This window comes from Pseudomonas sp. P1_C12, from assembly GCF_056406435.1.
In genome coordinates this window covers 228,944-285,487 of sequence record NZ_JBFUAE010000003.1, presented here as the reverse complement: position 1 = coordinate 285,487, position 56,544 = coordinate 228,944, and the positions used below count along the sequence as shown (strand labels likewise).

Below are 56,544 nucleotides of genomic sequence, written 5' to 3'. Positions count from 1 at the left end.
CAATGTGGTGCCCAGCTGGCTGATCCTCGGCGAGGTGGTCGCCGTGCATATCGCCAAGTGGCTGTTGAAGGATGGGATATACGACACCGCCGCGGCAGAACCGATTCTGCGCGGCGGCGGGCCAGCGGATTATTTCCAGCTGGGGCCTGAGGCGTTGTTCAAGATGTACCGCCCGGGGCGGTGAGAATCACCAGAGCAGGTCGGTGTTTTCCTTGACGTCCTTGAGGCGGGTCAGTTCCTTGGCGGCCGCATCATCGGCCTCGTGAGCGGTCTTGAAGATCTGGCCTTCCAGCACTTTGTGAAAGCGCGGGGCGCCGGCACCGCCCAGCGCTTTGACGGCGATAGCGGCGTGGTAACCACCCTCGCCCGGTACTACAGCGGAAACAGCTTCGAAGTGATCAAAGGCTTTACGTGCCATGTCGCGAATCCTGGCTGGTTGAGAATGCCGTCATTAAACCCTCAACCGGCCAGTTTGTGTACCGCCACTGCGGACTGCCGCAAGGCCTGCGCCGCCGAGACATCCTTGAAGGTGTGGAAATCCAGACTGTTGACCACCAGCTCCTGCACCAGCTCGGCAAAAATCTCCATCGCCGGCGTGCTGAAGTACGCGGTCATGGCCTGTTGATTGCTCCAGAAACCGGACACCAGCCACAATTCCGGATCGCATTGCGAATGCTGCAAGGCAAAGCTCAGGCAGCCTGGCGCTGCGCGGGACGGTTCGATCAGGGCGCTGAGGCGCACACCGAGTTCCGCCGAACGCCCGGCGCGCGCTCGAACGAAGGCCATATGACTGACGGGGATCTGCGTGGACATGTTCAACCCTCCCGGGGAGTCGCGTGGCAGCCGGGGGACGGGCTGCGACAGGATCAAAGGTTAAGGGCCGCGACGCCTGTCTCGTTAGTCGATTCCTGCCGGTGCGTTGCACAATCCTGCGAAACTGCATGGACAGCCTGTAACAAACGGTAAAACCCTGTCACGGTTCTGCCATACGCGTTTTGTGTAGGAGCTGCCGAAGGCTGCGATCTTTTAGACGCTCATCTATAGAATCAAAAGATCGCAGCCTTCGGCAGCTCCTACGGGGTTATCGGCGTTAGTTGAAGCGCGCCTGTGCGTTGGCCGTGTTTGGGAACGAAACCAACCCCGAGCAGAATCAGGCAAGCATCTGACAGGATGTGTCTACCGCTGCGGCTTGCACAAACTTATGCTCTGCCCATTACTCATGCCTTGCCGAGGATGCCTCGCATGTCGTCGTTCGATCACTTTCAAGCCCCGCTGGACACCGACATGGAAAAGCAACGTGCGGAACTGGCGGCGATCATTCGCCGCAACACCGCCGAAGATGGCAGTTATGCCACGGCCATCGGCTCGCTGTTCATGTCACGCCACAGCCAGTCCCACGAGTTCGCCCCGGGGCTGGCGCAACCGGCGCTGTGCATCATGGCCCAGGGGCGCAAGGAAGTTCGGCTGGCCGATGAATACTTCAATTACGACCCGTTGAACTACCTGGTGGTCTCGGTCTCGATGCCGCTCAGTGGACGGGTGGTGGATGTCTCGCCTGAGGAACCGATCCTGGCCCTGCGCCTGGACATCGACCCGACGGAAATCACCGCACTGATCGCCGACGCCGGCCCCCTCGGCGTGCCCACCCGGCCAACCGGGCGCGGGCTGTATGTCGAAAAACTCGACACCGCGATGCTCGACGCCGTGCTGCGCCTGGCACGGTTGCTGGACACGCCAAAAGACATCGCCATGCTGGCGCCGCTGATTCGCCGGGAGATCCTCTATCGCCTGTTGCGCAGCAAACAGGGGCATCGGCTGTATGAAATCGCCATCGCCAACAGTCAGAGCCATCGCATCAGCCAGGCGATCAAATGGCTCAACGGCAATTTTGAACAACCGTTGCGCATTGATGATCTGGCCAAGGAAGTGAACCTGAGCGTGTCGACCCTGCATCACCGCTTCAAGGCGATGACGGCGATGAGTCCGTTGCAGTATCAGAAGCATCTGCGCCTGCAGGAAGCGCGGCGGTTGATGCTGGCCGAAGGGCTGGAAGCTTCGGCGGCGGGGTATCGGGTCGGGTATGAAAGTCCGTCGCAGTTCAGCCGGGAGTACAGCCGGTTGTTTGGGGCACCGCCGTTGCGGGATCTGGCGCGGTTACGGTTATCGGTTTGATCCGGATCCAGTGGTGCGGCTACTGACGCCTTCGCGGGCAAGCCCGCTCCTACAGGGGATTATTGGTGGTCACCACATTGTGTGAACACCGACGGTCCTTGTAGGAGCTGGCTTGCCAGCGATGGGCTGCGCAGCAGTCCTCTGGAAAATCAGGCGCCAAGCACCCGGCACGCCTCCACCGGCAAGGTCACCGACACCGGATGCCCAACGCTCAGGCCAAAGCCCTGGCACGGCGTGCTCAGCGCAGTAAACGACACCCCGGAACACTCCACCGTGGTCTCGATGGTCGCGCCGATATCGCGCACGAACGTCACCTTGCCCAGCAAGCGGTTGCCCGCGGTCGCCTGGGGTGCTGACAGTTGCAGGTCTTCCGGGCGAATCAGCATCTTCACCTTTTCGCCAGCCACAATGCTGCTGCAGATCGGTACTTGCAGCGCATCGCCGCCTGGCAAGCTGACTTTGCCATTACCCAGCACCGTGGCCGGGAAGATGTTGCCCGAGCCGATGAAATCCGCGACGAACTCGTTGGCCGGGTGGCGGTAGATCTCGATCGGTGTGCCCACCTGCTGCACCTTGTGCTCACCCAGTACGACCACGATATCGGCCATGGTCATGGCTTCACGCTGGTCGTGGGTCACCATGATGGTGGTGATGTTCAGGCGCTGTTGCAGTTGACGGATTTCCACCTGCATCGACTCGCGCAGCTTGGCGTCCAGCGCCGACAACGGCTCGTCGAGCAGGAGGATTTTCGGGTGATTGGCAATCGCCCGGGCAATTGCCACACGCTGGCGTTGGCCACCGGACAGCTTGGCCACCGGACGATCAATCATTTGCTGCAACTGGATCAGCTCCAGCAACTCCACCACCCGCGCCTGCTGATCGGCCTTGCTGACCCCGCGCAGTTTCAGCGGATAAGCGATGTTCTCACCCACGGTCATGTGCGGGAACAACGCCAGGGACTGGAACACCATGCCGAAATTGCGCAGGTGCGCCGGGGTGTTGCCGATGTCTTCACCGTCCAGGCGGATTTCGCCGCCGGTCAGGGTTTCAAGGCCGGCAATCATGCGCAGCAAGGTGGTTTTGCCGCAGCCCGAAGGGCCGAGGAAACACACCAGTTTGCCCTCGGGCAAATGCAGGTTTACATCCGTTACCGCGCAGGCCGAGCCGTAATGTTTCTCGACGTTTTCCAGAATCAGACCAGACATGTGAATCACCTCAAGAAATCAGAACGAAACGCCACCTTCACCGACCAGTTTTTCGAGCGCCCAGATCAGGACGAAGTCGATCAACACGATCAGCACGGCAAACGAAAATACGGTTGGGTCGAGCGAAGACACGGTGCGGCTGTACATCCAGATCGGTACGGTCATCACATCGATGGTGTAGAGGAAGTAGGTCACGGTGAATTCGTTGAACGAGACGATGAACGCCAGCAGCATGCCCGCCAGGATCCCCGACTTCATCAACGGCACCACCACATCGACAATCGCTCGCAGCGGTGAAGCGCCGAGCATTTGCGCGGCCTCCTCGACTTCGCTGCCGATGGAGAGCATCGCCGCCGTGCAGTTCTTCACCACGAACGGCAACGCGAGGATCACGTGGGCAATCACCAGACGCGAGGTGGTCATCTGGAACGGCAGGCTGTCGAACACCAGCAGCAACGCCAGCCCCAATACCACCATCGGGAACACCAGGGGCAACGACATCAATTGCAGGGCCACGGCCTTGCCACGGAACTCGCAACGGGTCAGGGCATACGCCGCCGGCACTGCGATGATGGTCGCGAAGACCATGGTCAGGCAGGACACCATCAGGCTGGTGGTCATGGCCTTGCCCAAGCTCAGCACATCGCTGGCGTCCGGCGACACGAAGGTGTGCCAGGCGGCCTTGTACCATTGCAGGCTGTAGCTGCTCGGCGGGAAGTCGAGGTTCGATGCGCCGCTGAACGACATCACGATCATGGTCAGGATCGGCAACACCGCCAGCAGCAGGATGAAACCCGAGAGGATGCCGGCGAACTTGCCGGTCTCACCCGGCAACAGCGACTGGCGCTTCTTGGTCAGGGTACTCATTGCGAAGCCTCCAGCATGCGCCGACGACGGCCAGTGATGTATTCGGACAGGGTCATGATCGCGAGGGTGGTGACGATCAGCACCACACCGGCAGCGGACGCGGCGGGCCAGTTCATCAGCGGGGCGATCTGGTCATGCACCATCACCGCCAGCATCGGCACGCGCCGGCCACCGAGCAGCAAGGGCACCACGAAACTGCTGGCGTTGTAGGCAAATACCAGGGTCGCACCGGTAATGATCCCTGGCAGACTCATCGGCAATACCACTTGGCGGAACACCTGGAAGCGACTCGCACCCAGGGTGGCGGCAGCTTCTTCGTAGCTGCGGGCGACGCCGCGCATGGCGCTGGCAATCGGCAACACGGCCAGCGGGAAGGCGGTTTGCACCAGGCCCATCAACACACCGTTCTGGTTGTACAACAGCATGATCGGGCGCTTGATCAGGCCCAGGCCCATCAGGGTCTGGTTGAGCATGCCGCCAGGGCCAAGGATCACCAGCCAACCGTAGCTTTGCAGCAGCAGGTTGACCAGCAGCGGCAGCAACACCGCCGCAAGGAAGATCCGGCGCACGAATGGCGAAGTCAGGCGTGACATGGTGTAGGCCACCGGGATCGCCAGGATCACTGCGATCACCGCGCTGATCAGCGCCAGGCGCAGGGTCAGCATCAGCGACTTGAGGTAATAGGGTTCCAGCAACTGGGCGTAACTGGCCAGGCTGAACCCGGACCATTCCGCGCCTTTGGTGCCCACGCTCATGCGCAGTACCAGGAGACTCGCGGCAATCAGTACGCCAAGAAACAGCATCGACGGCGAGAGGAAAAGCCAGGCGCGCGTCGTTGGCGAAACACCCCGAGCGGCGCGCACTGGGGCGGCACTCAGCGGATGAGTCAGAGGTTGGTGTTCCATAGCAAAGGGTCTCGTCAATGGAAGATCAGAAACATCTCGCGCCTGGCACCTGTAGGAGCTGCCGAAGGCTGCGATCTTTTGATCTTTTCAAAACCGCCGAAAAGCCAGATCAAAAGATCGCAGCCTTCGGCAGCTCCTACGGATCAGGAAGAAAAGATTTCCGTGTAACGACGAATCCACTGGTCATGCACAGTCGCCAGGAAGGCGTTGTCGTGCATGATCGCCTTCTCGGCAATCTGCTCCGGCGTGAGGATGTACGGGCTCTTGCGTGCTTCGGCGGAGATGATCGCCTTGGCGTTGACCGGGCCGTTGTAGATGTCTTCAGCCATCTTGCCCTGCACCAGCGGGTCCAGAGAGTGGTTGATGAAGGCATAGGCCATGTCGATATCGCCCGGACGGTTCTTCGGCATCACCGACAGCATCAGGTCGGTGTAGAAACCTTCCTTCATGCCGAACGTGGCACCCAGGCCGTAGTTCGGATCGCGGATCTGTTTCGGGAAGAACGCGGGTGCGTACAGACCGCCCATGTCCAGGGAACCGGTGCGGAACAGTTCGGCGATCTGGTTCGGGTTTTCGCCCAGGGTCACCACACGATCTTTCAGCTCGGCGAGTTTCTTGAAGCCCGGTTCGATGTTGTGCTCGTCACCACCGGCCAGTTTGGCGGCGATGATGATCAGGTCCATGGCCTCGGTCCAGTTCGGCGGCGGCAGGAAGATGTTCGGTGCCAATTCTGGATCCCACAGGGCCGCGTAGCTGTCCGGCGCTTGTTTCTGGGTGCGGGTGCTGTAGACCAGGCTGTTGCACCACAGCAGGTAACCGATACCGTGGCCATTGGCGCCGGTGCGGTACTTCTCCGGTACATCGACGAGGTTGGGAATGCGGTTGAGGTCGGGTTTTTCCAGCAGGTTGGCGGCGGCCAGACCTTCGGCACCGACGCCTGCCAGGGTGATGATGTCGTATTGCGGCCGATCACCGCCGGCCTTGAGTTTGGCGACCATTTCCGAGGTACTGCCGGTGCGGTCAGCGATGACCTTGCAGCCGTACTTGTCTTCGAAGGTCGCGGCGATGTTGCGCAGTGCAGCCAGGCCGGTGTCATCGGACCAGGTCAGCAAACGCAGGGTCTTGCCGGCAAAACGTGTGTCGCTGGCATTGGCCTTGATGAACGGCATGCTCATGGCTGCCGCTGCAACCGAGGCTACGCCCACGGTCTTGATGAATTGACGTCTGTTCAGATCATGCTCGCCCATTACGGACTCCCTTTGTTTTTGTAGGTATAAGGCAGGTCGAAACTGTTGCATCCGCGCGACCGGATCAGCGTTAGCCCTCTTATTTTCGGGGGCTTGGCTGAGCCAGCAAGTTCATCCTGAGGTCGTGTAAAACACCTGACTATCGATAAAAACTCATTGAAGCCATGACGCCAGCGCATGCCTCAACGCGAGGCATGCGCTCACCTTTTTCGTGCCTTCAGACGGCCCGGATCACGTGTTTGATTTCCTGGAAAGCCTGCAAGCCCCACGGCCCCAATTCGCGGCCGATGCTGCTCTGCTTGTAGCCGCCCCAGGCGGTCTGCGGGAAGATCACCTGCGGCGCGTTGATCCACACAAGCCCCGCCTGCAAAGCGTTGGCGACGCGGTCAGCGGTCTGTGCATTGCCCGTCACCACACTGGCGACCAGGCCAAACTGACTGTCGTTGGCCAGGGCAATCGCTTCGGCTTCGCTGGAAAAACTGCGCACGCAGATCACCGGGCCGAAAATCTCTTCATTCCACAACGCACTGTCGAGGGGCACTTCGGTGAACACCGTCGGCTGCAAAAAATATCCGCGCGGCAGGTCGGCGGGACGATTGCCACCGCACACCAGCTTGGCGCCGGCACTCAAACCGCGGTCGATGTGGCCCAATACACGTTGGTATTGCGCCTGATTGACCAGGGCGCCCATTTCCACGTTCGGGTCGAACGGGTCGGCCACGCGTATCGCTTCGGCACGAGCCTTCACGCGGCTGAGGAATTCATCGGCCAGTTCATCGGCGACCAGCACGCGGCTGGTGGCGGAGCACATCTGCCCGGCGTTGAAGAAACCACCGCCGCAGGCCACTTCCACCGCCAGGTCGAGATCGGCATCGGCCAGCACCAGCAGCGAAGATTTGCCGCCCAGTTCCAGGCTCACGCCCTTGGCGGTTTCAGCCGCCCGTTGCATGACCTGCACGCCGACCGCATTGCTGCCGGTGAAGGAAATTTTCGCGATGCGCGAGTCTGTCGACAGGGGCGCGCCAACCGCCAGGCCAGTGCCGCACACCAGGTTGAACACGCCCGCAGGCAACCCGGCTTCAGCGATGATCGCTGCCAGTTCCAGCTCCGGCAGCGGCGTCACTTCCGAAGGCTTGAGCACCACGCAGCAACCGGCGGCAAGGGCCGGGGCGAGTTTCCACGCGGTGGTGACCATCGGGAAGTTCCACGGCACGATCAGGCCGACCACACCGCACGGCTCACGGCGCAGGCGAGCGCTGAAGTCGTCGGTCGGCAGCTCGATGGCGCTGTCCTGTTTCGCGTCCAGGCCTTCGGCCAGACCGGCGTAATACTCGAACGTGGCGATCACGTCATCAACGTCGATAGCCGCTTCGAACTGTGGCTTGCCGTTGTTGCTCGACTGCAAGTGCATCAGCTTTTCACGGTTGGCCTGTACCCCCACGGCGATTTTGCGCAGGATCGCGCCGCGTTCGGCGCCCGTGGTTTTCGACCAGTCGGCGAACGCCTGGGTCGCCGCGCTCACCGCTTGATCAACAGCGCGCTCATCGCCGCCATTCACCGTGGTCAACAGGGCTTCGGTCGCCGGGTTGATCACCCGCAGGTGTTCGTTGCCGGCCGACCATTGGCCGTTGATGTACAGGCCATCCTGGGTAGTCGAGAAAGTCATTTCGACACCGCCTGCATCCACTGGGTCTGGTCGATTTCAATCAGGGTCGGGCCCTGGCGATCGGTAGCCATACGCAACGCGCCACGCAATTGCTCGACACTGCTGACCGCTTCGGCCGCGCAACCCAATGCCTTGGCCACACCGATGAAGTCCGGGGTGTAGATGTCCACGCCGACCGGCTCGATGGCACGGTTGACCATGTATTTCTTGATCTCTTCGTAGCCCTGGTTATTCCACAGCAGCACGATCACCGGGGTGTGCGCTTCAACGGCGCTGGCCAGTTCCGGCAGGGTGAATTGCAGGCCACCGTCGCCGATCAGGCACACCACCGGAGGACGCGCGCCACCTTCGACGCTACCACCCAGCCAGGCGCCAATCGCCGCCGGCAAGGCGTAACCGAGAGTGCCGTAACCGGTGGACGAGTTGAACCAGCGGCGCGGGCGCTCCGGGTTGAATGTCAGGTTGCCGGTGTACACCGGTTGCGTCGAGTCGCCGACGAATACCGCGTCCGGCAGTTCGTGCAGCACGGTTTCAAGGAAACGGGTCTGAGCCAGGGTCGGTGCGTCCCAGGTCGCGGCCAGCTCTTCACGCAGACGAGCGGCGCGCACCTGGCCCCAATCGTTGCGGCGCTCGGCCAGGGATTTGTGCGACAGCGCGCTGAGCAAAGCCTGGGCGGCGTTGCGCGAGTCGGCCACCAATGCCACGTGCGGCGGGTAGTTGCGCACGGTCTGGTCCGGGTCGATGTCGACGCGCAGCAACTTGCCAGGAATTTCGAAACCGCCGGCGAAGGTCACGTCGTAGTCGGTCTCGGCCAGCTCGGTGCCGATGGCCAGGACCACATCGGCCTCGGCGACCAGCGCACGGGTGGCGACCAGGCTCTGGGTCGAGCCGATCAGCAACGGGTGGCCGGAGGCGAGCATGCCCTTGGCATTGATGGTCAGGGCGACCGGCGCGTCCAGCAGCTCGGCCAGTTCAGTCAGCTCGGATGCCGCGTCGATGGCCCCGCCACCGGCGAGAATCAGCGGACGCTTGGCGTCGGCCAGCAATTCGGTCATGCGCGACACGGCGCTCGGCGAAGCACCGGCGCGGTCGATGTTGACCGGCAGGCTGCTGAGCAGGTCATCGGCTTCTTCGACCAATACGTCCAATGGAATTTCGATGTGCACCGGACGCGGACGGCCGGCCTGGAACAGTGCAAAGGCGCGAGCCAGCACGCCCGGCAGCTCGGACGCCGACATCAGGGTGTGGGAGAACGCCGCGACACCGGCACACAGTGCGCCCTGGTTCGGCAGCTCATGCAGCTTGCCGCGACCACCGCCCAACTGGCTGCGCGATTGCACGCTGGAGATCACCAGCATCGGGATCGAATCGGCGTAGGCCTGGCCCATGGCGGTGGTGATGTTGGTCATGCCCGGGCCGGTGATGATGAAGCACACACCCGGTTTGCCGCTGGTGCGGGCGTAGCCGTCGGCCATGAAGCCGGCGCCCTGTTCATGGCGCGGCGTGACGTGGTTGATGCTCGAACGGGCCAGCCCGCGATACAGCTCCACGGTATGCACCCCCGGAATGCCGAACACCTGCTCGACCCCGTAGTTTTCGAGTAACTTGACCAATACTTCGCCGCACGTCGCCATGTCTTTGCCCTTTTTGTTCGTTTGAGACGCCGGGCGTGCGCTGTGTTTATGATGGATTCGCAGGCCCGGGAATGGCCTCATTGGAACGGGCGGGACGTAGCCGCAACAATGGATAAAAAGTCATACTAGCCATGTCCTCACGTCATACCTTGGATCCCAATGAAACGACTGCCTCCCCTGCCGGCGCTGCACACCTTTCTGATTACCGCGCAGTGCTGCAATTTCACCCGGGCCGCCGAACAGCTGCACATCACCCAGGGCGCGGTGAGTCGGCAGATCGCCGGGCTGGAAGATCATCTGGGTTATGAACTGTTCATCCGCCTGGCCCGAGGCCTGGACCTGACAGCCGAGGGACGGGAATGGCTGCCACGGGTCCAGCAAATTTTCGGCCTGATCGACGAGGCCGTTGAACAGATCGGCGAGAAGCGCGAAACCCTGCAACTCAAGGCCCCGACTTGCGTCATGCGCTGGTTGCTGCCACGTCTGTTGCAATGGCAAAGGGAACGCCCGGACGTGCCGGTGGAACTGACCACCACGGTCAAGCACGGCGTGGACTTTCATCGCGAGCAGTTCGATGCGGCGGTGATGTACGGCGCACCGCCGGACGATTCATTGATGTCGCAAAAACTCTTTGATGAGCAACTCACGCCGGTGTGCTCCAGACCGATGCTCGAAGGCCCCATGCCCCTGCAAGCACCGGCCGATCTGCAACAACACCTGTTGCTGCACCCAACCCGCGATGAACGGGACTGGAAGGCCTGGTTGAAAGCCGCGGATGTGCATTTGACCAATGTCGGCAAGGGCCAGCACTTCGAAACACTGGACCTGGCAATGTCGATGGCGTCCCAGGGAACGGGGGTGGCGATTGGTGATTGGTCGCTGATTGGCGATGACCTGAACGCCGGGCGGCTGGTCATGCCATTCGAATTGAAGGTAACGACGGGGCTGGCGTATTACCTGGTGTTCCCCGAAAAACCAGGACCTTCGCCGAAATTACGTGAATTGATGAGCTGGTTGGTGGAGCAGGCGCAGTCTCGGTAAACCACGGTATCTGTAGGAGCTGCCGCAGGCTGCGATCTTTTGACATTGATTTTCAAGATCAAAAGATCGCAGCCTGCGGCAGCTCCTACATGGATTGCGGTGTTAGTACCCGACAGTAAACCGCTGCCGCGAATGCTTCGGCGCTTCTACTTCGTCGAGCATTGCAATCGCATAGTCGGCAAAGGTAATCCAGCTGCGCCCTTCTCTGCTCACCAGCAAATCATCCTGACCGATGCGGAATTTCCCGGTGCGCTCGCCCTCGACAAATTCGGCCGATGGCGACAGGAAGGTCCAGTCCAGTTGCTTTTCCTGACGCAGGTTAGCGAGGAACTCGGCACCGGCACTGGCTTCGGCCTTGTACGCGTCCGGAAAACCTTTGCTGTCGATCACTCGTGTACCATCCGGCAACAACAGCGAACCGGCACCGCCCACCACCAGCAAGCGTTTGACCCCGGCCTTCTTCACCGGCCCGATGACGGCGCTGGCAGGCAGGGTCGTGAAATGTGCGGCGCTGACGACTACGTCATGCCCCTCGATGGCCGCTTGCAAAGCACTGGCATCCAGAGCGTCGACGTTGCGTGTGACCAATCCGGCACGCGGACCGATTTTCGCCGTGTTGCGGGCGATCGCGGTAACGCTGTGACCGCGACGCAGGGCTTCTTCCAGCAGTTGGCTACCGGCACGACCGGTGGCACCGATGATTGCGATTTTGCTCATGACGTTCTCCAGTTGGCTTGAAAGCATTGATATCAAAGGCCCGCTACCTCTTAAATTTATTCACCCCACTTCATCTCGCCCTTGGCGACCTTGGCGCTCAGCTCCAGGGAGCTTTCATCACCCAGGGTCGGGAAGCGCTTTTTCATCGCCGCGATCAGCGCGGCAGAATCCTTGGCCTTTGCGGTTTCCTCGTCGAAAGCCTTGATGTAAGCGGAGGTGAATTGCACTGCCGCCAGTGAGCGATCACTCACGCCCAGGTAATGCCCCGGTACCACGGTCTGCGGCTTCAGGGTTTCAATGGAGTGCAGCGTAGCCAACCAATCGGCATGGGACTGTGGCGTTTGCGTGTCAGCCATCCACACATGGATGTTTTGCGCCACCACGACACCTCCGACCACGGCCTTGATCGACGGAATCCACACGAAGCTGCGATCCGGCTGCGAGCCCTCAAGACCGACCACCTGCAATTTCTTCCCTTCGAGGTTCAGGCTGTCGCCCTTGAGCACGTCCGGCACGATGGTTTTGCCCGGCACATCGGCCCCCATTTTCGGGCCCCAGAACGCCAGTTTGCCGTCGACTGTTTGCTTGATGTGGTCAACGGTCGGCCGCGAAGCGAGGACCTTGGCCTTGGGAAACGCGGCCGTCAGGGTTTCGAGGCCGAAGTAGTAATCCGGATCGCCATGGCTGATGTAGATGGTGGTCAGTTGCTTGCCGCTGGCGCGGATCTTTTCCACCACCTGCTCGGCCTGGGATTTGCCGAACTGCGCATCCACCAGGATCGCTTCTTTCTCGCCGCTGACCAGCACCGAGGTCACCGGGAAGATGGCTTTTTCGCCGGGGTTGTAGACATCCAGCGTCAGGGTCGAGGCGGCTGCATGGGCGGCGAAACCGAAGGCCGCGCTTGCCAGCACAATGCGCTTTAAAGTGGTGAAACCGATCATCTGTTGCTCCGTTGTCCCATGGCTTTAAATGGGCGATGCGGTTCGCCCTTCGTAGGAGCTGGCTTGCCAGCGAAGCATTTCAGCGCGCCGCATTCATCCAGCCTGCACGCGTCATCGTTAACGACCTTCGCTGCGATGCGGCGACCCGACAAGCCAGCTCCTACAGGGAACAGAGCTTAGTTGCCTGACTCAGTGCAAAAAATGCGATGCTTGAACATAGTTTGTTTCTGAAAGCGGGCAAATCATGGATCGTCTTCAAGCAATGCGTGTGTTCGTCACGGTGGTCGACCTCGGCAGCCAGTCGGCCGCCGCCGATCATCTGGAGCTGTCACGACCGGTGGTTTCGCGGTATCTGGCGGAACTGGAAGACTGGGTTGGCGCGCGCCTGATGCATCGCACCACGCGCAAGTTGAGCCTTACCGCCGCCGGCAACGAGATCCTGCCCCGCTGTCGGCAGATGCTCGATTTGTCCAGCGACATGCAAGCCGCAGTCAGCGAACCGGATGACGCACCGCGCGGCCTGCTGCGGATCAGCGTCAGCACCTCCTTCGGCCAGGCACAACTGGCCGATGCCATGGCCGCCTATGTCCGACGCTACCCCGGCGTCAGCATCGACATGCAGATGCTCGACCGCACCGTGAACCTGATCGATGAGCGCATCGACCTGGCGATCCGCACCAGCAACGACCTGGACCCGAACCTGATCGCCCGCCGCCTGACGGTTTGTCGCTCGGTGATCTGCGCATCCCCCGCTTACTTGCGCGAGCACCCGGCGCCGCAACGGGTCGAGGACCTGAGCCGGCACAATTGCCTGACCCATTCCTACTTCGGCAAAAGCCTCTGGCATTTCGAGCAGGACGGCGAGCAGGTTTCAGTACCGGTGCAGGGCAACATCAGCGCCAACGAGGCCAGCACGCTGCTACGCGCAACGATCGCCGGCGCCGGGGTGGCGATGCTGCCCACGTATCAGGCCGGCGTGCACATTCACAGCGGCGAATTGATTCGCCTGCTGCCGGCGGCCGAACCACGGCAAATGAACGTGTATGCGGTGTATGCCTCACGCAAGCACATGCCGGCGGCGTTGCGCAGCTTGCTGGATTTTCTGGTGGTGAGATTTCCGGAGGAACCGGAGTGGGATGTGGGCCTGTAAACACCAACCCTGTAGGAGCTGGCTTGCCAGCGATAGCGGCGTATCAAACAACATCAGCGGTGACTGACACGCCCTCTTCGCTGGCAAGCCAGCTCCTACAAGGGTGATCAGTGTTCTGAATACCGCGCTATTGCTGGTAACTCACCGGCGCTGACCTATGCTCAAAGTAATACCGAAAGGTATTCGTTCAGAGGTCAACGCCATGAACATCAAAACAAGAAGATACCTCGCGATTTTCATCACCTGTGCGGTCACGCTCGGGCTGTATGGCGCTGCCGCCTGGCGCGTAGAGCAATTGCGCAACCTGCCCCGTGAATACGCGAGCTGTAACTTCGAGCGCTGCATCCCCCACAACGCCACCCTCAACGCCCTCCGGTAACGAAAGGGGTCAGGCTTCGTTGTCCTGATCGGCCTTCAAGCGGTCGCGGAACGCCTTGGGCGAAATCCCCACACGACGCCGGAACAGGCGCGTGAAGTTGGTCGGATCGGAAAACCCCAACACGTCGGACATTTCATAAATGGTCATGCTGGTGTAGGTCAGCAAACGCTTGGCCTCCAGCAATTGCCGTTCGTGCATGATCTGCAACGCCGGTTGCCCCGCAAGCTCACGACAGGTGCCGTTGAGGTGGGACACGGAGATCCCCAGCCGGTGCGCCAGGTCCTCGACCTTGACGTGCTGCCGATAGGTCTCTTCCACCAGCTGAATAAAGCCATTGAGGTATTCCCGGGCCCGCTGCGGTCGCGCCATGGCAGTGCGACGCTGGATCACCTGACGGCTGACCCACACCATGATCACACTGACCAGCGAATGCATGAGCATTTCCCGCGCCGGTTGATGGCTGGTGTATTCGTTCTGCAAGGCACTGAACAGGCTGTTGAGGTACTCGGCGTCCTTGCCTGCCGGGTAGCTTTCGGACTGGGCCAGGGCATTGACCGAGTGTCCCAACTGCATCTGCAGGTGGGCGATCAGCGGCGCGGCCAGGGTCACGACAAACCCTTCCACATCCTCTGAAAAGCGAAAGCCGTGCACCGACAGCGGTGGCAGGATCTGGATCGCCGGTTCCACCAGTTGCGTACGTTGGCCTTCGATTTCAAGCTCTGCCTGACCTTTGAACACGAAGAGCAACTGGCACAAATCAGCGTGGCGGTGGGGTTTGATTTCCCAATGATGTTCGCGGCTGCGTTTGGAAATGGTTTCACAGTGCAGCAAGTCCGGGGTCGGCCAATCCAGGCTTTCACCGTAGAGCTTGAACACCGGAATCGAAGGCAGGTCAGGCTTGTTCATCACTTCAATCCAGGCCTCGGAGTAGATGGCGGGCGATAATCGCACCGATTGGCAGAATGTACAGGTATCGGCTCAGTTTTCACCTTCAATTGACAGACTCGCAAGGGAAAAATGCAAGCACTCGATCCATAAAAATCATTCACCGGCCCTGGTCGCGTGAAGCTTGCGAGTCATAACAACAATGAAAACGCTGAAAACCCAGGTCGCCATCATTGGTGCCGGCCCTTCAGGCCTGTTGCTCGGCCAATTGCTGCACAACGCCGGTATCGACACCGTCATTCTAGAACGCCAGACCCCGGACTATGTGCTCGGCCGGATCCGCGCCGGCGTGCTTGAGCAAGGCATGGTAGAGCTGTTGCGCCAGGCCGGCGTGAGTCAGCGCATGGACACCGAGGGACTGGTGCATGGCGGCTTCGAACTGGCCCTCGACGGGCGCCGGGTACATATCGATCTGCACGCCCTGACGGCTGGCAAAACCGTGATGATCTACGGCCAGACCGAAGTCACCCGTGACCTGATGGCCGCTCGTCGGGAGGCCGGCGCACAGACGATTTATCAAGCCGTCAACGTCGTTCCCCACGGCATGAAAACCGATGAAGCGTTTGTCACTTTTGAGCAGGACGGCGAGCTGTATCGTCTCGATTGCGACTACATCGCCGGTTGCGACGGCTTCCATGGAGTGGCGCGGCAATCGATTCCCGCCGACAGCCTGAAAGTCTTCGAACGGATCTATCCGTTCGGCTGGCTCGGGATCCTGGCCGATACTCCGCCGGTCCACGAAGAACTGGTCTACGCCCGTCACGAGCGTGGTTTTGCCCTGTGCAGCATGCGCTCGTCGACGCGCACCCGTTACTACCTGCAAGTGCCTACCAGCGATCATGTGGATAACTGGTCGGATCAACGCTTCTGGGACGAACTCAAGTCGCGACTGCCGCAAGCGTTGGCAGACAGCCTGGTCACGGGCCCGTCCATCGAAAAGAGCATCGCGCCACTGCGCAGCTTCGTGGTCGAACCGATGCAATACGGTCGCATGTTCCTGGTCGGCGATGCCGCGCATATCGTCCCGCCCACCGGCGCCAAGGGCCTGAACCTGGCGGCCAGTGATGTGAGTACGCTGTTCAACATCCTGCTCAAGGTTTACCGCGAAAAACGCGCCGATTTGCTGGAGAAATACTCGGAAATCTGCCTGCGTCGGGTGTGGAAGGCCGAGCGCTTTTCCTGGTGGATGACCTCGATGCTGCACCGTTTCGATGATCACGATGCCTTCAGTCAGCGCATTGCCGAGTCGGAACTGGAGTATTTCATCGACTCCGAGGCGGGTCGCAAGACCATTGCAGAAAACTACGTCGGGCTTCCTTATGAGGCTATCGAATAGCTTCCTATCGACTTACACTGACGAGCATCCCCGCTCGCCTTGCTACTTGCGGGTCAATCACTGCCCGCAGGTTTTCCCGTGACCAATCTCCACCAGCCTGAAATGCCCAAACCCGCCATCCGCAGCGTGCTGATCGCGCTGATGCTGGCGATCTTTCTCGGGGCGCTGGACCAGACCATCGTCGCCGTTTCGATGCCGGCCATTTCCGCACAATTCAAGGACGTCAGCCTGCTGGCCTGGGTGATTTCCGGCTACATGGTGGCCATGACCGTGGCGGTGCCGATCTACGGCAAACTGGGCGACCTGTACGGGCGGCGCAAGCTGATGTTGTTCGGCATGGGCCTGTTCACCCTGGCGTCAGTGTTCTGCGGCATGGCCCAGAGCATGGAGCAACTGGTGCTGGCGCGGATCCTCCAGGGCATCGGGGCCGGCGGGATGATCTCGGTGAGCCAGGCGATCATCGGTGACATCGTGCCGCCACGGGAGCGCGGTCGTTATCAGGGCTATTTCAGCAGCATGTACGCCGTGGCCAGCGTGGCCGGCCCGGTGCTCGGCGGCTACATGACCGAATACCTGTCCTGGCGCTGGGTGTTCCTGATCAACCTGCCGCTGGGCCTGGGTGCCTGGCTGGTGGCCCAGCGGACGCTGGTCGGCCTGCCGATTCCGCAACGCAAACCGATCATCGATTACCTGGGCACCGTGCTGATGATCATCGGGCTGACAGCGTTGTTGCTGGGCATCACCCAGGTCGGCCAGGGCCATTCGTGGCGCAGCGCCGAAGTGCTGGCGCTGCTCGCTTGTGCAGTGCTGGTGTTGGGGCTGTTTGTCGTCCACGAGCGGCGGGCACGGGAGCCGCTGTTGCCCATGCACCTGTTCGCCAACCGCAACGCGATCCTGTGCTGGTGCACGATTTTCTTCACCAGTTTCCAGGCCATCTCGCTGATCGTATTGATGCCGCTGCGCTTCCAGAGCGTCACCGGCGCCGGTGCCGACAGTGCCGCCCTGCATCTGCTGCCGCTGGCCATGGGCTTGCCGATTGGCGCGTATTTCGCCGGCCGTCGCACCTCCGTGACCGGGCGCTACAAACCGATGATCCTCACCGGTGCTGCGCTGATGCCCATCGCGATTCTCGGCATGGCGTTCAGCCCGCCGCAGGCGTTCGTCTTGAGCAGCCTGTTCATGCTGCTCTGCGGGATTGCCTCCGGCATGCAGTTCCCGACGTCATTGGTCGGCACGCAGAACTCGGTGGACCAGCGGGATATCGGCGTGGCCACCAGCACCACCAATCTGTTCCGTTCGCTGGGTGGTGCGGTCGGCGTGGCGTTGATGTCGGCGCTGCTGCTGGCGCTGTTGCAGGATTCAAGTTTTGCGCATCTGGCCGGCTCGTCGCTGATTGCCGAAGGCAGTTCGGGGAATGTGTTGCTGGACGGGTTGAACGCCGCACCGGGTGACGCGCAGAACGCCTTGCGCGCTGAGCTGTTGCTGACGTTCCGCCACTTGCTGACGGTCAGCGCGGCTGTTTCATTGCTGGGGCTGGCGGCGGCGATTGCCATGCCGAACATGCTGTTGCGCGGGCGCGAGGACAAGGTTCGATAGACAGACCGTACTGCGCGGCCTTCGCTGGCAAGCCAGCTCCTACAAGGACTGTGCATATCCTGTAGGAGCTGGCTTGCCAGCGAAGGTATGGATATTCAGGAAAACACGGCTTGAGACTTTTGTGGCGAGGGGGCTTGCCACAAATGTTCGGATTACTGCCGGGCGCGCAGTTGCTGCTGAAGGTTCTGGATCTGCGCCTGAAGGGTATTGATGTTGCGGGTGACCTGGCTGCGGAAGGCATCGAACTCGGCAGTGTTGGTCGAACCCTGTGCGGCGGCCGGACGGTTGTCCTGCTGGCTCTTGAGCACGATCATGTCTTGCTCGAGACGCTCGATGGCAGCGCTCGGGTTGCCTTGCTTTTTCAGCGCGGTAATGTCGGCGCCCAGGCTTTTCAGCTGTGCGTCGAGTTTTTCCGAGTCGGACGGGGTACTTTTCAAGGCGGCCAATTCAGCGCTCAAGGCTTTGACCTGGGCCTGCAACTGCATATTGTCCGTCTGATGCTCGGTGTCCTGGGCAGTCAACTGCGCCAGGCGTTTGTCCAGTTCGGTGGATTGCGCGGTCATTTGTGCCAGTCGCTTGTCCAGATCCGAGGCCTGGCCGGCAACACCTTGCTGCTGGGCGCCCTGGTCCTTGAGTTTGCTTTCCAGCTGGCGGATTTGCAGCTTCAAGGCCTCGCTGTCGGTGGTGACACTGGTCTGGCTGGCAACGACCTTTCCGGAAATGTCCTGCAGGCGCCCAGCCGCTTCCTCACTGATCCGCGCGAAACTTTCCTGGGTCGCCACCAATTGCTGTTCCATCAGGGAAATCTGCTGAAAACTCCACCAGGCCAGGCCCGCGAACGCAAAGATCAATGCCCCGACCAACGCCCACAGTGGGCCAGTGCTCGCCGCCTTGACCCTCACCACCGGCGCCGTGCGCGAATGCACGACCGTGCGGGCAGTGGGTGGAAAGTCGTCGTCGAGAACATCTGCACGCAGGCTCGGTACTTCGTCGAAGTCGTCGTTGGCATCGTTACGCATAGACATTGAATCAACCTTAGTGAAACAAATGATGGCTTTATGCCGCGCAGTATAAACCCCACAGCCGTAACCATTGACCCCCAAGCCCCGTATCCGGTTCAGTAAGGAGTCGTTGTTCGGGCATCAGCGAATATCCTGGGCCTTCCACCAGCCACAGAACTCATCGAGGGCCGTCCAGAGGCTGACCTTGGGATCGTAATCCAGATAATGCCGGGCGCGGCTGATGTCCAGGGTGAAATTTTTGTTCATGACCTGCATGCCCAGACGCGACAGCGTCGGCTCGGGACGCCCCGGCCACAACTTGCACACACCCTCGTTGAGCGCCGCCACGCTGTAGGCCAGACCGTAGGAACGGTGACGGGTTACCTGTGGAACCTCCATGTTGCGCATGACGTAATTGACCACGTCCCACAACGGAATCGGCGTGCCGTTGCTGATGTTATAAGCCTTGCCCAACGCGGAACCGCTGGCCAGCAAACTGCTGAGCAACGCTTCGTTGAGGTTTTGCACGCTGGTGAAATCAACTTTGTTCAGACCGTTGCCGATGATCGCCAGGCGCCCCTTGCGCTGCATGTTCAACAGGCGCGGAAAGATGCTCATGTCGCCGGCCCCGGTGACGAAACGCGGGCGCAGGGCCAGGGTTTCGAGGCCGAACTCCTGGGCGCCGAAGACTTTTTGCTCGGCCAGGTACTTAGTGGCGGCGTAAGGGTGCTTGAAGCGTTTGGGCACCTGTTCTTCGCTCAGGCCCTGGTGATCGCGACCATCGAAGTAGATCGACGGCGACGACAAATGCACCAGCCGCCGTACCCGTTGCTTCAGGCAGGCCTCGACCACGTTCTCAGTGACCTGGACATTGCCCTGATGGAAGTCCTGATAACGCCCCCACAAACCGACGGCACCGGCGCAATGCACCACGGCCTCGACGTCCGAACACAGTTCGCGAGCCAGTTCCGGGTCGCTCAAGTCACCCTGGATGAACTCGGCTCCCCGGCGTACCAGATGCTCCACACTCTCGGCCCGGCGACCGTTGACCCGCACGTCCAGGCCCTGCTCCAGGGCAAAACGCGCAAAGCGCCCGCCGATGAAGCCGCTTGCGCCGGTAACCAGAATCTTCATGAATTGCTCCGAATTTTTCGTTTTGCGTATTACGTGAGGTCTTGACGCTGCGCGTCAGTCCAAGGGCACCAGCCATTGCTTCGATGCGCGTACCAATTGATCGGTGAGCAGCCCCAGCAGCTGGCCGCCATTACGCCAATGATGCCAGTACAACGGCACATCGATCGGCTTATCTGGCAGCAGCTCCTGCAATACGCCCCTTTCCAGTTGCTCGCGTACCTGCAGTTCCGGAACCAGCCCCCAACCCAGCCCGGCTTCCGTCAGACGAATGAAACCTTCGGAGGAAGGGCATAAATGGTGTTCGAAACCGCCCTCGACGCCGAGGGACGCAAGGTACCGATGCTGCAGGAAATCGTCCGGGCCAAACACCAGCGCCGGGGTGCGGGCCAACTGATCGGCCCGTACGCCCTGCGGAAAGTGCCGGGCAATAAAGGCGGGGCTGGCCAGTGCCCGGTAACGCATGGCCCCCAGCAGCACGCTGCGCGCACCCGCCACCGGGCGCTCGCTGGCGCAGACGCAGGCCGCCACTTCACCGGCGCGCATGCGCTTGAGGCCGACGGTCTGGTCTTCGACCACCAGATCCATCAACAGATGCTGTTCCGCGCAAAACGCCCCCACGGCCTGCGCCCACCAAGTGGCCAGGCTGTCGGCGTTCAGGGCGATCCGCAGGCGCTCCGGCAGGCCCTCTTCATCCAGCGCCGGCACCAGGCTTTGCAAATCCCGTTCAAGCAAGCGCACCTGCTGCACGTGGTTGAGCAGCCGTCGACCGATTTCCGTCGGCGTTGGCGGTGTAGTCCGCACCAGTACCGGTTGGCCGACCCGCGCTTCCAGTAGTTTGATACGTTGGGAAATTGCCGATTGCGACAGGCCCAGCACTTGGGCCGCCCGTTCAAAACCGGCCTGTTCAACCACGGCGGCCAGGGCAGAAAGCAATTTATAGTCGAACATCAGTTTTCCTAATGAGCGATCAGCAAGATTGGTTTTTCTTATACAGCCTTCACAAGGACAATGACCAGCAAGAACTCTTGAACAAGGATCACCCACATGGCTGGCGAAACTTCATTGGCAACGCTGCTGCGCAGTATGAGCCCGCAACTCAACGCCGGCGAATATGTGTTCTGCACCCTGCGTGACGGCAAGTTGCCCAAGGATCTGGAGATTGTCGGCAGCTTCCGCGAGCAGGAAGGCCTGACCGTGATTCTCGAACGTTCCCACGCCGAAAAAGCCGGTTTCAGCTTCGACTACATCGCCGCCTGGATCACCTTGAACGTACATTCGGCCCTCGAAGCCGTCGGCCTGACCGCCGCGTTCGCCACGGCATTGGGCCAGGCCGGAATCAGCTGCAACGTGATTGCCGGCTACTACCACGACCATTTGTTTGTCGGCCAGGCCGACGCCGACCGTGCCCTGCAGGTGCTGCGGGATCTGGCAGCCAACGCGGAGTAAATAATCATGTGGCAAAGTTATGTGAACGGGCTGCTCGTGGCCTTCGGCCTGATCATGGCGATCGGCACCCAGAATGCGTTTGTCCTGGCGCAAAGCCTGCGGCGTGAACATCACCTGCCGGTGGCGGCGCTCTGCGTGGCCTGCGATGCCCTGTTGGTGGCCGCCGGGGTATTTGGCCTGGCGACGGTGCTGGCGCAGAACCCGACGCTGCTGGCCATCGCCCGTTGGGGTGGCGCAGCGTTTCTGTTGTGGTACGGCAGCCAGGCACTGCGCCGAGCCTTTTCGAAGCAGAGTCTTGAGCAAGGCGAGCACCAGACCGTACGCTCGCTGCGGGCCGTAATGCTCAGTGCGCTGGCGGTGACGTTGCTCAACCCGCACGTTTATCTGGACACCGTTTTGCTGATCGGCTCCCTGGGCGCACAACAAACCGAGCCCGGCGCTTATGTAGTCGGCGCGGCCAGCGCCTCGCTGCTTTGGTTTTTCACCCTGGCGCTCGGTGCGGCATGGCTGGCACCGTGGCTCGCCCGCCCCAGCACCTGGCGAATTCTCGATCTGTTGGTGGCTATGATGATGTTTGCCGTAGCGCTCCAGTTGATCGCGGCCAGCTGATTCGCGGAACCTCTATTCCACACAGTTGTTGCGTGGTTATGCCGCCCCCCCGGTGCTATGATCCGACTCCCTGCGCCGCAAAGAGTACAAACTCCCCGGCGCTTGTCTGGCCGCCCGTGATCGGCCTTGCGCTCACCGCAACTGACCTGATTAGGAGAATCATCATGGCTTTCGAATTGCCGCCACTGCCGTACGCACACGATGCCCTGCAGCCGCACATCTCCAAGGAAACCCTGGAGTTCCACCACGACAAGCACCACAACACCTACGTCGTGAACCTGAACAACCTGGTGCCAGGCACCGAGTTCGAAGGCAAGACCCTGGAAGAAATCGTCAAGACTTCCTCGGGCGGTATCTTCAACAACGCCGCTCAGGTCTGGAACCACACTTTCTACTGGAACTGCCTGGCGCCAAACGCCGGCGGTCAACCAACCGGCGCTCTGGCTGAAGCCATCAACGCGGCTTTCGGTTCGTTCGACAAGTTCAAGGAAGAGTTCAGCAAGACGTCCATCGGTACCTTCGGTTCCGGTTGGGGCTGGCTGGTGAAGAAGGCTGACGGTTCCCTGGCCCTGGCCAGCACCATCGGCGCCGGCAACCCGCTGACCAACGGCGACACCCCGCTACTGACCTGCGACGTCTGGGAACACGCTTACTACATCGACTACCGCAACCTGCGTCCAAAGTATGTCGAAGCGTTCTGGAACCTGGTCAACTGGAAATTCGTGGCTGAGCAGTTCGAAGGCAAAACCTTCACCGCTTAAGCTCGACGCCAGTCAAAAGAACCCGGCTTATGCCGGGTTTTTTTATGGAAGGATATGAGCAACGGGACGGTGGCGATCGTTCCGCCGCCTTCGCGAGCAAGCCTGCCAACTACCGTGGATCGACGTTATCCAACGCGCGATTCACCGCCAGTTCCGCCAGCATGATGATCTGCGCAATGGCCAACGCCGTGTTGCGCTGGGGGCCGGTCAGGAAGGTGGCGAAATCACTCGCCATGACGTTGGCCGAAGCCAGTGACTCACAAGCGTGGGCCAGCAGGGATTCGGTATCCATGTCCGGGACGATCATGAACATGGTGTTGGGGGTGTAGGGTTTGGCTGTATTTAAGGGCGGATCGGGGATTAACTTATCCACTGAAATATTCCTATGCGGTGGGTGCCACCCATTGCCGTTCTCACACGGCAAAGAGGTGGCAGCTATGTGCGAGGTGAGAAAACCGGTCATAGGCACCCGGCCAGACAAAAGTCTGCCCGCACACAGCCGCCATAACGCATTTACAAACAGCGGATAAGCTGGCGGCAATTATGCGGATACTGGCACTGGATGACTATGACTTGCCGGGTTCTCACACCCGATCGCTGAGTTTTCAGCGACAGTCAGAGGCTATTGAGTCCGCTTCCGACGGGCAACCTGAAAACTGCGTGGGAAACTTCTGGCGCTTTCCTACACCGCGTTAACCCGCAAAACGTAACACGGAGGTCCCTGGCAGCATTCCCACGCGGGAGCGTGGGAACGATCAGCTTAGAGGCGTGGGAAATTGGTCGGCTGGCAGGCCGCCATCGCTGGCAAGCCAGCTCCTACAGGGATTGGGGACATCTGCAAAAACCGGGTCGGCTGGCAGACCTGGTTCTTCATGCGTGCGCATTTCCCTGTAGGAGCTGTCGAGTGCAACGAGGCTGCGATCTTTTGGCTTTATTACTTACAAACAAGATCAAGAGATCGCAGCCTTCGGCAGCTCCTACGGAGTAATACATCCGCGAAATCAGGTCGGCTATCTGGCCGCCTGAGCGAGCAACCCAGGACAATTTCCCACGATGAAACAAGTCTTGCCCCCCTTGCCCCAACGCCACGGACGACTAACATCAAACAAAAGGAAAATATCTCCACCCCCGCCCCTCAAGTTGAAGGACTCGACAACCGACACAGTGCTAATAGGCTAACTCGTCAAGACAACTGCAAATCGGCCAAGCTGCAGGCAAAATCCCCCAAGGATGATTGTCACTTTGACTACCATCACGGGATTGCCAATACTCATGGCAACTTGATGCTACCCGCACGGAACAAGGAATAACCCTTTGAAGCTGGAACTCAAGAACAGCTTGTCGGTGAAGTTGCTGCGGGTCGTGCTCCTGTCGGCATTGATCGTCGGCGTGGTCTTGAGCTGCGCTCAGATTGTGTTCGATGCCTATAAAACACGCCAGGCCGTCGCCAGCGATGCCCAGCGTATCCTCGACATGTTTCGCGACCCCTCGACCCAGGCTGTCTATAGCCTGGACCGGGAAATGGGCATGCAGGTCATCGAAGGCCTGTTTCAGGACGACGCCGTGCGCCAGGCCTCCATCGGCCATCCCAACGAAGCCATGCTCGCGCAAAAAAACCGCGAGTTGCAGCACTCCCACAGTCGCTGGCTGACCGACCCGATTCTTGGCAAGGAACGCACCTTCACCACCCAACTGGTCGGTCGCGGGCCTTACAGCGAGTATTACGGCGATCTGAGCATCACCCTCGATACCGCCACTTACGGCCAGGGGTTCATTGTCAGCTCGGTGATCATCTTCATTTCCGGCGTACTGCGCGCGCTCGCCATGGGGCTGGTGTTGTATCTGGTCTATCACTGGCTGCTGACCAAGCCGCTGTCGCGGATCATCGAGCACCTCACGGAAATCAATCCGGATCGTCCCAGCGAGCACAAGATTCCGCTGCTCAAGGGCCACGAGAAAAACGAACTGGGCATCTGGATCAACACCGCCAACCAGTTGCTCGAATCCATCGAACGCAATACCCATCTGCGCCACGAAGCCGAAAACAGCCTGTTGCGCATGTCCCAGTACGATTTCCTGACGGGACTGCCGAACCGGCAGCAACTGCAGCAGCAACTGGACAAGATCCTCATCGACGCCGGCAAACTGCAGCGCCGGGTCGCGGTGTTGTGTGTCGGCCTCGATGACTTCAAGGGCATCAACGAGCAGTTCAGCTACCAGACCGGCGACCAGTTGTTGCTGGCCCTGGCCGATCGCCTGCGCGGTCATAGCGGTCGCCTGGGCGCCCTCGCCCGCCTCGGTGGCGACCAGTTCGCCCTGGTCCAGGCCGATATCGAGCAGCCCTACGAAGCCGCCGAACTGGCGCAAAGCATTCTTGATGATCTGGAAGCGGCGTTTGCCCTCGACCATCAGGAGATCCGCCTGCGCGCCACCATCGGCATCACTCTGTTCCCCGAGGACGGCGACAGTACCGAGAAGTTGCTGCAAAAGGCCGAGCAGACCATGACGCTGGCCAAGACCCGTTCGCGCAACCGCTATCAGTTCTATATCGCCAGCGTCGACACCGAAATGCGCCGCCGCCGCGAGCTGGAAAAAGACCTGCGCGATGCACTGATCCGCAATCAGTTCTACCTCGTCTACCAGCCGCAGATCAGCTATCGCGATAACCGCGTGGTGGGCGTCGAAGCCCTGATTCGCTGGCAACACCCCGAGCACGGTATGGTGCCGCCAGACCTGTTCATCCCGCTGGCCGAACAGAATGGCACCATCATTGCCATCGGCGAATGGGTGCTTGACCAGGCCTGCAAACAATTACGCGAGTGGCATGACCAGGGCTTCAGCGACCTGCGCATGGCGGTAAACCTGTCCACGGTTCAATTGCACCACGCCGAACTGCCACGGGTGGTCAACAACCTGCTGCAGATGTATCGCCTGCCACCACGCAGCCTGGAGCTGGAAGTCACCGAAACCGGTCTGATGGAAGACATCAGCACGGCGGCCCAGCACCTGCTCAGCCTGCGCCGCTCCGGCGCGCTGATCGCCATCGATGACTTTGGCACCGGCTATTCATCCTTGAGCTATCTGAAGAGCCTGCCGCTGGACAAGATCAAGATTGACAAGAGCTTCGTTCAGGACCTGCTCGATGACGACGACGATGCGACCATCGTTCGGGCCATCATCCAGCTGGGCAAGAGCCTCGGCATGCAGGTGATTGCCGAAGGCGTGGAAACCGCCGAGCAAGAGGCCTACATCATCTCCGAAGGCTGCCACGAAGGTCAGGGCTATCACTACAGCAAACCGTTGCCAGCACGGGAACTGGGCGCTTACCTGAAGCAGGCCCAACGCAGCAATGCGGCTATTTTGTAGAAAATAAAAAGATCGCAGCCTCGTTTCACTCGACAGCTCCTACATGAACCGCGCGTTGTGTAGGAGCTGTCGAGTGAAACGAGGCTGCGATCTTTTGATCTACGACACAACTCCCACCTGAATAAGAAATATTTACAGGTACAACCCTTTACACAGAATGCGAAAGATTTGCATTATGTCGCAGTTTTGCGTGCGCATAGCACCACTCCACCCCTTATCGAAGCAGGATGTTCGCCATGATTCGTATGCCTCTGGCTACCGCCAGTCTGTTGGCCATCGCTATTTCCCTCGCCGGTTGCGGCGAAGGTAAAGACCAAGAAAAAGCTGCTGCGCCAGCTGCCAGCACTGCGGCTGCCCCGGCTGCGCCTGCCGCTGCCGGTAAAGTCGACGAAGCCGCCGCCAAAGCCGTTGTCGCCCATTACGCCGACATCGTTTTCGCCGTTTACAGCGATGCCGAATCCACCGCGAAGACCCTGCAAACCGCCGTCGACGCCTTCCTCGCCAAACCGAACGACGACACCCTGAAAGCCGCCAAGGCTGCCTGGGTTGCCGCTCGCGTGCCTTACCTGCAGAGCGAAGTGTTCCGCTTCGGCAACACCATCATTGACGACTGGGAAGGTCAGCTGAACTCCTGGCCGCTGGACGAAGGCCTGATCGACTACGTCGACAAATCCTACGAACACGCCCTGGGCAACCCGGGCGCCACTGCCAACATCATCGCCAACACTGAAGTGCAGATCGGCGAAGACAAGGTCGATGTCAAAGACATCACCCCGGAAAAACTCGCCAGCCTGAACGAGCTGGGCGGTTCCGAGGCCAACGTCGCCACCGGTTACCACGCCATCGAATTCCTGCTCTGGGGCCAGGACCTGAACGGCACCGGCCCTGGCGCCGGCAACCGTCCGGCTTCGGACTACCTGGAAGGCAAAGGCGCCACTGGCGGTCACAACGATCGTCGTCGTGCCTACCTGAAAGCCGTGACCCAACTGCTGGTCAGCGACCTGGAAGAAATGGTCGGTAACTGGAAGCCAAACGTGGCCGACAACTACCGCGCCACCCTGGAAGCGGAACCGGCTGAAACCGGCCTGCGCAAAATGCTGTTCGGCATGGGCAGCCTGTCCCTGGGCGAACTGGCGGGCGAGCGCATGAAGGTTTCCCTGGAAGCCAACTCCCCGGAAGACGAACAGGATTGCTTCAGCGACAACACCCACAACTCGCACTTCTACGATGCCAAGGGCATTCGTAACGTGTACCTGGGCGAATACTCCCGTGTCGACGGCACCAAAATGACTGGCGCCAGCCTGTCGTCCCTGGTGGCCAAGGCTGATCCGGCTGCTGACACCGCACTGAAAGACGACCTGGCTGCTACCGAAGCCAAGATCCAGATCATGGTCGACCACGCCAACAAGGGTGAGCACTACGACCAGTTGATCGCCGCTGGCAACACCGCGGGCAACCAGATCGTCCGCGACGCTATCGCGTCCTTGGTCAAGCAGACCGGTTCGATCGAAGCCGCTGCAGGCAAACTGGGCATCAACGACCTGAACCCGGACAACGCTGATCACGAATTCTGATCAACGCTGGCTGAGTGAGTAATAAGGCGACCTTCGGGTCGCCTTTTTCATATCTGCCATACACAGCCCATTGTGGGAGCGAGCCTGCTCGCGATGGGGCCGTGTCAGTCGACATCAGTTTTGGATGACACACCGCAATCGCGAGCAGGCTCGCTCCCACAGGGTTCAGGGTTGGCCGCGACAATTGCCCCACATCAAGCAAACGATAATTCCTCTTATTCAAATTCCCATCCCCTGTTAGACTTTGCGCCCTTGTTTTGCTCGTCTTGCAGGATGTCTGATGCCCTCGCTGCCTCTTCGCTTGTCCGCACTGTTTCTGGCCCTGGGCCTGAGTGCCTGCGATGACGCCCCGAAATTCACCCAGGCCGAACCTGGTGAAGCCCGCTCCGGCGGCAGTGCGACGGTGCGCAAGACCGATCAGAATGCGTTTTCCATGCCCTCGGCGAATCTGCCGCCGTCACGGCGCGTGGATTTCAGCGTCGGCAACAGCTTCTTCCGCAGCCCTTGGGTGATCGCCCCGTCGACGACGACCGCCCGCGATGGCCTCGGTCCACTGTTCAACACCAATGCCTGCCAGGGCTGCCACATCAAGGACGGCCGCGGCCATCCGCCGACTCCCGACGATGTGAACGCCGTGTCGATGCTGGTACGCCTGTCGATTCCCGACGCCCCGGTGTATGCCAAGGTCATCGAACAGCTCGGCGTGGTGCCGGAGCCCGTCTACGGCGGTCAGTTCCAGGACATGTCCGTCCCCGGCGTGGCGCCCGAAGGCAAAGTGCGGGTCGATTACACCGCCGTGCCGGTTCGCTTCAAGGACGGCACCGAAGTCGAGTTGCGCAAACCAAGCCTCAACATCACCCAGCTGGGCTACGGCCCGATGCACCCCGACACCCGTTTCTCGGCCCGCGTGGCGCCACCGATGATTGGCCTGGGTCTGCTCGAAGCGATCCCCGAGGAGGCCATCCTGGCCAACGCCGAGGCACAGGCCAAGGCGAACAACGGCATCAGCGGACGACCGAACCGGGTCTGGGATGATGCCCAGCAAAAGACCGTACTGGGGCGATTTGGCTGGAAAGCCGGACAACCGAACCTCAACCAACAGAATGTCCACGCGTTTTCGGGTGATATGGGCCTCACGACCAGCCTGAGACCCTTTGATGACTGCACGGACGCGCAAACGGCTTGCAAACAAGCACCCAGTGGCAACGGCCCGAATGGCGAGCCGGAAGTCAGCGACAACATCCTGCGCCTGGTGCTGTTCTACAGCCGTAACCTCGCCGTACCAGCCCGTCGTGACGTCAACGCACCTGAAGTGCTGGCCGGCAAGTCCCTGTTTTATCAGGCGGGCTGCCAGTCCTGTCACACCCCGAAATACACCACCGCCGCCAACGCCGCCGAACCTGAACTGGCCAACCAAGTGATTCGCCCGTACAGCGATCTGCTGCTGCATGACATGGGCGACGGCTTGGCCGACAACCGTAGCGAATTCCAGGCCAGCGGCCGCCAATGGCGTACCCCGCCATTGTGGGGCATCGGCCTGACACAGGCGGTCAGCGGCCACACCCAGTTCCTGCACGACGGCCGCGCTCGCAACCTGCTCGAAGCCGTGCTCTGGCATGGCGGCGAGGCGACAGCGGCGCAGCAACAGGTTTTGTCTTTCGATGCCGAGCAACGCGCTGCGTTGCTGGCGTTCCTGAATTCCCTTTAACACGTATTCCACTCGCGGGAGCCCGACATGTTCCGTCCCAAACTGTTGTTCACCAGCCTTGCCGCACTCGCCCTGGGCGCCTGCTCGCCCCAGGACCCACAAGCGGTCACGTCGTCGGCTATCGCTAAATCGGTGATCCTGCCGACCTACACCCGCTGGGTTGAAGCCGACCGTCAATTGGCGGTCAGCGCCCTCGCCTACTGCGAAGGCAAGGAAACCCTGGAAACCGCTCGTGCCGATTTCCTGCACGCGCAAAAAGCCTGGGCCGAACTGCAACCGCTGCTGATCGGGCCATTAGCCGAAGGCAACCGTTCGTGGCAAGTACAGTTCTGGCCGGACAAGAAAAACCTGGTCGGTCGTCAGGTCGAACAACTGGTTACCGCACAGCCGCAAATCGATGCCGCCGCCCTGGCCAAGTCCAGCGTTGTGGTACAGGGTCTTTCGGCCTACGAATACATTCTGTTCGACAGCAAGCCTGACGTGGCCAACGCTGAGCAGAAGGCCAGATACTGCCCGCTGCTGGTCGCCATCGGTGAGCGCCAGAAACAGTTGGCCGAAGACATTCTGCAAACCTGGAACAACACCGACGGCATGCTCGCGCAAATGAGCAAATTCCCGAACCAGCGCTACGCGGACTCCCACGAAGCGATCGCCGATCTGCTGCGTGTGCAAGTCACAGCCATCGACACCCTGAAGAAAAAACTCGGCACGCCGATGGGCCGCCAGACCAAGGGTGTGCCGCAACCGTTCCAGGCCGATGCATGGCGTAGCCAGTCGTCCCTGGCCAGCCTCGAAGCCAGCCTCGCGGCCGCCAAGACAGTCTGGGAAGGTGTGGATAACAAAGGCCTGCGCAGCCTGTTGCCGAGCGAGCAGAAACCATTGGCCGACAAGATCGATGCCGCCTACGCCGCCTCGCTGAAACTGTTCGCCAGCAACCAGCGCTCGCTGACCGAAATGCTCGGTGACGACGCCGGCCGCCAGCAACTCAACGATCTGTATGACAGCCTCAACGTCGTCCATCGCCTGCACGAGGCCGATCTGGCCAAGGCGCTGGGCATCCAACTGGGCTTCAACGCCAACGACGGTGACTGATGAGGGCAAGTTCCATGCTGCGACGCCAGGCTCTGACCTTAGGTAGTTTGTTGCTGGGTGCGGTGACGCTGGGCGGCTGGAAGCTGTTCAAGCAAAAGGACAAGAGTCCGTTGTTGCTGTCGGCACGGGACGATACCGACGGCCAGCATTACGCCGTCGGTTATCGCCTGGATGGCACCCAGGTGTTCGCCACCCGGGTCGGCCAGCGTTGCCACGACATCGTCAACCACCCGACACTGCCGATTGCGCTGTTTGTCGCCCGTCGTCCAGGTACCGAGAGCTACCTGATCGACCTGCGCGACGGCGCACTCCTGCAAACCGTGGTGTCACAGCCGAACCGGCACTTCTACGGACACGCGGTCATTCACCACAGCGGTGACTGGCTGTACGCCACCGAAAACGACACCAGCGATCCGGGCCGCGGCCTGCTCGGCGTGTATAAATTCGAAGGCGAACGGCTGGTGCACAGCGGTGAGATTTCCACCCACGGCCTCGGTCCGCACCAGGTGTCGTGGATGCCCGATGGCGAAACCCTGGTGGTGGCCAACGGCGGGATTCGCACCGAGGCCGAAAGCCGGGTGGAGATGAACCTCAACGCCATGGAACCGAGCCTGGTCCTGATGCAACGTGACGGCACCCTGCTGAGCAAGGAAACCCTCGCCCAGCAGATGAACAGCGTGCGCCATCTGGCCATCGCCAGCGACGGCACCATCGTCGCCAGCCAGCAGTTCATGGGCGCGGCCCACGAGTCGTCGGAGTTGCTGGCGATCAAGCGGCCCGGTCAGCCCTTCGTCGCGTTCCCGGTGCCCGAGCACCAGTTGCAGGCCATGGGGCACTACACCGCCAGCGTCGCGGTACACAGCGACTTGCGCCTGGTGGCGTTGACTGCGCCGCGGGGCAACCGCTTTTTCATCTGGGACCTGGACAGCGGTGAAGTACGCCTGGATGCGCCTCTGCCCGATTGCGCCGGGGTCGGCGCCGTGGCCGATGGTTTTGTCGTGACCTCGGGTCAGGGTCGCTGCCGCTACTACGACTGTCGCCAGACAAACCTTGTTGCAAAACCGCTGGAGCTACCCGCCGGGCTCTGGGACAACCATCTGCATCTGATGGCGTAAATCATTGAAAAGATCGCCGCCTTGGGCCGCGCCTGCGAGATGACGAACATCCCGCAGGCGCGGCCCAAGGCGGCGAATCTTTTCAGGCTTTCACCCCTCTAATACCTCACAACATGTAAAAACGGCAGTTGGATTACCCTCTACACTCCCGGTAATGTGCCCCGCTGTCTCACCTGATTCTCTCCAAGGAACTGGATATGCTGCGTCGCCGCATGCTGATCATGTTGGGTGTCGTTCTACTGATTGTGCTGGTCCTGGCCGCGTACAAAGCCTTCTCGATCTACACGATGGTTCAAGGCTACTCTGCGCCCAGACCGGCCATCAGCGTTGCCGTGGCCACCGCCACCGAGCGCCCATGGCAAGCCCGCCTGCCTAGCGTTGGCACGCTCAAGGCATTGCAAGGCGTGGACCTGAGCCTGGAGACCGATGGCACCGTCATCGATTTGCAGTTCGAGTCAGGGCAAAAGGTCAAGGCCGGTCAACCACTCCTGCGCCTCGACAGCGCCGTGGAAAGTGCCCTGCTGGAAACTGCTCTGGCCGACCTCGGGCTGGCACAGCTCGATTACGGTCGCGGTAGCCAACTGGTCGGCAGCCAGGCGATTTCCAAAGGCGAGTTCGACCGGCTTTCGGCGGTGCTGAAAAAAAGCAAGGCCACGGTCAATCAACTCAAGGCTGCGCTCGGCAAAAAAAGCATCGTCGCGCCCTTCAGCGGCACCATCGGCATTCGTCAGGTAGACGTTGGCGACTATCTTGCCAGCGGCACCATGATCGCCACCCTGCAAGACCTCAGTAGCCTGTATGTCGACTTTTTTGTGCCCGAGCAGTCGGTGCCGAAGATTGCTCTCGGCCAGCCAGTGCAGGTCATTGTCGCGGCGTATCCGACCCAGGAGTACCCCGGCACCATCAGTGCAATCAACCCCAAAGTCGAGAACAGCACCCGTAACGTGCAGGTCCGCGCCGCCCTGGCCAACCCCGATGGCAAGTTGATGCCAGGCATGTTCGCCAGCCTCCAGGTGCTCCTGCCCGACCCGCAACCGCGCATCGTGGTACCGGAAAGCGCGATTACCTACACGCTCTACGGCAACTCGGTGTATGTGGCCGTACCAAAGAAGGCCGAAGATGGCAGCCCGGAAAAGGACGACAAGGGCCAGCCGGTGCTGATCGCCGAACGGCGTTTTGTCGAAACCGGCGAACGCCGCGATGGGCAAGTGATGATCACCAAAGGCGTGCAGAGCGGCGAGAAAGTGGTGACCGCCGGCCAGCTCAAACTGGACAACGGCGCACACATTGCCATCAGCGACGACAAGACCCTGGCCGAGCGGAACAGCCCGCCACGCGCGGACTGATCAAGGAATCCCCATGGCTTTTACCGACCCGTTCATCCGCCGCCCGGTTCTCGCAACCGTGGTCAGCCTGCTGATTGTGCTGCTGGGCTTCCAGGCCTGGGGCAAGCTGCCCCTGCGCCAGTATCCGCAAATGGAAAACGCCCTGATCACGGTGACCACCGCCTACCCCGGGGCCAACGCCGAGACCATCCAGGGCTACATCACCCAACCGATGCAGCAAAGCCTGGCCAGCGCCGAGGGCATCGACTACATGACCTCGGTGAGTCGCCAGAACTTTTCGGTGATCTCGATCTACGCGCACGTCGGCTCCAACAGCGACCGTCTGTTTACCGAACTGCTGGCCAAGGCCAACGAGGTCAAGAGCCAGCTGCCCCAGGACGCTGAAGACCCGGTGCTGAGCAAACAATCTGCCGATGCGTCAGTGCTGATGTACATGAGCTTTTTCAGCAAGGAATTGAGCAACCCGCAGATTACCGATTACCTGTCGCGGGTGATCCAGCCGAAACTGGCAACCTTGCCCGGCATGGCCGAAGCTGAGATCCTCGGCAACCAGGTCTTTGCCATGCGCCTATGGCTGGACCCGATGAAGCTCTCTGGTTTCGGCCTCAGTGCCAGCGATGTGACCAACGCGGTGCGCCAGTACAACTTCCTCTCGGCCGCCGGCGAGGTGAAAGGCGAATACGTGGTCACCAGCATCAACGCCAATACCGAACTCAAGTCCGCCGAAGCCTTCGGGGCGATTGCGCTCAAGGTCGATGGCGACAGCCGTGTGTTGCTGCGCGATGTGGCGCGTGTGGAAATGGGTGCGGAAAACTACGACACCATCAGCTCGTTCGGTGGCACCCCTTCGGTGTACATCGGCATCAAGGCGACGCCCGGTGCCAACCCGCTGGAAGTGATCAAGGAAGTGCGCAAGATCATGCCGGACCTGGAGGCCCAGCTACCGCCGAACCTCAAGGGTGAGATCGCCTACGACGCCACCCTGTTCATCCAGGCCTCGATCGACGAAGTGGTGAAAACCCTGTTCGAAGCGGTGCTGATCGTGATCGTGGTGGTGTTCCTGTTCCTCGGCGCCCTGCGTTCGGTGGTGATCCCGGTGGTGACCATCCCGCTGTCGATGATCGGCGTCATGTTCTTCATGCAGATGATGGGGTACTCCATCAACCTGCTCACCCTGCTGGCAATGGTATTGGCCATCGGCCTGGTGGTGGACGACGCCATCGTGGTGGTGGAAAACATTCATCGCCACATCGAGGAAGGCAAGACACCGCTCGACGCCGCCATTGAAGGCGCCCGGGAAATCGCCATGCCGGTGGTCTCGATGACCATCACCCTGGCCGCGGTATATGCACCGATCGGCTTCCTGACCGGCCTGACCGGGGCGCTGTTCAAGGAGTTCGCCCTGACCCTGGCCGGCGCGGTGGTGATTTCCGGTATCGTCGCCCTGACCCTGTCGCCGATGATGTGTGCGTTTCTGCTGCGCCACGACGAGAACCCCAGTGGCCTGGCCCATCGCCTGGACATGATTTTCGAAAGACTCAAGCGCCGCTACCAGAGCCTGCTTCACGGCACCCTAAACACCCGGCCGGTGGTGCTGGTGTTCGCCGTGATCGTGTTGTGCCTGATTCCGGTCTTTCTCAAATTCACCAAATCGGAACTGGCGCCGGATGAGGACCAGGGCATCATTTTCATGATAGCCAACGCCCCGCAACCGACCAACCTCGACTACCTGAACACCTACACCGACGAGTTCATCTCGATCTTCAAGGCGTTTCCGGAGTACTACTCGTCCTTCCAGATCAACGGTTTCAACGGCGTACAATCGGGTATCGGCGGTTTCCTGCTCAAGCCGTGGAACGAGCGCAGTCGCACGCAAATGGCGATCCTGCCCAAGGTGCAGGCCAAACTGGAAAAGATCACGGGGTTGCAGATTTTCGGCTTCAACCTGCCGTCCCTGCCGGGCACCGGCGAAGGTGTGCCGTTCCAGTTCGTCATCAACTCCGCCAACGATTACGAGTTGCTGCTGCAGGTGGCCGACCGGGTAAAAAAACGGGCGAAGGAATCCGGCAAGTTTGCGTTTGTCCACGTTGACCTGGCCTTCGACAAGCCGGAAGTGGTGGTGGATATCGACCGCGCCAAGGCCGCGCAGATGGGGGTTTCCATGCAGGATCTGGGGGGAACCCTGGCGACCCTGCTGGGTGAAGCCGAGATCAACCGTTTCACCATTGAAGGTCGCAGCTACAAAGTCATTGCCCAGGTCGAACGGCCGTTCCGTGACAATCCGGACTGGCTGAACAATTACTACGTGAAAAACACCAAGGGCGAGCTGTTGGCATTGTCGACCCTGATCACCATCACCGACCGTGCTCGACCGCGACAACTGAACCAGTTCCAGCAACTCAACTCGGCCATCCTGTCCGGAGTACCGCTGGTGAGCATGGGGGAAGCCATCGACCTCGTGCGCCAGATCGCCCGGGAAGAGGCACCCGCCGGCTTTGCCTTCGACTACGCCGGAGCATCGAGGCAGTACGTTCAGGAAGGCAGTGCCCTATGGGTCACCTTTGCCTTGGCACTGGCGATCATTTTCCTGGTGCTGGCGGCCCAGTTCGAAAGCTTCCGCGACCCGCTGGTGATCCTGGTCACCGTGCCCCTGTCCATCTGCGGCGCATTGATTCCGCTGTTCCTGGGTTGGTCGAGCATGAACATCTACACCCAGGTCGGGTTGGTGACGTTGATCGGGCTGATCAGCAAGCACGGCATTCTGATCGTCCAGTTCGCCAACCAGCTACGCAAGGACAAGGGCCTGACGGCACGGGAAGCGGTAGAGGAAGCGGCGGCCATCCGGCTGCGACCGGTCTTGATGACCACCGCGGCGATGGTGTTCGGCATGGTGCCATTGATCATCGCCACCGGTGCTGGCGCAGTCAGCCGGTTCGACATCGGCACGGTCATCGCGACGGGCATGTCGATCGGCACGTTGTTCACCCTGTTTGTGTTGCCCTGCATCTACACGTTGCTGGCCAAACCCGATAAACCTCAAGAATACTCATAACCTTGTGGGAGCAGCGATGCGGCGATCCGTCTTGCTCCTGCACCGGGCAATAAAAAAAAAGGCCTCGCATCAGCGAGGCCTTTCATTTGGGCTTCAATCGGTTCAATTTTGCGGCCTCAATCCTTGAGAAAGTCCGAACATGAACAACAACAGATCATGATCGGGTCGAGTGGCCACGGATGCCTTTGCAACCCGTGGCAATGGACAATGTTCTTCTGCGCTTATCGAGCTGAGAACCCGGGGGCGCGGTTGCTCCCAGGTTGCCATCGCGATTGATGCAACTGCCAAGGCTCCTACCAGAAACAAACCTCGTGCAATTTCGAGTTTCATCGCTATAAACCCTTGATGGCGCTGCCAAACGCCGTCTCATAAAAATAGACCAGCTTTTTCCAGTCTGCCGCGCTGAACGACGAGTGGCGACGCAACTGCTTCAAGTCATGGACAGCTGCACGATTGGCGGTCAAACGCCGTCGGCATTTCTCCAGATCGATCAGGGCCACTTCGACCTTGGCCGTCTCGCCCTCACCGGTCACGCGAACGAATACGTGCTTGTCGTAAAGGCAACCGTGCTGCCAGCGGCCCTTGTGCATGCGAGCCAGGTTTTCAGCCAGGTCCTTGAGCACTCGGTCGTTTATGGCTTCACCATGACGCTCGCGACCGCCACCGGCGTACCAGCGATCGATTTCCTCGAAGCCGTCCAGCGACTTGGTGAGCAGCAAGGCACGCCACTTGTGCACAGGGTCGCGCTGTGCGCCGCAGAAAACGATTTGCGGAACCCGTACGCCAAGCGCGGTCACACCGATGAGCGCAGCATGCTCGCGCAGTACCGTAGGCCGCCCGAAGGGGTGCTGCCAGCTACGATGGATATGCCCGGTCTGGCGCTTGACGTAGAGCAGCTGACCATCACTGCCCATCAGGCGTTGAACGCCGCTTTCCCCGCCGCGACGGACGTTGGGTTCCTCCACCCATTCACCGCGCTGATTCCAAAAGTAATCGAAGCGGTCCTGGGGAGCGACTTCCGTTTCTGCTGCACACTGCACTGCCATCCTGTTACCTCTTGCGTAATACGTAAACTCGCCACATCGCATAGAGCGGCAAAAAGTCCAGTTGTTCCTGGATGCGGAAACCCGCCTGCTCAAATTCCTTTTCTACGGTAGCGGCCGGTAACACAAACCGGTTTTGGTAACCTTCCTGCCCACGGGTTTTCTCCGAACGCTTGCGTTTCCAGGCCTTGAAGTTGCCATCGACCCATAGCGAAAGGATCACGCTGTCACGGGAAACTCGCTCGAATTCGCGCAAGATAGCCATGCGATGCTCGGCTTCACCGATGTGGTGGAGCAAGCGCATGCAAAAAATGCTGTCGACGGCGTTGTCCGGCAAGGCGATGTCGAATGCAGACGTGTGCAAGGGTTGTACCCGTTTCACCACGTCGGCAGGTTGCGCCTGGGTTGCGATCTTCAGCATGGACTGCGAGTTATCGGCACCGATGATCACGCGGTTGGATTTTTCCGCCAGCAAGGGCCAGAAACGCCCTGCACCACACGGCAAATCGAGGACCAGGCCAGGCTCGCCAACCAGGGCCAGCGCCTTGCGCGCCAGTTGTTCGTCACGCCAATGGGACAATCGACGGCCGAGACCTTCCTGGTGTTTGTGCAGATAACGTTGCGCGTGTTGATCGTCGTACTTTTCGGAGAAATCGAGCTTGATCGGGCCGTCCATCATCAGGGCTCCTGAACTTCTGATAGCAACCACCTTAGGTTTCGTGGTGTCGTTGACAGGTGATCCATTTGTGAAAAGTTCGTAATGGGAAACCTGGAAGTATTACAGAGCTTTACAGAATTGATAGGGTTTACTGGACGCCCGACTCAACTGTTCAAGTTCGCGACAACTCCACCTGAAAACGGCAGCCATTGGGCTCCATGGTTGTCAGGCCGACGCTCCAGCCCTGGTTTTCACAGATCCGCTGCACCAGTGAAAGCCCCAGGCCCAAGCCTTCCCCACGCTTTTCAGTGCCCCGGACGAAGGGTTCGAACATCGCCTCGCGTTTTTCCTCGGGAATGCCCACACCACTGTCTTCGACCAGAAAGCCCGTACCCGTCAGGGTCAGGCGGATGAAGCCCTGCTCGGTGTAATGCAAGGCATTGCGCAGCAAGTTACCCATCACCGCGTGCAAGAACGTCGCATTGTAGCCCTTGGCCTCGGGGTTGCCCGGTTCGAAGATCAGCTCCAACCCTTTGCTTTCGATAGGTTCACGCCACAGACCGAGCAGGCCCTCGGCCACCTGGCTAAGGGACTGTTGCGGCGACATGCTGGCGTCTTCGCGTTGGGCACGGGCCAGCATCAGGAAGGTTTGCACCAGCTCACGCATTTCTTCACACGCTCGGGCAATGCGCTCGACCTGAGCGCGGCCGCGCTGATCGATACCGGGGTTTTCCAGCAACAACTCGCAGGAACTGGCCAATATCATCAGGGGCGTACGCAATTCGTGGCTGACGTCGCTGGTGAACAACCGCTCGCGGGTCAAGGCCTGACGCAAGCGCCCGAGGGTGGCGTCGAAGGCCACGGCCAGTTCGCCCACTTCGTCAGCGGCATAGTCCGGAGCCAACGGAGGAGCCAAACCCAGCAGTTGATCACGATGGCGTACCTGGCGGGCCAACCGTACCACCGGCGCCATGACCTTGCGTGCCAGGACCCAGCCGAGAAACACCGCCAGCACCAGGCTCAGTACGAAACCCACCAGCGCCACGGCAAACAGCACCCGCTCACGCTCTTCGAAGTCGCTCTGGTCCTGCAACAGCACGTAACGTCGGCCGTCGACGATTTCGACCATGGCGTGGTACGACAGGTTTTCACGGAACACTTCATGGAAACCCGGCTCCAGGTGCCGCAAATCCTTGGGCAATCTGAAATCGCCTGGCCCGCTGCTGAAGTAGAACAATTGGTCCGGTTCGGGACGATGGCGCCAGTCCGTGACACTGTCCATCAGCAACAGGCGCTGCAAATCGCCACCCAGACCTGCCGAAATCAGTTTTTCTTCCACCAGGTGCACGGTCGCCACAATGCCCATGGCAAAGGCACCCGCCACCAGTGCGCTCATCAGCGCAAAGGCAATGATGATTCGTTGAGAAAGGCTCTGCTTAAACTCCATCACGCCCCTCGGCCAAGCGATACCCCACACCGTGTACGGTTTGCAGCAATGGCTTGGCGAACGGTTTGTCGATCACCTGGCGCAGTTGGTGGACATGGCTGCGCAGGCTGTCGCTGTCCGGGCAGTCGTCGCCCCACAGGGCTTCTTCAAGAATTTCACGGCGCAATACATGCGGGCTTTTCTGCATCAACACGGCCAGCAGCTTCAGGCCGACCGGGTTGAGTTTCAGCAACCGGCCTTCGCGAGTGACTTCCAGGGTGTCGAGGTCATAGCTCAGGTCGCCGACCTGCAAGGTCCGCCGTCCGCCGCCCTGGGTACGGCGCATGACCGCTTCGATACGCGCCGCCAGCTCAGACAGGGCGAACGGTTTGATCAGGTAGTCATCGGCGCCGGACTTGAAGCCTTGCAGGCGGTCATCCAGTTGATCGCGGGCCGTGAGCATGATCACCGGCGTTTCGCGGCGGGCATCTTCGCGCAGGCGCTTGCACAGGGTGTAGCCATCGATGCCGGGTAGCATGATATCGAGCACGATCAAATCGTAATGCTCGGTGGCCGCCAGATGCAGACCCGACAGACCGTCCTGCGCGCAATCCACGGTATAGCCTTTGAGCCCCAGGTAATCGGCCAGGTTGGCCAGGATATCGCGGTTGTCTTCAACCAATAGAATTCGCATGGGTATCTCTCCGTCCACAGTAACGGCCGTCATGGCCCGCGCAGCTTAAGGCCAAGTGTGGCCCACGGCTAGGGGAAGGCTGTGCATGGATCAATTCACTCAACCAACAGGTATGATTGACGAGTTTTTCACTATCGATTCACACGCTCCCTACAGCGGGCGGTGAAGACTGTCACGCGATTGATAATAAGGAATATAGAAAATGGACTATTTGAAGACGGCACCCATGCGCTTTTTGCTGCTGGTGACCGGCTCCTGGCTGGCAATTTTTTTTCTGACTCGAACAGTCCTGCTCCTCACTCATCTGAATGAGGCCGGTAGCGGCTTCCTGTCGGTGTTTGGTATCGGCCTGCTTTACGACATGGGTTTTATCGCTTACGCAGCGCTGCCCATGGGCCTCTACCTGTTGCTGTGTCCGCCGGCCTTGTGGCGCACTCGTGGCCATCGCTGGTTTCTTCAGGGTCTGCTGACCGTCAGTCTGTTCGCGATGCTGTTCACCTCGGTGGCCGAGTGGCTGTTCTGGGATGAATTCGGCGTGCGCTTCAACTTCATCGCCGTCGACTACCTGGTGTATTCCGACGAAGTACTGAACAACCTGCTGGAGTCATACCCGATCGGCACGCTGCTGAGCATTCTCGCCGTGCTGGCCGTGGTCCTGAGTCTTGCATTGCGCAAATTCTTCAACGCCGCACTTGATGCGCCATTGCCGCCCCTACGCGGCCGCTTACTGAATGCTCTCGGTTTGTTGATCGTCGCCGGCCTGAGCATGCAGTTGCTCAGCCAGGATGCCCCGCGCGCCCAGGGCGGCAATGCCTATCAGAACGAACTGGCGAGCAATGGTCCCTACCAGTTCTTCGCCGCGTTCCGTAACAACGAACTGGACTACCCGCAGTTCTACAAAACGCTGCCGGAGGCAGTCGTTGCCCAGCAGATTCGCGCCGAACTGGCAGAACCCAATGCCCGCTTCGTTGGCCAGGACCCGCAGGACATCCGTCGGCAAATCGATAACCCGGGCACACCGCGCAAGCCCAACATCGTACTGGTCACCATTGAAAGCTTCAGCGCCAAGTACATGGGCAGCAACGGTGACACCCGTAACCTGACCCCCTACCTTGATGCCTTGCGCAAGCAGAGCCTGTATTTCAATAACTTCTACGCCACCGGCACCCGCACCGACCGAGGCCTGGAAGCCATCACCCTGGCGATTCCGCCGACACCGGGTCGCTCGATCGTCAAGCGCGTGGGTCGTGAAAGCGGCTTTGCCAGCCTTGGCCAGCAACTCAATGCCGTGGGCTACGACAGCGTGTTTGTTTACGGCGGCCGCGGTTACTTCGACAACATGAATGCGTTCTTCAGTGGCAATGGTTATCGCGTTGTAGACCAGAGCAGCGTCGAGGAGTCGGAGATTCACTTCAAGAATGCCTGGGGCATGGCAGACGAGGATCTCTACAACCAGACCCTGAAACTGGCCGATGCCGACTATGCCAGGCAGCAGCCATTCCTGCTGCAGCTGATGACGACGTCCAACCATCGCCCTTACACCTATCCGGACAACCGGATCGACATCAAGTCCGGCAACGGCCGTGACGGCGCGGTGAAATACACCGACTACGCCATCGGTCAGTTTCTCGATCAGGCGCGTCAAAAACCCTGGTTTGACAATACAATCTTCGTCTTTGTCGCCGACCACACCGCAGGCAGCGCCGGTAAGGAAGACTTGCCTATCGCCAACTATCAGATTCCGCTGTTCATCTACGCGCCCAAGTTGATCGAAGCTCGGGAAACGGCACAGCTGGCCAGCCAGATCGATCTGGCGCCAACGCTGCTGGGCTTGCTCAATCTGGATTATGAATCGACGTTCTTTGGCCGTAACCTGTTGCAGGACAACCCGCTGCCGCCACGCGTGGTGGTTGGTAACTACCAGCACCTGGGGTTGTTTGACGGCAAGGACCTGGCAATTTTGAGCCCACGCCAGGGATTGCGTCGTCACGATGACGCACTGACCGAAAGCCGCGAGTCCCGGTCGACCGCCGATGACCCGCTGATTACCCGCGCCATCACCTATTACCAAACCGCCAGTTATGGCTTCAAGCAACAGCTGCTTGGCTGGAAGGCGCCCAAGGAGGGTGCCGGTCAAGTCGGCGAACGTTAACCGAATCGCCCCGGGCTGATGCCCCGGGGCTTTTTCCTTTGTTCAGGATCCACCATGTCATCAACCGCTGTCCGCCCTGCCCCTCGCCCACTCAACTTCTGGGTGTGCCTGGGGGTTCCCGCCGTTGCGGCGATCATTCTGGTGTTGCTCGAACTGACCTCACTGGACATGGACCTTGCCAAGCTGTTCTACGACCCGGTCGCGGGGGACTTCATCGGACGGCACAGTTACTTCCTGGAAAACATCCTGCATACCCGCGCCAAGCAGGTCGTCATTGCATTTTCGGTGTTCGCCATCCTCGGCTACATCGCTTCGTTCTTCATGGCCAAACTCAAGCCGTACAAGCGCGAACTGGGTTGTCTGGTGCTGTCCCTGGGCCTGGCGACTTCCTTTGTCACGCCCATGAAAGCGGTGACCGCGGTGCAATGCCCCTGGAGCCTTGAGCAATTCGGCGGTCACGAGACGTACAGCGAATTGCTGAGCCCTCGCCCGCACACCGAAAAACCGGGACGTTGCTGGCCCGGCGGCCATGCGGCCACCGGTTTCACCCTGTTTGCCCTGTTTTTCGTATTGCGTGACCGTCGCCCGCGCATGGCTCGCGCAGCGTTTGTCTTCGCCTTCGCCCTCGGCTCGGTGTTTTCCATCGGGCGGATGATGCAGGGCGCGCACTTCTTCTCGCACAACGTGTGGACGGCAGTGTTCTGCTGGCTGATTTGTCTGGGGTCGTATTACTGGATTCTGTATCGACCTGCATCCAGCGTTGAACGAGCAGGCAAGGCCGAACCGGTCAGGGCTTGATAGAAGATCTTTTGACTTTGATGTTTGTAAAAGACAATAAAAAACCCCGCCTGCTTTCGCAGGCGGGGTTTTTTCGTACAGGGGTAAGGCTGGCTTACATCATGCCGCCCATGCCACCCATGCCGCCCATGTCTGGCATACCGCCACCAGCACCGCCGTCTTTCTTCGGTGCATCAGCTACCGCGGCTTCGGTGGTCAGGATCAGACCGCCGATCGACGATGCAGCTTGCAACGCGGAACGGGTGACCTTGGTCGGATCCAGGATACCCATTTCGATCATGTCGCCGTATTCGCCAGTCGCAGCGTTGTAACCGAAGTTACCTTTGCCGTTCTTGACTTCGTTGACCACAACGCTTGGCTCGTCACCGCTGTTGGCAGCGATCTGACGCAGCGGTGCTTCGATGGCACGACGCAGTACGGCGATACCCACGTCCTGGTCGGCGTTGTCGCCTTTCAGGTCGAGGATTGCTTCCAGAGCGCGGATCAGCGCAACGCCACCGCCAGGTACCACGCCTTCTTCAACGGCTGCACGGGTTGCGTGCAGGGCGTCTTCAACGCGGGCTTTTTTCTCTTTCATTTCTACTTCGGAACCAGCGCCAACCTTGATCACTGCAACGCCGCCGGACAGCTTGGCCAGACGCTCTTGCAGTTTTTCACGGTCGTAGTCCGAGGAAGTTTCGGCAACCTGAGCACGGATCTGAGCAATGCGGGACTCGATGTCGCCTGCTACGCCAGCACCGTCAACGATGATGGTGTTTTCCTTGGAGATGGTCACGCGCTTGGCGCTGCCCAGGTTTTCCAGGGTGGCTGCTTCCAGGCTCAGGCCGATCTCTTCGGAGATAACGGTACCGCCGGTCAGAACGGCGATGTCCTGCAGCATGGCCTTGCGGCGGTCGCCGAAGCCTGGAGCCTTGACGGCTGCGACTTTAACGATGCCACGCATGTTGTTCACGACCAGAGTCGCCAGGGCTTCGCCTTCAACGTCTTCGGAAACGATCAGCAGCGGACGGCCGGCTTTGGCAACGGCTTCCAGCACTGGCAGCATTTCGCGGATGTTCGAGATCTTTTTGTCGACCAGCAGAACCAGCGGGTTGTCCAGCTCGGCAACCATGGTTTCCGGCTTGTTGACGAAGTACGGGGACAGGTAGCCACGGTCGAACTGCATGCCTTCTACAACCGACAGTTCGTTTTCCAGGCCAGTGCCTTCTTCAACGGTGATCACGCCTTCTTTACCGACTTTTTCCATGGCTTCGGCAATGATGTCGCCGATGGAGTTGTCGGAGTTGGCCGAGATGGTGCCAACCTGAGCGATGGCCTTGGTGTCAGCGCATGGCTTGGACAGGTTTTTCAGCTCTTTGACGATGGCGATGGTCGCCTTGTCGATGCCGCGCTTCAGATCCATCGGGTTCATGCCGGCAGCGACGGCTTTCAGGCCTTCGTTGACGATCGACTGAGCCAGAACGGTAGCGGTGGTAGTACCGTCACCAGCGTCATCGTTGGCACGGGAGGCAACGTCTTTGACCAGCTGCGCGCCCATGTTTTCGAAACGGTCTTCCAGTTCGATTTCTTTGGCGACGGAAACGCCGTCCTTGGTGATGGTCGGAGCGCCGAAGCTCTTCTCGATGATCACGTTACGGCCTTTCGGGCCCAGGGTCGCTTTTACTGCGTCAGCCAGGACGTTGACGCCTTTGAGCATTTTCTTGCGGGCGGAATCGCCAAACAGAACTTCTTTAGCAGCCATGATCGATATTCCTTAAATACTTTGTAGTAGCGGAAAATGAACGGGGGTATCAGCCTTCGATAACAGCGAGGATTTCGTTCTCGCTCATTACCAGCAGGTCTTCGCCGTCGACTTTCACAGTGTTGCTGCCGGAGTAAGGACCGAACACAACCTTATCGCCCACTTTCACGGCCAGTGCGCGCACTTCACCGTTGTCCAGTACGCGGCCGGTGCCTACAGCGAGGATTTCGCCGCTGTTGGCTTTTTCAGCAGCCGAACCTGGCAGGACGATACCGCCAGCGGTTTTCTTTTCTTCTTCGCTGCGACGGATGACGACGCGGTCATGCAGAGGACGAAGCTTCATTGTCGATCTCTCCTAATTGTGGTTTTCATCGGCCGGTGTAGTCCCGGCGGGTTTAACAAAGTCCGGCGATGCCGGGTGCGGTTCGTCAAGCGAACCGCGGAAGTCTGTCTGGCGTGTTCGCCAGAAACCTTGCGGTGACCGTTACATAAGGGCGCATAAGCTTATTACAAGGGCGAGGATCGAAAAAATTTCAGTTCGCTGCCCCGCAAACGAACACGGCACCCGAAGGTGCCGTGTCGATGTGCTTATTACTTGGTATCGCGGTGTTCGAACTCGCCTTCGATCACGTTGGGCTCGCGGCCCAGCGGCTCGCGAGGTGCCGGGCCGCCACGGGCCTGGAGGTCATCGGCGAACGCTCGCTGACGCATGGCCTGCTCTTCGGCGCGCTGGCGCATTTTACCCGCCAGCAGGCGACGACTGAACGGCAGCAGCATGAACAGGCCGATCACATCGCTGATGAAACCGGGAAGAATCAACAGGCCGCCGGCCAATGCCAGCATCAGGCCTTCGAGCATGGTCTGGGCCGGCAGCTCGCCGCGGTTCAGGCTCTCACGGGCACGCAGGGCCGTGGCCAGGCCGGCGACGCGCAGCACGAACACACCGAACATCGAGCCGAGAATGATCAGCAGCAGGGCCGGGAAAAACCCGATCGACCCTGCCACCTTGACGAATACGAACAGCTCTAACACCGGGAACAGCAGAAAGAGCAACAAAAAAGGGCGCATCAAATGATTCCTCAACGCAAGAATGCCTTGCCAGTTCACCTTAGATGACGTCGCCGTTTCGTGAATTCAAGCATCGGCCACTTCATTTTTCGGCCAATGCTCGGCGTGGGCCAGAGAAACCAAGGCTTCGCGGACTTGTGTCGGCGTATTACAAGGCGCTTGAAACGGCAACCAGTACAGGCTCTGGCCAATGCGCAGATGCATGCCTTCGCTGTCGATTCCGGCCATTTGCGCCGGTACGTTTTTCGGCAGTCCGGCCAGCTCGACGTAATGGGCAATGGCCTTGGCGTGGTCGGCGTTCATGTGCTCGACCATGCTCACTTCGGCCTTGCCAGCGAACGGGTTGGCCAGGGTCAGGTCGTTGACCCAATGAATGGCGCCAAAACCGCCGATGTAACGGTGGCGTACAGGCTTGAGCACCCAGAAATCGAAATCGTGGGCCTGGTGATAACCCTGCGACTCCGGGAAGTAGCGGTAGTAACGCTCGGAGGCGGCTTCGATGGCGGCTTCGTCTTCGAGCTGCTGCGCCTCGGCCAGGTAAGTCAGTCGACCAACGGCCTGGACATCTTCGGCGCCACGTTCGCCGACAAAGAGCGAGCACTTCGGATCTTTCTGCAGATTATGAGTGTGCTGGGCGATGCGGCTGATCAGGATCAGCGGCCGGCCCAGCTCGTCCAGGCAGTACGGAACCACGGAGCCGAACGGAAAACCGGGCATCGATTTGGAGTGCGTCGAGAGCACCCCACGGTATTCCTTGAGGAGCAATTCTCGTGCATGCTTAGCCGCTTCAACGCTCAATTTATGACTCCTTAAATAGAGTCCGTCAGAAAAACGGACGAGCTGCTGGTGAAAGTCCCAGCACGCCATCGGGGCAGTTCTCATGTGCAGCCGGGCCACGTCAGGCGCAGATCGAGAGGCTCTCTACAAGGAAACACTCAGACCTGCTACCGGGGGCATGCGAATGCAACTCACTGACAAAGTAATCATTATCACGGGCGGTTGCCAGGGTTTAGGCCGCTCCATGGCCGAGTATTTCGCAGGCCTTGGCGCGAGACTCGCGCTGGTGGACCTGAACCAGGAAAAACTCGACGACGCCGTCGCGGCCTGCAAGGCCCAAGGTGTCGAGGCCCGCGCCTACCTGTGCAACGTGGCCAACGAAGAACAAGTGACCCACATGGTTGCCCAGGTCGCTGAAGACTTCGGCGCGATCCATGGTTTGATCAACAACGCAGGGATCCTGCGCGACGGTCTGTTGCTCAAGGTCAAGGATGGCGAAATGACCAAGATGAGCCTGGCCCAGTGGCAGGCGGTCATCGACGTCAACCTGACCGGCGTGTTCCTGTGCACCCGTGAAGTCGCGGCGAAGATGGTCGAGCTGAACAACAGCGGCGCGATCATCAATATCTCGTCGATTTCCCGCGCCGGCAACGTCGGCCAGACCAACTATTCGGCGGCCAAGGCCGGTGTTGCGGCGGCGACCGTGACCTGGGCCAGGGAACTGGCGCGCTACGGCATTCGCGTCGCCGGCATTGCACCGGGCTTCATCGAAACCGAAATGACTCTGGGGATGAAACCTGAAGCGCTGGAGAAAATGACCACCGGTATTCCGCTCAAGCGTATGGGCAAACCTGAGGAAATCGCCCATTCGGCGGCTTACATCTTCGAGAACGACTATTACACCGGTCGGATTCTGGAGATGGATGGCGGGTTGCGGATCTAAAGCAAGATCAAAAGATCGCAGCCTGCGGCAGCTCCTACATGGAATTGATGTTCACCCTGTAGGAGCTGCCGCAGGCTGCGATCTTTTAACAGGCGACCGGGATCAATCGTCGCTAACGCTGATGTTCGGCATCGCCGGCGTCAACGCTTCCTGCAATACGATCCGCGCACCGACATGGCGGGCCAGTTCCTGGTAGACCATGGCGATCTGGCTGTCAGGCTCGGCGATCACCGTTGGCTTGCCGCCATCGGCCTGCTCGCGGATGACCATCGACAGCGGCAACGAGGCCAGCAGTTCGACGCCATACTGGTTGGCCAGTTTCACGCCACCGCCCTCACCGAACAGATGCTCGGCATGTCCGCAATTGGAGCAGATGTGCACGGCCATGTTTTCCACCACGCCCAGCACCGGAATGTTGACCTTGCGGAACATTTCCACGCCCTTGCGCGCGTCCAGCAATGCCAGGTCCTGCGGAGTGGTAACGATGACCGCACCGGCCACAGGCACTTTCTGCGCCAGGGTCAGCTGGATGTCACCGGTGCCTGGCGGCATGTCGATGACCAGGTAGTCCAGGTCGCCCCACGCAGTCTGCGTCACCAATTGCAGCAAGGCGCCGGAGACCATCGGACCACGCCAGACCATCGGTGTGTTGTCATCGGTGAGGAAGGCCATGGACATGACCTCGACACCATGGGACTTGAGCGGCACGAACCACTTCTGGTCCTTGACCTCTGGACGGGTGCGCTCAGGGATGCCGAACATGATGCCTTGGCTCGGACCGTAGATGTCCGCGTCGAGAATCCCGACCTTGGCGCCTTCGCGGGCCAGTGCCAACGCAAGGTTGGCCGCGGTGGTGGATTTACCCACGCCGCCCTTGCCGGACGCGACAGCCACCACGTTCTTGACGTTGGCCAGGCCCGGAATCTGTGCCTGAGCCTTGTGTGCGGCAATCACGCTGGTGATGTCGACCTTGGCACTGGCTACGCCATCCAGCCCCTGAATAGCCATTTCCAGCATTTGTGCCCAACCACTCTTGAACAGGCCGGCGGCGTATCCCAATTCAAGCTGAACGCTAACGCGGTCACCCTGGATCTCGATGTTGCGCACGCACCCGGCGCTGACCGGGTCCTGGTTCAGGTATGGGTCGGTGTATTGGCGAAGGACGGCTTCCACCGCTGCGCGATTGACGGCGCTCATGGGCAACTCCGAAAACAGGACTGGAAAAGATAACGGGTATCGTACCTGTTCTGATCGTTGGGCGGGATGTAGAAAAGATCGTCCGAAGGCTCGGGCCGCGTTCGGACGAACTTTTGAACCATCACCCGTTACTCATCCAATGAAACAGGCTCACAGGGTGAAAAATATGCGCCAGCGCTTTATAGTGGCCGACCTCCGTTTCATCAAGTAGCCGAGCCCCATGTCCGAGCCACGCAAGATCCTCGTCACCAGCGCCCTGCCCTATGCCAATGGTTCGATTCACCTCGGCCATATGCTGGAATACATCCAGACCGATATGTGGGTGCGCTTCCAGAAGCACCGCGGCAATCAATGCATCTATGTCTGCGCCGACGACGCCCACGGTTCGGCGATCATGCTGCGCGCGGAAAAGGAAGGCATCACCCCGGAACAACTGATCGCCAACGTCCAGGCTGAACACAGCGCCGACTTTGCCGACTTTCTGGTGGATTTCGATAACTTCCACTCCACTCACGCCGAAGAAAACCGTGAGCTGTCGAGTCAGATCTACCTGAAGCTGCGTGACGCCGGGCACATCGCCACGCGCTCGATCACCCAGTACTTCGACCCGGAAAAGAAAATGTTCCTGGCCGACCGCTTCATCAAGGGCACCTGCCCGAAATGCGGCACCGAAGACCAGTACGGCGACAACTGCGAAAAATGCGGCGCGACTTACGCGCCAACCGACCTGAAGGATCCGAAGTCGGCAATCTCCGGCGCCACCCCGGTGCTCAAGGATTCCCAGCACTTCTTCTTCAAGCTGCCAGACTTCCAGCAAATGCTGCAAACCTGGACCCGCAGCGGCACCCTGCAGGACGCCGTGGCCAACAAGATCGCCGAATGGCTGGACGCCGGCCTGCAACAGTGGGACATCTCCCGCGATGCGCCGTACTTTGGTTTTGAAATCCCCGACGAGCCGGGCAAATACTTCTACGTGTGGCTGGATGCGCCGATCGGCTACATGGCCAGCTTCAAGAACCTGTGCAACCGTACGCCGGAGCTGGACTTCGATGCGTTCTGGGGCAAGGACTCCACCGCCGAGCTGTACCATTTCATCGGCAAGGACATCGTCAACTTCCACGCCCTGTTCTGGCCAGCCATGCTCGAAGGCGCAGGCTACCGCAAGCCGACCGGGATCAACGTGCACGGCTACCTGACCGTCAACGGCCAGAAAATGTCCAAGTCCCGTGGCACCTTCATCAAGGCCCGCACTTACCTTGATCACCTGTCGCCGGAATACCTGCGCTACTACTACGCGGCCAAGCTGGGCCGTGGCGTAGACGACCTCGACCTGAACCTCGAGGACTTCGTGCAGAAGGTCAACTCCGACCTGGTGGGCAAGGTCGTCAACATCGCCAGCCGTTGCGCCGGTTTCATCAACAAGGGCAATGCCGGCGTGATGGTCGACACCAACGCCGCGCCTGAACTGACCGAAGCCTTCCTGGCCGCCGCGCCAGGCATTGCCGACGCCTATGAAGCCCGCGACTTCGCCCGCGCCATGCGCGAGATCATGGGCCTGGCCGACCGCGCCAATGCCTGGATCGCCGACAAGGCACCGTGGTCGCTGAACAAACAGGAAGGCAAGCAGGATGAAGTCCAGGCCATCTGTGCCACCGGCGTCAACCTGTTCCGCCAACTGGTGATCTTCCTCAAGCCTGTACTGCCGCTGCTGGCCGCCGACGCCGAGGCGTTCCTCAACGTCGCGCCGCTGACCTGGAACGACCACGCGACCTTGCTCAGCAATCACCAGCTGAACGAGTTCAAGCCGTTGATGACTCGTATCGACCCGGTCAAGGTGCAAGCCATGACCGACGCCTCGAAAGAAGACCTGACCGCCAGCCAGACCGACACCGGCGAAAACGAAAGCGAAATCCCGCCTGTCGGCAATGGCGAACTGGCCAAGGATCCGCTGTCGCCGGAAATCGAGTTCGACACCTTTGCCGCCGTCGACCTGCGAGTCGCTCTAATCGTCAAGGCTGAACACGTGGAAGGCGCCGACAAGCTGTTGCGCCTGACCCTGGACATCGGTGACGAGCAACGCAACGTGTTCTCCGGGATCAAGAGCGCTTACCCGGACCCGTCCAAGCTCAATGGTCGCCTGACCATGATGATCGCCAACCTCAAACCACGGAAAATGAAGTTCGGCATCTCCGAAGGCATGGTGATGGCCGCCGGCCCTGGTGGCGAAGAAATCTACCTGCTCAGCCCTGACAGCGGCGCCAAGCCTGGTCAGCGCATCAAGTAAGGTCTGCGCAAAACCGATCCCACAGTCGTGCCTGGCGCGACTGTGGGATTTTCATGTCTGGCCCATACTGTCTTTCAGGTCTGGCTTCATCTTGTAGGAGCTGCCGCAGGCTGCGATCCTTTGATCTTGGCTTTTTAAGAGCAAAGTCAAAAGATCGCAGCCTGCGGCAGCTCCTACAGAGTTATCCAGCATCGGATATGGACGATCATGACCGAAACACTGCTTACGCTTATCAGTGCAGCCTTGATCAACAACGTCGTGTTGCACTGGCCGCTGGGCGTCGATCCGCTGTTGGGCAGCCAACGCCGTCAGGTCCATGCCTTGGGCATTGCGACGACGTGCCTGATGCTGGTCGTGGGCATGCTCGGCTACGCGCTCTATCAATGGCTGCTGGTGCCGCTGCATTTGACGACGCTGCGTCTGTTTGTGTTTCTGCCATTGAGCGTGCTGCTGATCAGCCCATTGCTGAAGTTGCTGACACGGTTGTTTTCGACACTGCCGTTCGAAGGCCTCTGGCCGTTGCTGCTGGGCAATGCCGGCGTGCTCGGCGTGGCCTTGCTCAATGCTCAGGAAGACAAGGGCTTCTTTCACGCCACAGCCTTGAGCCTTGGTGCAGGGCTGGGCTTCTGGCTGGTGTTGAGCCTGTTCACTGATTTGCGTGAACGCACGGCCGACAACGATGTTCCCCTGCCCTTTCGCGGCTTGCCGATCGACCTGATTGGTGCCGGCCTGATCGCAGTGGCCTTTCTCGGATTCAGCGGACTGATCAAAACATGAGTCTGATTCAACTCATCGACGCACTCTTGCCGCAAACCCAATGCGGCAAGTGCGGCCACCCCGGGTGCAAGCCTTACGCCGAAGGCATCGCCAATGGCGAGCCGATAAACAAGTGTCCGCCAGGCGGCAACGAAACCATTAATGCCCTGGCCGAACTGCTGAAGGTGCCGGTGCTGGAGCTGGACATCACTCGCGGCTCGGCACCTGCGCAGATCGCCTATATCCGCGAGGCCGAGTGCATTGGTTGCACCAAGTGCATTCAGGCCTGCCCGGTCGATGCCATCGTCGGCGCGGCCAAACTGATGCACACGGTGATCATCGATGAGTGCACCGGTTGCGACCTCTGCGTGGCACCGTGCCCGGTGGACTGCATCGAAATGCGCCCGTTGCTGCCGAACACGGTACTGCCCGTTGTCGGGGGGCTGGCCCTCACACCGCAGGCGCGGCAGGCCCGCACCCTCAAGCGCGATCACGCACGGCGCCGCTTCGAACAACGCAATGCCCGCTTGCAGCGTGAGGAGCAACAGAAAATCGCCGAGCGCCAGGCAAGGCAGCGAGCCGCGCAACCTGCCGAGACGACAGCCGACCCGGTGCAGGCGGCCCTCGAGCGCGTCCGCGCACAGAAAACCGCCAATGCCGATGCCGCGCTGAAAAAGGCCAAGATTGATGTAGCGATGAGTCGGGCGCAGTTGCACAAATCGCTGAAGGCCTTTGGGCATCCGCCGACCTTCGAGCAGCAATCGCAGTTGATCGTCCTGCAACAACAGTTCGAAGCCGCCGAACAAAGCCTGGCGCAACTGGAAAGCGTCGCCCCATCGGCCCCTGCGCCGACTGCCGCAGTTGTGTCGCCAAATGATGCCGATCTGAAACGGGCCAAGATCCAGTTGGCCATGCGCCGCGCCGAACTCAAGAAGGCTCAGGCCAGTGAAGCACCGGCGGAGCAAATCGAAGCCCTGGAGCGCGCACTCGGCGAAGCCGAGCGCCAGGTGGACGCCCATGCCAGCCCTTGACGCGGTTGACGATCGCCTGCAACAGGCGATGAAACTGGTGCTGCTGGCCACGCTGCCGGGAATGCTGGTGGCATTCTGGTTGTACGGCTGGGGCGTGTTGATCAACCTGGTTCTGGCGGCCTCTGCTGCGCTGGCCGTCGAGGCCGCCGTCGTGCAATGGCGCAAGCGGCCGCTGCGACCAACCCTGAGTGACGGTAGCGCGTTGGTCAGTGCCACCTTGCTGGCTCTGGCGCTACCGCCTTACTGCCCGTGGTGGCTGACCCTCAGTGCTGCCGCTTTTGCCATGGTGTTTGGCAAGCACTTGTATGGCGGCGTCGGCTCGAATCCCTTCAACCCGGCGATGCTCGGTTTTGCTCTGGTGCTGGTGACCTTCCCCCAACCAATGACCCATTGGCCCTCGTCCCATGGCATGGATCTGCTGAGTGGCTTGCAGCAAGTGTTCGGTGTCGGCCAAACGCCGGATGCATGGGTGCAGGCCACGGCACTGGACAGTCTGCGGATCAACAAAAGCCTGACCATGGATGAACTGTTTGCCGGCAACCCGGCATTCGGCCACTTCGGCGGCCGGGGAGTGGAATGGATGAGCCTGGCGTTTCTGGCAGGTGGATTGTTTCTCCTGCAACGGCGGGTGATCAGTTGGCATGCCCCGGTCGGCATGCTGGCCAGCCTGTTCATCATCAGCCTGCTGTGCTGGAACGGGTCGGGCTCCGACTCCCATGGTTCACCGCTGTTTCATCTACTGAGCGGCGCGACCATGCTGGGGGCGTTCTTCATCATCACCGAACCGGTGTCCGGCGCCAGAAGCCTTGGCGCGCGACTGCTGTTCGGCGCTGGCGTCGGACTGCTGACTTATCTGATTCGTACCTGGGGCGGCTATCCGGACGGCATCGCCTTTGCCGTGCTGTTGATGAACCTGTGCGTGCCGGCACTGGAGCGGTTCGTGGCGGCCAGACAACAGCCGGAGGCACCATGAGCCGGACGTCAAGCATCGCGCTTCTGGTGCTTTTGACCGCACTGGGCCTTGGTGTGACGTACTTCGTGCAGCTCGGCAGCGCGCCGCGCATTGCAGCCGAACAGCGCCTGATCGACAGCCGTAATCTGCTGGACCTGATCGCGCCGGACAGCTACGACAATCAACCACTCGAACACCCCATAAATCTCGAAGCAACCGCCTTGGCCAACAGCGCCTTGCTCGGGGGTTATCTGGCGACCAAAACCGATCAACCCGTCGCGGTATTGCTGCGCAGTCAAACCCTTGGCTACGCTGGTGCCATCGACCTGTTGATCGCTGTCGACGCCAATGGCAGGTTGCTGGGCGTCAAAAACCTCAAACAGTCGGAAACCCCAGGACTGGGTGCGCGGATCGCCGACTGGCCCAATACCTGGCTTCAGGTTTTTTCCGGCAAGTCTCGAACAGAACCGGGCGACAGTGGCTGGGCGTTGAAAAAGGATCAGGGGCAGTTCGATCAGATCGCTGGTGCGACTATCACCTCAAGGGCGGTGATCAATGCCGTCCACGATGCGTTGCGCTACTTCGATGAACACCGGCAACAACTGCTCGGAAACCCTGCCCATGGATAACTCATCGACTCCGCGCAACGCCTTGATGCTGACGCCGCTGATCGGCGCTACCGAGTCGCTGATGGCCGCACTTGGCCTGTGCCTGATGTTCATGGTGGTGACCCAGTTGTTCAGTCTGGCCATGGGCGCCCTGCGATCCCGACTGGTCCCGGCGACCCGCTTGCTGGCCAGCATCCTGTTGGCGGCCACGCTCACCAGTTGCGCGGAACTCATGGCACAGGCCTGGTCGCTACAGTGGCAGCAGCATCTGGGGTTTTATGGCGCCTTGATCGCCTTGCAATGCGTCGTACTCGAGCACACCGGGCTCTTTCAGAACGGCTGGCGCCAACGCCTGCGACTCAATGGCCTGTTTGCCACTCTGATGATCGCGCAGGGCCTGCTGCGCGAACTCATCGGCAACGGGACACTTGGAAGCCACTTGTCGTGGCTGACCGGCACAACGCAAGCTGACTGGCAAGGCTGGGGGCTGATGGCGGATGGCGGTCTGCGCCTGGCCACATTGGTCCCTGGCGGGTTCATTCTGCTCGGACTGCTGATCGCCGCCTGGCAGGCTTGGCGACCCAAGTCCACACATTGATCGTCTTCGAGGAAACGTACTGCCCATGAATGCCGCAAAACGTCTGGAAATTTTCCGCAGGCTGCACGAGGACAACCCGGAACCAAAGACCGAACTGGCCTATTCCTCACCGTTCGAATTGCTGATTGCCGTGATTCTCTCGGCGCAGTCGACCGATGTCGGCGTCAACAAGGCCACAGCCAAGCTGTTCCCGATCGCCAATACCCCGGCAGCGATCCATGCCCTGGGTGTCGAAGGACTGTCGGAGTACATCAAGACCATCGGCCTGTACAACAGCAAAGCGAAAAACGTGATCGAGACCTGCCGCTTGCTAGTCGAGCGCCACACCGGTGAAGTGCCACAAACGCGCGAAGAGCTTGAGGCGCTGCCCGGTGTCGGCCGCAAAACTGCGAATGTGGTACTCAATACGGCATTCCGTCAGCTGACCATGGCCGTCGACACGCATATTTTCCGGGTCAGCAACCGGACCGGCATTGCTCCTGGCAAGAATGTGGTGGAAGTCGAGAAAAAACTGATGAAATTCGTGCCCCGGGAGTACCTGCTCGACTCCCATCACTGGCTGATCCTTCACGGCCGCTATGTTTGCCTGGCTCGCAAGCCACGATGCGGAAGCTGCCGGATCGAGGACTTGTGCGAATACAAGCACAAAACCTCCGACGATTGAGGCGCTCTTGGGTTTTTTGATTTATCGATTGAAAAAATCTTTTTTACCCGCCGGGAGATTGTCGATATAAGGAGCGCCAAAGGCCTTCTTAGCCTGGAGTAACTAAATGAGTACTGGCAAAGAGCAATTGGACGTAGAAGACGACTTCACCACCGCCGACACCGATGACGCTGAGCCGGTGGTTGAAGTAGCGAAAACTAATCTGAGCAAACGCCGCACCATCGACAATCTGCTGGAGGAGCGCCGACTGCAAAAGCAATTGGCCGATTACGATTTTGACTTATGACACCTGAAAGCCTCCCGAAACGGAGGCTTTTTTTTAAGTGCCATACTCTCGCAGACGCCCCTTGTCGCACAGTTACGTCATCACACCAGACCATTGCGTTGTGCCAACTCGATCAAATCGACCAGAGACCTCGCATTCAGTTTGAGCAACAGGCGGGTCTTGTAAGTACTGACTGTTTTATTGCTGAGAAACATTCCATCGGCAATCTCTTTATTGGTCTTTCCTCGGGCCAACTGTTGCAGGACCATCATTTCCCGCCCCGACAATCGATCAACCATATCGGCCTCACTGGCGTTCCCCAAACTGCAACGCACGGTATGCAAGGCTTGATTAGGAAAGTAACTGTAGCCTGACAACACGGCCTTTATCGCACTGAGCAACTCCGTCAGGTCTTGTTGTTTGCAGACATAACCGGCCGCACCGGATTGCATGCAACGCATTGAAAAATGCCCCGGCGCCTGGGAAGTCAGGATCAGAACTTTCATCGGCATTGAGGTCGAAGACAAACGCGCGATGACTTCCAACCCGTCCAGCTTCGGAATCCCGATATCCAGAATGACAATATCCGGCATAAGTTCACGGGCTAGTTGCAGTGCATCCACACCATTATCGGTTTCTGCAATAACTTCGTAGCCATGACGTTCCATTAGCATACGTACCGCAAGACGAATGACGGGGTGATCATCCACGATCAGCACTTTATTCATGGGCAAGTCCAATTTTCGCTGTTCGAATTTTTAGAGCCCGCACAATAGCCTAGTCGTTTCACCCATGGCATGTCGTCCCTTCCGGCCACCCACACCAAGAGACATCCCCTACAAACAACACGGATTTCTCCTACAATAATCCCTCGAACGGAATGA

General features: G+C 60.0%; 54 protein-coding genes (1 of these 54 running past the window's edge). 28 read left to right on the top strand and 26 right to left on the bottom strand.

What is annotated here, in order from left to right:
- Positions 1-184: the 3' portion of a flavin reductase family protein gene (locus AC1D19_RS06705; RefSeq protein WP_477762743.1), read on the top strand. The gene continues 440 nt to the left of window position 1, outside the view; only the last 184 of its 624 coding nucleotides appear in the window; its start codon lies off the left edge, out of view; it ends in the stop codon at positions 182-184.
- A 3-nt stretch (positions 185-187) separates the two neighbouring features.
- Here AC1D19_RS06705 and AC1D19_RS06700 read toward each other — a convergent pair whose 3' ends face one another.
- Both AC1D19_RS06700 and AC1D19_RS06695 read right to left on the bottom strand, forming a co-directional pair.
- Positions 188-418 carry a hypothetical protein gene (locus AC1D19_RS06700; RefSeq protein ID WP_223532182.1) on the bottom strand — a complete coding sequence of 77 codons (231 nt, stop codon included), beginning with the start codon at positions 416-418 and terminating at the stop codon, positions 188-190.
- Positions 419-459: 41 nt separating this feature from the next.
- Entirely contained in the window at positions 460-813 is a 354-nt protein-coding gene (locus AC1D19_RS06695; RefSeq protein WP_477762742.1) for a putative quinol monooxygenase, read from the bottom strand.
- A 429-nt stretch (positions 814-1,242) separates the two neighbouring features.
- On the opposite strand from AC1D19_RS06695, the gene AC1D19_RS06690 reads away from it, so the two are divergent.
- Positions 1,243-2,172 (top strand): AraC family transcriptional regulator, encoded by a 930-nt coding sequence (locus tag AC1D19_RS06690; protein WP_477762741.1) that lies wholly within the window; start codon positions 1,243-1,245, stop codon positions 2,170-2,172.
- Between the two features lie 149 nt (positions 2,173-2,321).
- Here AC1D19_RS06690 and AC1D19_RS06685 read toward each other — a convergent pair whose 3' ends face one another.
- The 6 genes from AC1D19_RS06685 to AC1D19_RS06660 all read right to left on the bottom strand — a co-directional run bounded on the left by AC1D19_RS06685 (position 2,322) and on the right by AC1D19_RS06660 (position 9,696).
- Entirely contained in the window at positions 2,322-3,377 is a 1,056-nt protein-coding gene (locus AC1D19_RS06685) for an ABC transporter ATP-binding protein (RefSeq protein ID WP_477756381.1), read from the bottom strand.
- A gap of 18 nt (positions 3,378-3,395) precedes the next feature.
- Positions 3,396-4,244 carry an ABC transporter permease gene (locus AC1D19_RS06680; RefSeq protein WP_477762740.1) on the bottom strand — a complete coding sequence of 283 codons (849 nt, stop codon included), beginning with the start codon at positions 4,242-4,244 and terminating at the stop codon, positions 3,396-3,398.
- A complete protein-coding gene (locus tag AC1D19_RS06675) occupies positions 4,241-5,149 on the bottom strand; it encodes an ABC transporter permease (RefSeq protein WP_477762739.1) in 909 nt (302 codons plus the stop codon). The genes AC1D19_RS06680 and AC1D19_RS06675 overlap by 4 nt, the downstream gene beginning before the upstream one ends.
- A gap of 143 nt (positions 5,150-5,292) precedes the next feature.
- A complete protein-coding gene (locus tag AC1D19_RS06670) occupies positions 5,293-6,396 on the bottom strand; it encodes an extracellular solute-binding protein (protein WP_477762738.1) in 1,104 nt (367 codons plus the stop codon).
- A 217-nt stretch (positions 6,397-6,613) separates the two neighbouring features.
- Complete coding sequence (locus AC1D19_RS06665) at positions 6,614-8,062, bottom strand: aldehyde dehydrogenase family protein (protein ID WP_477762737.1); 1,449 nt, start codon at positions 8,060-8,062, stop codon at positions 6,614-6,616.
- Positions 8,059-9,696, bottom strand: a complete 1,638-nt coding sequence (locus tag AC1D19_RS06660) for a 5-guanidino-2-oxopentanoate decarboxylase (protein ID WP_477762736.1) — start codon at positions 9,694-9,696, stop codon at positions 8,059-8,061. Before AC1D19_RS06660 ends, AC1D19_RS06665 begins: the two co-directional genes overlap by 4 nt.
- 159 nt (positions 9,697-9,855) lie before the next feature.
- Here AC1D19_RS06660 and AC1D19_RS06655 point away from each other — a divergent pair, with 159 nt between their 5' ends.
- Complete coding sequence (locus tag AC1D19_RS06655) at positions 9,856-10,737, top strand: LysR substrate-binding domain-containing protein (protein ID WP_477762735.1); 882 nt, start codon at positions 9,856-9,858, stop codon at positions 10,735-10,737.
- Positions 10,738-10,839: 102 nt separating this feature from the next.
- Here the strand turns inward: AC1D19_RS06655 and AC1D19_RS06650 are convergent, their stop codons facing one another.
- Both AC1D19_RS06650 and AC1D19_RS06645 read right to left on the bottom strand, forming a co-directional pair.
- Positions 10,840-11,454, bottom strand: a complete 615-nt coding sequence (locus AC1D19_RS06650) for an NAD(P)-dependent oxidoreductase (RefSeq protein WP_477762734.1) — start codon at positions 11,452-11,454, stop codon at positions 10,840-10,842.
- A gap of 56 nt (positions 11,455-11,510) precedes the next feature.
- A complete protein-coding gene (locus AC1D19_RS06645; RefSeq protein ID WP_477762733.1) occupies positions 11,511-12,395 on the bottom strand; it encodes an MBL fold metallo-hydrolase in 885 nt (294 codons plus the stop codon).
- Between the two features lie 244 nt (positions 12,396-12,639).
- On the opposite strand from AC1D19_RS06645, the gene AC1D19_RS06640 reads away from it, so the two are divergent.
- Together AC1D19_RS06640 and AC1D19_RS06635 are read left to right on the top strand one after the other, a co-directional pair.
- Entirely contained in the window at positions 12,640-13,545 is a 906-nt protein-coding gene (locus AC1D19_RS06640; protein WP_477762732.1) for a LysR family transcriptional regulator, read from the top strand.
- Positions 13,546-13,747: 202 nt separating this feature from the next.
- Positions 13,748-13,924, top strand: coding sequence for a hypothetical protein (locus tag AC1D19_RS06635; protein WP_162837843.1), 177 nt, complete (start codon positions 13,748-13,750; stop codon positions 13,922-13,924).
- 9 nt (positions 13,925-13,933) lie between these two features.
- On the opposite strand, the gene AC1D19_RS06630 is transcribed toward AC1D19_RS06635, so the two are convergent.
- Positions 13,934-14,830: a helix-turn-helix domain-containing protein gene (locus AC1D19_RS06630; protein WP_477752668.1), complete on the bottom strand. Its 897-nt coding sequence runs from the start codon at positions 14,828-14,830 to the stop codon at positions 13,934-13,936.
- 190 nt (positions 14,831-15,020) lie between these two features.
- Between AC1D19_RS06630 and pobA the strand changes: the two genes are divergently transcribed.
- Positions 15,021-16,205 carry a 4-hydroxybenzoate 3-monooxygenase gene (pobA, locus tag AC1D19_RS06625; RefSeq protein ID WP_477762824.1) on the top strand — a complete coding sequence of 395 codons (1,185 nt, stop codon included), beginning with the start codon at positions 15,021-15,023 and terminating at the stop codon, positions 16,203-16,205.
- A gap of 78 nt (positions 16,206-16,283) precedes the next feature.
- The gene (locus tag AC1D19_RS06620) at positions 16,284-17,801 is read left to right on the top strand and encodes an MDR family MFS transporter (protein WP_477762731.1); all 1,518 of its coding nucleotides are present in this window, start codon (positions 16,284-16,286) and stop codon (positions 17,799-17,801) included.
- Positions 17,802-17,953: 152 nt separating this feature from the next.
- Here AC1D19_RS06620 and AC1D19_RS06615 read toward each other — a convergent pair whose 3' ends face one another.
- From AC1D19_RS06615 to AC1D19_RS06605, 3 genes are all read right to left on the bottom strand, one after another.
- The gene (locus AC1D19_RS06615; protein WP_477762730.1) at positions 17,954-18,826 is read right to left on the bottom strand and encodes an ATPase; all 873 of its coding nucleotides are present in this window, start codon (positions 18,824-18,826) and stop codon (positions 17,954-17,956) included.
- A gap of 117 nt (positions 18,827-18,943) precedes the next feature.
- Positions 18,944-19,936, bottom strand: a complete 993-nt coding sequence (locus AC1D19_RS06610) for an NAD-dependent epimerase/dehydratase family protein (RefSeq protein ID WP_477752672.1) — start codon at positions 19,934-19,936, stop codon at positions 18,944-18,946.
- A gap of 54 nt (positions 19,937-19,990) precedes the next feature.
- Positions 19,991-20,884: a LysR family transcriptional regulator ArgP gene (locus tag AC1D19_RS06605; RefSeq protein ID WP_477752673.1), complete on the bottom strand. Its 894-nt coding sequence runs from the start codon at positions 20,882-20,884 to the stop codon at positions 19,991-19,993.
- A gap of 96 nt (positions 20,885-20,980) precedes the next feature.
- On the opposite strand from AC1D19_RS06605, the gene AC1D19_RS06600 reads away from it, so the two are divergent.
- The 3 genes from AC1D19_RS06600 (at position 20,981) to AC1D19_RS06590 (ending at position 22,752) form a co-directional block, all read left to right on the top strand.
- The gene (locus tag AC1D19_RS06600; protein ID WP_477762729.1) at positions 20,981-21,382 is read left to right on the top strand and encodes an ACT domain-containing protein; all 402 of its coding nucleotides are present in this window, start codon (positions 20,981-20,983) and stop codon (positions 21,380-21,382) included.
- 6 nt (positions 21,383-21,388) lie between these two features.
- A complete protein-coding gene (locus AC1D19_RS06595; RefSeq protein ID WP_477762728.1) occupies positions 21,389-21,991 on the top strand; it encodes a LysE/ArgO family amino acid transporter in 603 nt (200 codons plus the stop codon).
- Positions 21,992-22,155: 164 nt separating this feature from the next.
- Positions 22,156-22,752, top strand: a complete 597-nt coding sequence (locus AC1D19_RS06590) for a superoxide dismutase (RefSeq protein WP_008022038.1) — start codon at positions 22,156-22,158, stop codon at positions 22,750-22,752.
- Positions 22,753-22,861: 109 nt separating this feature from the next.
- On the opposite strand, the gene AC1D19_RS06585 is transcribed toward AC1D19_RS06590, so the two are convergent.
- Positions 22,862-23,125, bottom strand: coding sequence for a DUF6124 family protein (locus AC1D19_RS06585; protein WP_477762727.1), 264 nt, complete (start codon positions 23,123-23,125; stop codon positions 22,862-22,864).
- 941 nt (positions 23,126-24,066) lie between these two features.
- On the opposite strand from AC1D19_RS06585, the gene AC1D19_RS06580 reads away from it, so the two are divergent.
- The 7 genes from AC1D19_RS06580 to AC1D19_RS06550 all read left to right on the top strand — a co-directional run bounded on the left by AC1D19_RS06580 (position 24,067) and on the right by AC1D19_RS06550 (position 36,005).
- Positions 24,067-26,118, top strand: a complete 2,052-nt coding sequence (locus AC1D19_RS06580) for a putative bifunctional diguanylate cyclase/phosphodiesterase (RefSeq protein WP_477762726.1) — start codon at positions 24,067-24,069, stop codon at positions 26,116-26,118.
- A 236-nt stretch (positions 26,119-26,354) separates the two neighbouring features.
- Positions 26,355-27,692: an imelysin family protein gene (locus tag AC1D19_RS06575; RefSeq protein WP_477762725.1), complete on the top strand. Its 1,338-nt coding sequence runs from the start codon at positions 26,355-26,357 to the stop codon at positions 27,690-27,692.
- 280 nt (positions 27,693-27,972) lie between these two features.
- Positions 27,973-29,400, top strand: coding sequence for a di-heme oxidoreductase family protein (locus AC1D19_RS06570; protein ID WP_477762724.1), 1,428 nt, complete (start codon positions 27,973-27,975; stop codon positions 29,398-29,400).
- A gap of 27 nt (positions 29,401-29,427) precedes the next feature.
- Positions 29,428-30,492 (top strand): imelysin family protein, encoded by a 1,065-nt coding sequence (locus AC1D19_RS06565; protein ID WP_477762723.1) that lies wholly within the window; start codon positions 29,428-29,430, stop codon positions 30,490-30,492.
- Between the two features lie 14 nt (positions 30,493-30,506).
- Complete coding sequence (locus tag AC1D19_RS06560; protein ID WP_477762722.1) at positions 30,507-31,607, top strand: DUF1513 domain-containing protein; 1,101 nt, start codon at positions 30,507-30,509, stop codon at positions 31,605-31,607.
- 197 nt (positions 31,608-31,804) lie between these two features.
- Positions 31,805-32,953 carry an efflux RND transporter periplasmic adaptor subunit gene (locus AC1D19_RS06555; protein ID WP_477752681.1) on the top strand — a complete coding sequence of 383 codons (1,149 nt, stop codon included), beginning with the start codon at positions 31,805-31,807 and terminating at the stop codon, positions 32,951-32,953.
- Positions 32,954-32,966: 13 nt separating this feature from the next.
- On the top strand, positions 32,967-36,005 hold the full coding sequence (locus tag AC1D19_RS06550) for a multidrug efflux RND transporter permease subunit (protein WP_477762721.1): 3,039 nt from the start codon (positions 32,967-32,969) through the stop codon (positions 36,003-36,005).
- A gap of 102 nt (positions 36,006-36,107) precedes the next feature.
- Here AC1D19_RS06550 and AC1D19_RS06545 read toward each other — a convergent pair whose 3' ends face one another.
- From AC1D19_RS06545 to colR, 5 genes are all read right to left on the bottom strand, one after another.
- Complete coding sequence (locus tag AC1D19_RS06545) at positions 36,108-36,335, bottom strand: hypothetical protein (RefSeq protein WP_477752683.1); 228 nt, start codon at positions 36,333-36,335, stop codon at positions 36,108-36,110.
- A gap of 2 nt (positions 36,336-36,337) precedes the next feature.
- The gene (locus tag AC1D19_RS06540) at positions 36,338-37,051 is read right to left on the bottom strand and encodes a lipopolysaccharide kinase InaA family protein (protein ID WP_477762720.1); all 714 of its coding nucleotides are present in this window, start codon (positions 37,049-37,051) and stop codon (positions 36,338-36,340) included.
- A 4-nt stretch (positions 37,052-37,055) separates the two neighbouring features.
- Positions 37,056-37,724, bottom strand: a complete 669-nt coding sequence (locus AC1D19_RS06535) for a class I SAM-dependent methyltransferase (protein ID WP_477752704.1) — start codon at positions 37,722-37,724, stop codon at positions 37,056-37,058.
- A gap of 154 nt (positions 37,725-37,878) precedes the next feature.
- Positions 37,879-39,153 carry a sensor histidine kinase gene (locus AC1D19_RS06530; protein ID WP_477762719.1) on the bottom strand — a complete coding sequence of 425 codons (1,275 nt, stop codon included), beginning with the start codon at positions 39,151-39,153 and terminating at the stop codon, positions 37,879-37,881.
- Positions 39,143-39,826: a two-component system response regulator ColR gene (gene colR / locus AC1D19_RS06525; RefSeq protein WP_007985839.1), complete on the bottom strand. Its 684-nt coding sequence runs from the start codon at positions 39,824-39,826 to the stop codon at positions 39,143-39,145. Before colR ends, AC1D19_RS06530 begins: the two co-directional genes overlap by 11 nt.
- Before the next feature lie 202 nt (positions 39,827-40,028).
- On the opposite strand from colR, the gene AC1D19_RS06520 reads away from it, so the two are divergent.
- Both AC1D19_RS06520 and AC1D19_RS06515 read left to right on the top strand, forming a co-directional pair.
- Positions 40,029-41,978: an LTA synthase family protein gene (locus tag AC1D19_RS06520; RefSeq protein ID WP_477752686.1), complete on the top strand. Its 1,950-nt coding sequence runs from the start codon at positions 40,029-40,031 to the stop codon at positions 41,976-41,978.
- A 54-nt stretch (positions 41,979-42,032) separates the two neighbouring features.
- On the top strand, positions 42,033-42,776 hold the full coding sequence (locus AC1D19_RS06515; RefSeq protein ID WP_477762718.1) for a phosphatase PAP2 family protein: 744 nt from the start codon (positions 42,033-42,035) through the stop codon (positions 42,774-42,776).
- A gap of 94 nt (positions 42,777-42,870) precedes the next feature.
- Here the strand turns inward: AC1D19_RS06515 and groL are convergent, their stop codons facing one another.
- The 4 genes from groL to AC1D19_RS06495 all read right to left on the bottom strand — a co-directional run bounded on the left by groL (position 42,871) and on the right by AC1D19_RS06495 (position 46,383).
- Positions 42,871-44,517 carry a chaperonin GroEL gene (gene groL, locus AC1D19_RS06510; RefSeq protein WP_150728305.1) on the bottom strand — a complete coding sequence of 549 codons (1,647 nt, stop codon included), beginning with the start codon at positions 44,515-44,517 and terminating at the stop codon, positions 42,871-42,873.
- 49 nt (positions 44,518-44,566) lie between these two features.
- A complete protein-coding gene (locus AC1D19_RS06505) occupies positions 44,567-44,860 on the bottom strand; it encodes a co-chaperone GroES (protein WP_047532658.1) in 294 nt (97 codons plus the stop codon).
- 248 nt (positions 44,861-45,108) lie between these two features.
- Positions 45,109-45,585, bottom strand: a complete 477-nt coding sequence (locus tag AC1D19_RS06500) for an FxsA family protein (RefSeq protein ID WP_223459973.1) — start codon at positions 45,583-45,585, stop codon at positions 45,109-45,111.
- 66 nt (positions 45,586-45,651) lie between these two features.
- On the bottom strand, positions 45,652-46,383 hold the full coding sequence (locus AC1D19_RS06495) for a HugZ family pyridoxamine 5'-phosphate oxidase (RefSeq protein WP_477762717.1): 732 nt from the start codon (positions 46,381-46,383) through the stop codon (positions 45,652-45,654).
- Positions 46,384-46,546: 163 nt separating this feature from the next.
- On the opposite strand from AC1D19_RS06495, the gene AC1D19_RS06490 reads away from it, so the two are divergent.
- Positions 46,547-47,305, top strand: coding sequence for an SDR family oxidoreductase (locus tag AC1D19_RS06490; RefSeq protein ID WP_477752690.1), 759 nt, complete (start codon positions 46,547-46,549; stop codon positions 47,303-47,305).
- Between the two features lie 102 nt (positions 47,306-47,407).
- Here AC1D19_RS06490 and apbC read toward each other — a convergent pair whose 3' ends face one another.
- Complete coding sequence (gene apbC, locus AC1D19_RS06485) at positions 47,408-48,502, bottom strand: iron-sulfur cluster carrier protein ApbC (RefSeq protein WP_477752691.1); 1,095 nt, start codon at positions 48,500-48,502, stop codon at positions 47,408-47,410.
- Positions 48,503-48,722: 220 nt separating this feature from the next.
- Here apbC and metG point away from each other — a divergent pair, with 220 nt between their 5' ends.
- The 8 genes from metG (at position 48,723) to AC1D19_RS06445 (ending at position 55,681) form a co-directional block, all read left to right on the top strand.
- A complete protein-coding gene (metG, locus tag AC1D19_RS06480; RefSeq protein WP_477762716.1) occupies positions 48,723-50,786 on the top strand; it encodes a methionine--tRNA ligase in 2,064 nt (687 codons plus the stop codon).
- Between the two features lie 207 nt (positions 50,787-50,993).
- A complete protein-coding gene (locus AC1D19_RS06475; RefSeq protein WP_477762715.1) occupies positions 50,994-51,563 on the top strand; it encodes an electron transport complex protein RnfA in 570 nt (189 codons plus the stop codon).
- Complete coding sequence (rsxB, locus tag AC1D19_RS06470; RefSeq protein WP_477762714.1) at positions 51,560-52,573, top strand: electron transport complex subunit RsxB; 1,014 nt, start codon at positions 51,560-51,562, stop codon at positions 52,571-52,573. Before AC1D19_RS06475 ends, rsxB begins: the two co-directional genes overlap by 4 nt.
- A complete protein-coding gene (locus tag AC1D19_RS06465; protein WP_477762713.1) occupies positions 52,560-53,546 on the top strand; it encodes an RnfABCDGE type electron transport complex subunit D in 987 nt (328 codons plus the stop codon). Before rsxB ends, AC1D19_RS06465 begins: the two co-directional genes overlap by 14 nt.
- Positions 53,543-54,154, top strand: a complete 612-nt coding sequence (locus tag AC1D19_RS06460; RefSeq protein WP_477762712.1) for an RnfABCDGE type electron transport complex subunit G — start codon at positions 53,543-53,545, stop codon at positions 54,152-54,154. Before AC1D19_RS06465 ends, AC1D19_RS06460 begins: the two co-directional genes overlap by 4 nt.
- Entirely contained in the window at positions 54,147-54,731 is a 585-nt protein-coding gene (locus AC1D19_RS06455; RefSeq protein WP_477762711.1) for an Rnf-Nqr domain containing protein, read from the top strand. The genes AC1D19_RS06460 and AC1D19_RS06455 overlap by 8 nt, the downstream gene beginning before the upstream one ends.
- Positions 54,732-54,756: 25 nt before the next feature.
- Entirely contained in the window at positions 54,757-55,395 is a 639-nt protein-coding gene (nth, locus tag AC1D19_RS06450; protein ID WP_477752697.1) for an endonuclease III, read from the top strand.
- Between the two features lie 106 nt (positions 55,396-55,501).
- The gene (locus AC1D19_RS06445) at positions 55,502-55,681 is read left to right on the top strand and encodes a PA3496 family putative envelope integrity protein (protein ID WP_477752698.1); all 180 of its coding nucleotides are present in this window, start codon (positions 55,502-55,504) and stop codon (positions 55,679-55,681) included.
- A gap of 80 nt (positions 55,682-55,761) precedes the next feature.
- On the opposite strand, the gene AC1D19_RS06440 is transcribed toward AC1D19_RS06445, so the two are convergent.
- Positions 55,762-56,388 carry a response regulator transcription factor gene (locus AC1D19_RS06440; RefSeq protein ID WP_008053528.1) on the bottom strand — a complete coding sequence of 209 codons (627 nt, stop codon included), beginning with the start codon at positions 56,386-56,388 and terminating at the stop codon, positions 55,762-55,764.
- Positions 56,389-56,544 lie beyond the last annotated feature (156 nt).

What these genes read in the sequence shown, in the direction of transcription:
- AC1D19_RS06635 (WP_162837843.1), top strand. Translation starts at nt 13,748, where the DNA reads ATGAACATCAAAACAAGAAGATACCTCGCGATTTTCATCACCTGTGCG.
- AC1D19_RS06695 (WP_477762742.1), bottom strand. Translation starts at nt 813, where the DNA reads ATGTCCACGCAGATCCCCGTCAGTCATATGGCCTTCGTTCGAGCGCGC.
- AC1D19_RS06615 (WP_477762730.1), bottom strand. Translation starts at nt 18,826, where the DNA reads ATGTCTATGCGTAACGATGCCAACGACGACTTCGACGAAGTACCGAGC.
- AC1D19_RS06605 (WP_477752673.1), bottom strand. Translation starts at nt 20,884, where the DNA reads ATGTTCGACTATAAATTGCTTTCTGCCCTGGCCGCCGTGGTTGAACAG.
- AC1D19_RS06500 (WP_223459973.1), bottom strand. Translation starts at nt 45,585, where the DNA reads ATGCGCCCTTTTTTGTTGCTCTTTCTGCTGTTCCCGGTGTTAGAGCTG.
- AC1D19_RS06610 (WP_477752672.1), bottom strand. Translation starts at nt 19,936, where the DNA reads ATGAAGATTCTGGTTACCGGCGCAAGCGGCTTCATCGGCGGGCGCTTT.
- AC1D19_RS06595 (WP_477762728.1), top strand. Translation starts at nt 21,389, where the DNA reads ATGTGGCAAAGTTATGTGAACGGGCTGCTCGTGGCCTTCGGCCTGATC.
- AC1D19_RS06560 (WP_477762722.1), top strand. Translation starts at nt 30,507, where the DNA reads ATGCTGCGACGCCAGGCTCTGACCTTAGGTAGTTTGTTGCTGGGTGCG.
- AC1D19_RS06590 (WP_008022038.1), top strand. Translation starts at nt 22,156, where the DNA reads ATGGCTTTCGAATTGCCGCCACTGCCGTACGCACACGATGCCCTGCAG.
- AC1D19_RS06600 (WP_477762729.1), top strand. Translation starts at nt 20,981, where the DNA reads ATGGCTGGCGAAACTTCATTGGCAACGCTGCTGCGCAGTATGAGCCCG.
- AC1D19_RS06650 (WP_477762734.1), bottom strand. Translation starts at nt 11,454, where the DNA reads ATGAGCAAAATCGCAATCATCGGTGCCACCGGTCGTGCCGGTAGCCAA.
- AC1D19_RS06440 (WP_008053528.1), bottom strand. Translation starts at nt 56,388, where the DNA reads ATGAATAAAGTGCTGATCGTGGATGATCACCCCGTCATTCGTCTTGCG.
- AC1D19_RS06640 (WP_477762732.1), top strand. Translation starts at nt 12,640, where the DNA reads ATGGATCGTCTTCAAGCAATGCGTGTGTTCGTCACGGTGGTCGACCTC.
- rsxB (WP_477762714.1), top strand. Translation starts at nt 51,560, where the DNA reads ATGAGTCTGATTCAACTCATCGACGCACTCTTGCCGCAAACCCAATGC.
- AC1D19_RS06530 (WP_477762719.1), bottom strand. Translation starts at nt 39,153, where the DNA reads ATGGAGTTTAAGCAGAGCCTTTCTCAACGAATCATCATTGCCTTTGCG.
- AC1D19_RS06645 (WP_477762733.1), bottom strand. Translation starts at nt 12,395, where the DNA reads ATGATCGGTTTCACCACTTTAAAGCGCATTGTGCTGGCAAGCGCGGCC.
- AC1D19_RS06575 (WP_477762725.1), top strand. Translation starts at nt 26,355, where the DNA reads ATGATTCGTATGCCTCTGGCTACCGCCAGTCTGTTGGCCATCGCTATT.
- AC1D19_RS06670 (WP_477762738.1), bottom strand. Translation starts at nt 6,396, where the DNA reads ATGGGCGAGCATGATCTGAACAGACGTCAATTCATCAAGACCGTGGGC.
- AC1D19_RS06700 (WP_223532182.1), bottom strand. Translation starts at nt 418, where the DNA reads ATGGCACGTAAAGCCTTTGATCACTTCGAAGCTGTTTCCGCTGTAGTA.
- AC1D19_RS06630 (WP_477752668.1), bottom strand. Translation starts at nt 14,830, where the DNA reads ATGAACAAGCCTGACCTGCCTTCGATTCCGGTGTTCAAGCTCTACGGT.
- AC1D19_RS06540 (WP_477762720.1), bottom strand. Translation starts at nt 37,051, where the DNA reads ATGGCAGTGCAGTGTGCAGCAGAAACGGAAGTCGCTCCCCAGGACCGC.
- AC1D19_RS06555 (WP_477752681.1), top strand. Translation starts at nt 31,805, where the DNA reads ATGCTGCGTCGCCGCATGCTGATCATGTTGGGTGTCGTTCTACTGATT.
- groL (WP_150728305.1), bottom strand. Translation starts at nt 44,517, where the DNA reads ATGGCTGCTAAAGAAGTTCTGTTTGGCGATTCCGCCCGCAAGAAAATG.
- AC1D19_RS06545 (WP_477752683.1), bottom strand. Translation starts at nt 36,335, where the DNA reads ATGAAACTCGAAATTGCACGAGGTTTGTTTCTGGTAGGAGCCTTGGCA.
- AC1D19_RS06550 (WP_477762721.1), top strand. Translation starts at nt 32,967, where the DNA reads ATGGCTTTTACCGACCCGTTCATCCGCCGCCCGGTTCTCGCAACCGTG.
- AC1D19_RS06455 (WP_477762711.1), top strand. Translation starts at nt 54,147, where the DNA reads ATGGATAACTCATCGACTCCGCGCAACGCCTTGATGCTGACGCCGCTG.
- metG (WP_477762716.1), top strand. Translation starts at nt 48,723, where the DNA reads ATGTCCGAGCCACGCAAGATCCTCGTCACCAGCGCCCTGCCCTATGCC.
- AC1D19_RS06460 (WP_477762712.1), top strand. Translation starts at nt 53,543, where the DNA reads ATGAGCCGGACGTCAAGCATCGCGCTTCTGGTGCTTTTGACCGCACTG.
- nth (WP_477752697.1), top strand. Translation starts at nt 54,757, where the DNA reads ATGAATGCCGCAAAACGTCTGGAAATTTTCCGCAGGCTGCACGAGGAC.
- apbC (WP_477752691.1), bottom strand. Translation starts at nt 48,502, where the DNA reads ATGAGCGCCGTCAATCGCGCAGCGGTGGAAGCCGTCCTTCGCCAATAC.
- AC1D19_RS06690 (WP_477762741.1), top strand. Translation starts at nt 1,243, where the DNA reads ATGTCGTCGTTCGATCACTTTCAAGCCCCGCTGGACACCGACATGGAA.
- colR (WP_007985839.1), bottom strand. Translation starts at nt 39,826, where the DNA reads ATGCGAATTCTATTGGTTGAAGACAACCGCGATATCCTGGCCAACCTG.
- AC1D19_RS06515 (WP_477762718.1), top strand. Translation starts at nt 42,033, where the DNA reads ATGTCATCAACCGCTGTCCGCCCTGCCCCTCGCCCACTCAACTTCTGG.
- AC1D19_RS06490 (WP_477752690.1), top strand. Translation starts at nt 46,547, where the DNA reads ATGCAACTCACTGACAAAGTAATCATTATCACGGGCGGTTGCCAGGGT.
- AC1D19_RS06475 (WP_477762715.1), top strand. Translation starts at nt 50,994, where the DNA reads ATGACCGAAACACTGCTTACGCTTATCAGTGCAGCCTTGATCAACAAC.
- AC1D19_RS06655 (WP_477762735.1), top strand. Translation starts at nt 9,856, where the DNA reads ATGAAACGACTGCCTCCCCTGCCGGCGCTGCACACCTTTCTGATTACC.
- AC1D19_RS06520 (WP_477752686.1), top strand. Translation starts at nt 40,029, where the DNA reads ATGGACTATTTGAAGACGGCACCCATGCGCTTTTTGCTGCTGGTGACC.
- AC1D19_RS06565 (WP_477762723.1), top strand. Translation starts at nt 29,428, where the DNA reads ATGTTCCGTCCCAAACTGTTGTTCACCAGCCTTGCCGCACTCGCCCTG.
- AC1D19_RS06680 (WP_477762740.1), bottom strand. Translation starts at nt 4,244, where the DNA reads ATGAGTACCCTGACCAAGAAGCGCCAGTCGCTGTTGCCGGGTGAGACC.
- AC1D19_RS06535 (WP_477752704.1), bottom strand. Translation starts at nt 37,724, where the DNA reads ATGGACGGCCCGATCAAGCTCGATTTCTCCGAAAAGTACGACGATCAA.
- AC1D19_RS06570 (WP_477762724.1), top strand. Translation starts at nt 27,973, where the DNA reads ATGCCCTCGCTGCCTCTTCGCTTGTCCGCACTGTTTCTGGCCCTGGGC.
- AC1D19_RS06665 (WP_477762737.1), bottom strand. Translation starts at nt 8,062, where the DNA reads ATGACTTTCTCGACTACCCAGGATGGCCTGTACATCAACGGCCAATGG.
- AC1D19_RS06505 (WP_047532658.1), bottom strand. Translation starts at nt 44,860, where the DNA reads ATGAAGCTTCGTCCTCTGCATGACCGCGTCGTCATCCGTCGCAGCGAA.
- AC1D19_RS06675 (WP_477762739.1), bottom strand. Translation starts at nt 5,149, where the DNA reads ATGGAACACCAACCTCTGACTCATCCGCTGAGTGCCGCCCCAGTGCGC.
- AC1D19_RS06465 (WP_477762713.1), top strand. Translation starts at nt 52,560, where the DNA reads ATGCCAGCCCTTGACGCGGTTGACGATCGCCTGCAACAGGCGATGAAA.
- AC1D19_RS06660 (WP_477762736.1), bottom strand. Translation starts at nt 9,696, where the DNA reads ATGGCGACGTGCGGCGAAGTATTGGTCAAGTTACTCGAAAACTACGGG.
- AC1D19_RS06685 (WP_477756381.1), bottom strand. Translation starts at nt 3,377, where the DNA reads ATGTCTGGTCTGATTCTGGAAAACGTCGAGAAACATTACGGCTCGGCC.
- AC1D19_RS06445 (WP_477752698.1), top strand. Translation starts at nt 55,502, where the DNA reads ATGAGTACTGGCAAAGAGCAATTGGACGTAGAAGACGACTTCACCACC.